Below are 57671 nucleotides of genomic sequence, written 5' to 3'. Positions count from 1 at the left end.
TTGGGCTCCGGTTATGTCACCCCTGTTTCAACCATTATCAAATGGTTCCCGAAGCATCGCGGGATGGCCACCGGCTGTGCCATTATGGGCTTTGGTTTCGCAGCCATGCTCACCAGCCCTGTTGCTCACAGCTTAATGAATCAGGTGGGCGTTGAACGGACGTTTTATATTTTAGGGGCGGTTTACTTCGTTGTCATGCTGATCGCGGCCCAATTCATTCGGCCACCCAAGCATGTGGCGCAAACAATCGTTAAAACCGCACAGCCAGCCGGTGTCAGCCTCATGGCCGGGCAACAACTAACTGCCAATCAAGCGGTTAAAACCCGTGAATTTCGGTTGTTGTGGCTGATGTTATTCATTAACATCACCTGCGGCATTGGCTTGGTCTCTGCGGCGTCCCCTATGGCCCAAACGCTGACCCACATGAGTGTGGCAAAAGCGGCTTTAATGGTAGGTATTATTGGGGTTTTCAATGGGTTAGGCCGTTTATTGTGGGCCTCAGCGTCTGATTATCTCGGCCGTCCGAATACCTTTAGTACGGTCTTTATCATGATGGTGGTTCTGTTATTTGGCCTTTTAGCCATTCGCTCACAATTTCTATTCACCGTGGCGTTTTGCTTGATCTTATCCGGTTACGGTGCCGGCTTCTCAGTGATTCCGGCGTACCTCAGCGATATTTTCGGCACGCTTGAACTTGGCGCCATTCATGGTTATGTTTTAACCGCTTGGGGCGTGGCGGGCTTAGTTGGGCCAATCGTCTTATCACTTTCCCATGAGATCACCCACAGCTACCAGTCAACCTTGATTGTGTTCGGTATTTTAGAATTGATCGCGTTAGGGGTTTCCTTCAAGATCCGGGCAGCCTTTGCAAAAACCAGTGCTTCTATTACAGAATAAGGATTCAAATCACTCACACAAAAAGTGCGCTTCGATCACTCGAAACGCACTTTTTGATTGTCCTTAATTCGCGTAAAAGGTTTGAATCAACTTTTGGACCGCTTGATTTTGTTCAGTCGATCCATAGGTGATCCGCAGCCAGTCTGGACGTAAGCCGCTGCGCACCAGGTAACCGTTTTGCAACAAATAATCCTTTAACTGTTCCGCTTGCGGCGCATTGAAAAAGACAAAGTTAGCTTGTGAATGATAATAGGTCAGGCCTTGTTGAGTTAAAAAGGTTTCCCAAGCCTGACGGGCTGTGGCCACGCGCTGACGCGTTTGCGTCACAAAATCCTGGTCCTGTAACGCTGCTAACGCCGCCACTTGCGACAAAGTGTTTAAGTTATACGGCAAGCGCACGGACTGCATGCTGCTGATCAATGCCTTGGGAATCACAGCATAACCAACACGGAAACTAGCTAAACCATAAATCTTAGAGAAGGTCCGCATGAGCACTAAATTATCGAATTCTTTCAATAAAGGCAAGGCAGACGGTTGCGCCACTTCGGTGACAAATTCCATATAGGCTTCATCTAATAACACCAAAACGTTGGCCGGTACTTTTTTCAAAAAGTCACGAATCGCTTCTGGTTGTAAATAAGTGCCCGTTGGATTATTCGGATTGCACAGCCAAATCAGCTTTGTTTTTGGTGTGATCGCCGCTGCTAAGGCGTCTAAATCAAACTGCCCGGTTGTTTCATTCACTGGCACATCAACAATTTTAGCGTCTTCAATTTCTGCATGTAATTTATACTCCGAAAACGTTGGCCAAGGTTCCAAAACTTCGTCGCCAGGCTCAATAAACGTCCGCGCCACTAACTCAATGACTTCATCCAAGCCACAGCCAAACAACAATTGATCAGGATCAACTTGGACAAACTTAGCCACGGCTTGGCGCAACTGTTCGGCATCCCCATCTGGATAATCCCGCGCCTGATTGAAATTCCAGTTCAGCACAGCTTGGCGCACGTTATCGGAGGTACCAAAGGGGTTCTCGTTTGCCGACATACGGACAATTTTAGGAACACCTAATTGCTTTTCCAAATCTGCTAAGGGCACTTCTGGAACATATGGGTTTAAACTTTCAATCGTTTTTTTAAGCAAAAATCAGCACTCCTTTATCATTTCAAGCGCGCTTGAAACGGCGCTTAATCCTTATTCATTGGGCGGTAGAAGCAAGAGGTATGGCCTGTGTGACACGCGGGGCCAGCTGGGGTCACTTCAAGCAATAAGGTATCCGCATCACAGTCGACCCAAACTTTTTGAACGGTTTGAATATTGCCACTGGTGCCCCCTTTGTGCCAAAGTTCCTGGCGGCTTCGAGACCAAAACCAAGTTTCACCGGTGGCTTCGGTTTTGGCCCAACTTTCAGCATTCATATACGCCACCATTAAGACTTGTTTGGTCGCGGCATCTTGCACCACCGTGGTCAACAAGCCACCTGGAATCTTGGAAAAATCCAACGCAATGGCACTCATCGCACGGTCACCTCGGCTTCTCGTAAACGTTGTTTCACATCTGCAATGGTCAGTTCACCAAAGTGAAATACAGAAGCCGCTAAGGCTGCATCCACGGTGGTGTCTTGGAACAGATCCACAAAATCATCTAAGGCGCCACAACCACCAGAAGCAATGATCGGCACGTCCACCGCTGCGGTTAAGGTTTGATAGAGCTTTAAATCAAAGCCTGACTTGGTGCCATCCTTATCCATGGAGGTCACCAACAATTCCCCGGCCCCTTTAGCCACCGCTGTTTTAGCCCATTCAACGGCATCCAGATCAACGGGTTCACGGCCACCATTGACCACCACTTGAAACCGATTTTGGTCAGCCTGCCAGCGGGTATCAATCGCCACCACCATACACTGGCTGCCAAACTTCTCAGCCCCAGCCGTAATCAATTCAGGCTCCCGAACAGCAGATGAATTTAAAGACACTTTATCGGCACCAGCTTTTAGCAAGGCCTGCATATCATCAACCGTTTTAATGCCGCCGCCAACAGTCAATGGCATGAAAACTTGGCTGGCCACTTTGCGAATGGTATCCACCATAGCTGACCGCTTTTCGTTGGTGGCGGTAATATCGAGAAAAACCAATTCATCGGCGCCTTGTGCTTCATAAGCAGCCGCAATTTCAGTGGGGTCGCCAACATCCGTTAAATCCACAAAATTAACGCCTTTTTTAACGCGACCATGATCCACATCCAAACAAGGTACGATCCGTTTTGCTAACATGTTAGTGTCCTCCTTTCAAGGGTTCATCAACCGCTGCTAATTCCGCTAAGGTGAGGGTGCCTTTTTGTAAGGCTTTCCCAACGATCACATCGGTTAACCCCGCTTGTTGCAAGGCGGCTAAGTCGCCGGCATCATGCATCCCACCAGAAGCCACCACCGTTGCTGCTGGGAAGGTTTCTTGAAGATCCTGTAATAGTGCCACGTTAGGGCCGGTTAAGGTCCCATCGCGGGCAATATCCGTGACGATAAATTGGGTAACGCCAACTTTTAACATGGCCGCCATTAAATCCGACATGTTCACTTGGCTTTGATCCAGCCAACCTTCTGTGGCGACTTGACCATTTTGACCATCGATGCCCACTACAATTTTGGCACTACCGAATTTTTCAACGGCTGTGGCAACCAGTTGCGGGTCCTTTAACGCCACTGAACCGAGAATCACCCGATCAACGCCGAGTTCCAAATAAGCTTCAATTTCAGTTAGCGTGCGAATGCCACCACCAATTTCTAGAAATAAATCTGTGCTTTGACGTAACTTAGCAACAACCGCTTTGTTCTGTGGTTTACCTGCTTTTGCACCATCCAGGTCCACCACGTGCAACCGGCGTAAACCAGCGGCGGCCACCGCTTTGGCCTGAGCTACGGGATCAGGGTTCACGGTACTGACTTGTTGATAATCGCCTTGGTACAGGCGAACGCTTTGGCCATTTAATAAATCAATTGCGGGAAAAATGTTCATCAGCTACCATCTCCTTAAAGGCGTTTAAACCGGCAAGACCCACCTTGCCACTTTTTTCAGGGTGAAATTGCATGCCCACCACATTATTTTGTTGGACAATGCTGGGAATGCTCACACTATAATCGGCAGTGGCCACAATGTTCCGCGCCGCTGTTTGAACGTAAAATGAATGCACAAAATAAGTCGATTCACCATCAAAAACTTGGCCAAACCGGTTCGAGCGTTGGGCTTGATTTTGGTTCCAACCCATGTGTGGCACCTTAAAGCCTTGTTTGGCTGGAATCGGCACAACCTCTCCTGGTAAAATGCCTAAGCCAGGGGCCGCCCCAAATTCATAGCCCGTTTCAAACAAAAGCTGCATGCCTAAGCAAATACCTAACATGGGCTTGCCACTTGCAGCCGCCTGTTGGAGTACCGGCACTAAGTTGCGTTCCGCTAAAGCCGCCATAGCCTTTTGAAAGGCGCCGACGCCAGGTAAAATCAAGCCATCAGCTGCCGCAATTGTGGCCGGATCAGCGGATAATTGATTGGGAATCGCCAAGTAGTCCAAGGCCTTTTTCACATTCATCGTGTTCCCCGTGTCATAATCAACGACAACGATCATTTAAATCACACCCTTCGTCGATGGAATGCCTTTGATCTCTGGATTTAACGTTACAGCAGCGCGCATGGCCCGCCCTAACGCCTTAAATAACGTTTCAACTTTATGATGGGTATTGCGCCCGTATAACACTTTGGCGTGACAATTTAATTCCGCATTAAAGGCAAAGGCTTGGAAAAAGTCTTCCGTTACTTCTGTGTCATAGTCCCCTAACCGTGGATTGGTCAGTTCGGCATCGAATACCAAGTACGAACGACCGGATAAGTCGATCACCACCCGGGATAAGGTTTCATCTAATGGGACAAAGGCGGTGCCAAAGCGTTCGATTCCCGCTTTGTCGCCTAAGGCTTCTTTAAAACATTGCCCGAGCACAATGCCCACATCTTCAGTGGTATGATGCGGATCAACGTTCAGATCACCATCCGCCTTGACGGTCAGCCCAAAGCGACCGTGTTTGGCAAAAGCGGTTAACATGTGGTCGAAAAAGCCGATTCCCGTATCAATTTCAATCGGTTGGGCTTGATCAAGATCCAAGCTTACTGAAATCGTTGTTTCTTGCGTATTACGTGTCATGCTTGCTTTGCGCATTCTATTATCCTTCTTTCTTAATCTTCAAACCGACTTTCGATTGCCCGGGCGTGGCCTTCTAAGCCTTCAACACGAGCTAATGTGGTAATGGCATCTTTTTCGTTGCTTAAGGCATCTTTGGTGTATTGCACGAATTGGGTCCGTTTCACAAAGGCTTCCACGCCTAATGGTGAGAAGAAGCGGGCACTGCCAGCGGTTGGTAAAATGTGGTTTGGCCCGGCTACGTAATCGCCTAAAGGTTCGGATGCTTCCCGACCTAAGAACACTGAGCCCGCATTCCGAATTTGGTTCAAATAAGTCATCGGTTCTGGTAATTGAATTTCCAAATGCTCAGGTGCAATTTGGTTCATTAAGGTGAAGGCTTGGTCCAAGTTTGCCACAACGGCAATAAAGCCTTGATCATCAACGGACGCCCGGGCAATTTCCTCACGGGGTAAAGTTTGGAGCCGTTTTTCAATGGCCGCTGCGACCTTGGTAGCCAACGCTTGGCTATCTGTCACCAACATGGGCCGGGCTAACCGATCGTGTTCTGCTTGGGATAATAAATCAGCTGCCACTTGATCGGGTTCTGCCCCAGCGTCAGCGATGATCCCAATTTCAGAAGGGCCGGCGATCATATCAATATCAACTTGGCCAAAAACTTGTTTTTTAGCCGTGGCCACAAAAATGTTCCCTGGCCCCATGATCTTATCAACTTGCGGAATTTGTTCGGTACCGTAAGCCAACGCCGCAATGGCTTGAGCGCCACCCACTTGATAAATGGCATCCACGCCGGCCAACTTAGCAGCCGTTAAAACAGCGGGGTTAATCCCTTTAGGCTGTGGTGGGGTGACCATCACTACTTGATCCACACCGGCTAATTTAGCCGGAATGGCACTCATTAAAATCGTTGACGGATAAGCAGCGGTGCCACCAGGGACGTATAACCCAACGGCAGCTAATGGCAACACCTTTTGGCCACGAATCACACCTGGTTGTTCGGCATCAATAAAACCGTGGGTGATTTCTTTTTCGTGGTAAGACGTAATGTTGCGTTTGGCCAACTTCAAAGCGTCTAATAATTTTGGTTCACAAGCCTCGTAAGCCGCATCAATGGTGGCTTGTGGTACTTTTAAGTCGTCCAATTCAACCTGATCAAACTTGGCTTCATATTCTTTAACGGCTGCATCTCCACGTTCACGGACAGCGGCTAAAATATCGGCAACGGCAGCTTCAATTTCTGGTTTATTGGCTGTTTGTTGTTGGCGCTTGGTCACTTGTTGTTGTAATGTTTTAAAATCGTCATTTAAAATTTGAATCATCATTAAGCCTCCACTTGTTTAGCCTGTTGTAACCGTTGAATTAAGTCGTAAACGGCATCCCGTTTTTGTTTTAACGCGATGCGGTTAACCACCAATTGCGTTGAGACAGGTTGTAATTCTGCATAAACACGTAAATTATTTTCTTTTAACGTCGTTCCGGTTTCCACAATATCCACAATGGCATCGGCCAAGCCCACTAACGGCGCCAATTCAACCGAACCTTCGATCCGGATAATTTCCACGTCTTCCCCGATTTTTTCAAAATAATCTTGGGTAATGTTGGGGTACTTGGTGGCAATGATCTTGCGCTTAGTTTGATTGGGGTTGAAATCTGGCGTCGACGCCATGACAAAGCGACATTTGCCAACCCCTAGGTCCAACATGTCATATTGTGGGTTGCGCTGTTCGACTAAAATATCGGACCCCACAATGCCCACATCAACGGCCCCGTTATTTAAGTACGTCAGGACATCGGGCCCCTTTGCCAGAATAAAATGAAAATCAGGCAATTCGTTGAAAATCAAGCGCCGACCTTTGTTGCGAATGGCGGTACAATCAATCCCGCCTGCTTCTAGTAATGGCACCACTTGTTTTTCGGTGCGGCCTTTGGTTAAGGCAATTTTTAAACTCATTTCGCAGCCTCCTGACTAAGATCGATTAATTGGGCGCCTTTTTGCGTGGCAATCCGTTGCGCCGCCGCTGCGGAATCCGCTAAGCATAAGCTACTGTTGGGCAATTCTTTTTGCTTCGCAGTTGCGGCTGCCCACTGACTAGGTTCAAAGTAGATCAGGGTGGCCGGCGCCGTGGTTAATTCTGGTAACCGTTCCACCAAGGCATCCACGTCAAAGGCCAAGCCCACCGCTGGTTGCATGGTTTGTTGGAAGCTGGCCAGCAGTTGATCATAGCGGCCACCACTAAAGAGGAAGCTGGCATTGGCCTGGCTAAAGCCGTGGAACACCATGCCGGTGTAATATTCCTGTGGTGGTTGAATGCTTAAGTCTAAGGTCACGGCTTGGGCTGGGAACTGCGCTTGCATAAACTGTTGCGTGGCTTTTAAATCCGCAATGATCGATTGTAATTGCGGCACCGCCGGCAGCTGGTCTAACGCAGCTAACACGGCTTTAAAATCGCCGAACAACCACGGCCAATTTTGTAAGAATGGGTAAAATGGATCCGCCTTTAACGGCGCAATTTGTTGCTGGTACCGTTCTAGATCTTTGTCGTAAAGTGCCGTTTCCAAATTGCGTTTCGCCAACTCGTTTAAGGGCAACGCCGCTAACACCCGCGGTACAAACTGGGCGTGGCTTAATTCAACCGTCATATCATCAATGCCCATGGCTTGAACCAGCTGGCTAGCAGCGGTTAAACATTCCCATTCCGCCTTTAGTGACGCGTACCCGATGATCTCAATACCCGCTTGGGTGATCTGGTTATAACTCCCGGATAAACGCTTTTTCACCCGGAAAATATCACCGCTGTAATACCATTTCATAGGAATCTCGATCCCCGTGGTGCTCATGACCCGCGCTACCGGCAAGGTCAGATCGGGCCGCAAGACCAAGGTGTCCCCCCGCTCATCTAATAACTGATAAGGTTGATAGGCTTGCGGTGCCAGTGGTTTAAAGACTTCGCGGTATTCCAACAACGGCGTGTTGATTTTTTGGAAGCCTCGTTGCCGGAAATAACGCTGAATCTGTTCAATGATTTGTTCTTTTTGTTGCGCGACGCTGCCAAATTCATCACGCGTGCCAATTGGCAATTTACGATTAGACATTCAGTTACCCTCTTTCTCATCCAAAAACCTGTAAAAAAAAATCCCCGAAGCCCTGCCAAATAACAGGACCTCGAGGACGATTGACTAAATAATCGTGATTCCACCTCAATTTGTTGTTACCTCACGATAACAACCTCACGTTGCTGTACTCTAGTCGTCTTACGAGAACAGAGAAAAGCAACTATGATAACGCACTTGCTGCGTGTCAGCCTACTTGATTCAACTGGCAAGTTCATAGACGTGTGTTCAACGGACAAATTGATACCTTCTCAGCAACGGCACTCTCTTTGCAACTTATCACGTTTACTTGTTCTAATCACAACTTCATTTAATTAAGATTTTTTAATGTTGCTTTCATAATAAGAATCTCTCGTTAAAAAGTCAAGGGTTTATTTCAAATAAAATCAGGCGCCGGCGTCAAAAATCTGAACCAATGCCGTCATGGCTAGCCTTTAACGCGCAAAAAAACCAGTTTGCGTCATTAAACAAACTGATTTCAACAAAACTACTTCAAAAAGTTTTCAATTTGATGGTAACCATGACCCACTTCTGCAATACTGTGGGCATCCGAGCCGTACACCATGGGAATTTCATAATCTTGGGCCAAGTACATTAATTCGGGATACGGGTAAACCTCATTGCAATAGGGTTTGTACAAACCGGCTACATTGAGATCCAGCGCAAAATGATGGGCTTGTAAGGTATCAAATAATTGCCGAACTTTGATCAGGTTGGCTTCGTTAAAGCGCGCCGGCAATTTGAAGTAATCCTGAAACTTTTTGATCAAGGTCATATGACCTAAGCGACAAGGGCTATGCGGGCCTAACGGCGTACTAACAGCGGTTTGTAAGGCATCTAAGTACAAGCTGTATAAGCATTGGCCGTCCCCTTGCCCCATTGGCAACAAGCCGGTTTCAAAATCGGTTAACGTATCGTCTACCGACCAGTATTTGCCGCCAACACCTTGCATAAAATGGACGGACAAAATATTATCAGTGGTTTGGGGACCATATTCCGCCCAGAAGTCGCGTAACCAGTCTAGTTGTGTGGGTAGAAAATCCACTTCAAACCCAATTTTGATGTTCAATTGATCCCGATACTTGGCCTGCATTTGCTGGCATTTTTTAAAATAAGCCGGCACATCACTTAACGCCATGGCGGCTTCGGTAAAGCCCGTTAACGTGCCGGCATAATCCTGTTTAAAAGCCGGCGGTAACGGGGCGTGCTCGGTAATGCTGTATTCCTGAAAGCCTAAACGAATCGCCTTTTGGATCATTTCCTCCACATCATCGCCGCTTCCGTGCTGACAAAATTCAGTATGACTGTGCCCTTCACGTTTTAACATGCCAACGCCTACTTTCCGTTTCAATTTAAGTCCATTATAGAATCAAGCGCTTGCAGGCGCCACCACAAACTGTCATTTGATGATCGGTAACATTAAAAAAAGCGAACCAAGCGCGCTTGAAACGGCGCTTGATTCGCTTAATGACGCTATTCTGCTTGTACAGTGGCTAAAGCTTGTAAGGATTGGTTCACGGCTTCGGCTGCTTTACGGCCTTCACGAATGCCCCAAATCACTAAGCTGGGGCCGCGGCGCGCATCGCCGGCGACGTACACTTGATCATTGTCGGTGCGATAATCGTCATAAACTTCATGGACGCCAAAGGCATCAAAAACGCTGGTATCGGCGCCTGTAAAGCCCATGGCCAACAGCACCAGGTCAGCAGGAACTTCTTGTTCCGTGCCTGCCACGGGCTTAAAGTGATCCACTTTGCTGGTGACTAAGGTTTGTAACTGCCCAGCTGCACCTTTAAAGCCCACCGCAGTGGTTTCGTATTGGGTGAGCACCCCGCCAAATAGTTCTTGGGCTTCTGCTTGACCGTAGCCAGACTTGCGGATCCGCGGCCATTCAGGCCAAGGGTTGTTGTCTGGGCGTTCAGTTGGGGCAGCCGGTGTGATTTCCAACTGCCGCACGTCAGCGGCGCCTAAGCGGACGGCAGTGGCGATACAGTCGTTCCCAGTATCCCCCCCACCGATGACAACCACTTTTTTACCAGCCAGTTTTTGGTTGGCTGCGGTGCCTTCTGCAATGACGGCTTTGGTGGCCTTGGTTAAGAAGTCAACGGCTTGGTAAACGCCGTTTAAGTCACGGCCAGGCGCCTGGAGATCACGGGCTTGGCGGGCACCAATCGCTAAGATCACCCGGGCAAAACGTTGTTTCAATTCGTCCGCCGTCACATCCACGCCAACAGTGGTGTTGACTTGGAATTTAATGCCGACTTTTTCCATCACGGCAATGCGCCGGGCAACGTCTTCTTTGGGTAACTTCATGTTGGGAATCCCGTACATGACTAAGCCACCAGGTCGATCATCCCGCTCAAAAACGGTGACGCGATAGCCTAATTGGTTCAACCGCCAAGCCGCTGCTAACCCAGCCGGGCCTGAACCCACAACCGCCACTTCAATGTCGTTGCGCTTGGTTGGCCGACCACTGGCCTCAACCCAGCCATACTTAAAGCCTTGGTCAATGATGAAACGTTCATTGTTCCGAATGGTGATGCCCTTGTTGTGTAAGGCCTCATTACAAGAAATCTCGCAAGGGGCGGGACACACATGACCGGTAAAATCAGGCATATAGTTGGTTAAGGTTAAGCGTTCAAACGCCCGTTTGTCTTCTGAACGGTAGATCAAATCATTCCATTCGGGAATTAAATTGTCATTGGGACAGCCCCCAACGGCCCGGCCGCCACCATAAAAGAAGCCTGAGTGACAATGCGGCACCCCACAGTTCATACAACGTGCGGCTTGTTTCCGCCGTTCTTCATCACTTAACGTGTCTTCTGATTCTTCGAAATCCTTGACCCGCTGATAAATTGGGCGCATGGGATTATCGATTCGTGTATATTTCATAAAACCAAATGGATCTGCCATGGAAAAGCCCCCTTATTTAACAGTTGGTTGTGGTCCCATAACCACTTCAAATGCTTTCTCTTCAAGTTGTGCGGCAGGTACCCCTTCACTAGAAAGGTTCGCCATAATTTCGTTCATCCGACGATATTCTTTCGGATAAACCTTAACGAATTGTGATTGGGCATTGTCCCAATCGGCTAACAGTGCTTTGGCCTTACGTGAGTTAGCATAGTAAGCCTGCTTTTCAACCAATTGCTTCAAAATGCTGTCGTCACCTTTTTCATTGATGCCAAATAATTCAACCATTTCTGGGTTACAATGTTGTGCAAAATCGCCAGCTGGGTCGTAAACGTACGCCACCCCGCCAGACATGCCGGCGCCAAAGTTACGGCCCGTACTGCCTAAGATCACGGCGATACCATCCGTCATGTATTCGCAGCCATGGTCACCGATACCTTCAACCACCACGTGGGCGCCTGAATTCCGAACGCAGAACCGTTCCCCGGCACGACCGTTAAAGAAGGCCTCGCCAGAAGTGGCCCCGAAACAAGCTACATTCCCGACAATTGGGGCGGCACTATACAGTTGTTCGGCGGTTTCTGGTGCTTGGACGATCAAGCGCCCACCGCTTAAGCCTTTCCCAACGTAGTCGTTGGCTTCACCAATTAATTTCAAAGTCAGCCCTTGGGTAATAAAGGCCCCAAAACTTTGACCGGCGACCCCAGTATATTCATAGGTCAATTGGTCGGCTGGCAAGGTATTGTTGCCAAAACGAGCGGCGATCCAGCCGGCCATGCGGCTCCCAACCGCGCGCATCACGTTGTTGATTGGGGCTTTGATCACAACCGGTTGCTTTTGTTGAATCGCAGCGGTGGCAAACTGATTCAAATCAGGCCAGTCTTCTTTCGCCGCAAATGGATCCGTTGACTTGCGTTCAATGCCAATGGATGTGCTTAACATCCGTGAAAAGTCCAGCGACTTGGCTTTGCCTTTGGCCACAAACCGTGGGGCTAAGTGTTCCGTATGCCCCACCATTTCATCAACCGTCCGGTAGCCTAAACGGGCCATTTCTTCACGGAGATCTTGGGCCAAATAGTGCATACAATTTTCAACATTTTCAGGCGTGCCAATGAAGAACTTCCGTAAAGCCGGATTTTGCGTGGCGATCCCAGTTGGACACGTGTTCAAACTGCAGACCCGCATCATAATACAGCCAATTGACGCCAATACCAGCTGGGCAAAACTAAATTCTTCAGCGCCTAACATAATGGCAACGGCAATATCCCGCCCGGTCATTAATTTTCCGTCCGTTTCCAAAGTGGCCCGTTGGCGCAAATGGTTCAGTGCCAAGGTTTGGTGCGCTTCGGCTAAGCCCATTTCCCAAGGCAACCCGGCATCTCGCACGGAGTTCCGTGGGGCAGCACCTGTCCCACCGTCATAACCACAGATCACAACTTTATCGGCACCGGCTTTGACAACCCCAGTGGCAATGGTCCCAACGCCAGTTGAGGATACCAATTTCACGGTAATCAAGGCTTGCGGATTGACTTGCTTCAAATCAAAGATCAATTGTTTCAAATCTTCAATGGAGTAAATATCATGATGCGGTGGCGGGGAGATCAACCGCACACCTGGCACAGAACCCCGGATCTCAGCTACCCAAGGGAAGTTCTTAGTACCTGGTAATTGGCCCCCTTCACCTGGCTTGGCGCCTTGTGCCATTTTGATCTGAATCTCTTCCGCACTCATTAAGTACTCTGTATTCACCCCAAAACGACCGGAGGCCACTTGCTTGATCTTACTGTTTAAATTCTTGCCATTTTTCGGCTTAAAGCGATACCGTGGTTCGCCGCCTTCACCTGAGTTGCTCTTCCCGCCTAAACGGTTCATGGCTTCGGCAATGGTTTCATGGGCTTCTTCCGAAAGTGACCCGTAACTCATGGCCCCAGACTTAAAGCGTTTCACAATGCTGGTCACCGGTTCAACTTCGCTTAATGGCACGGCTTGGCCGGGTTTGATGTCCCACATGGCCCGCAGCGTCGTCGGAGTGTTCAGTTCTTCGGCGCGCATTTCTTTGGCATAATCTTGGTACAGCTTGTAATCACCACGCCGAACCGCTTGTTGGAACTTGTAGATCGTCATGGGATTGTACAAATGATGTTCGCCTTCGGCACGGAACTTAAAGCTCCCACCCGCTGGCAAATCATCGCCAGCGGCAGCGCCATAAGTCCGTTCATAGCGGTTTAAGTATTCTTGTTCAATTTGATCCAAGCTTAACCCGCCAATACGACTTTGGGTGCCGGTAAAGTATTCATCCACAACGGCTTGTGATAACCCCACCGCTTCAAATAATTGGGCGCCATGATAACCGGCAATGGTGGAGATCCCCATGCGGCTCATGACTTTGATGATGCCTTTTTCACAGGCCGAGCGGTACGTTTCCACTTGATCCGCTAAGTCATAGGCCCGTAACGTGGCGTACGCCCCATAAGGGTGAATGGCAGAAGCGCCATAACCGATCAAAGCCGCGTAATGATGGACTTCACAGGCTTCCCCGGTATCGACAATAATCGACGCCAGGCCGCGCTTGCCTTTCCGGACCAAATAGTTGTTTAACCCTGCAACGGCTAACAAAACTGGGATGATCAACTTATCTTCCGTGGCCCCGCGATCGGTTAACACCAGTAACGTCGCCCCAGCGTCAACGGCTGTTTCAGCCTGTTTAAATAAATCGTCTAACGCCTGTTCCAAACGATGGGCCCGGCGAACTTTGTCATAACAAATCGATAATTCAGCCGTCTTAAAGTCTGGCGTGTCCAGCCGGCGCAGTTTTTCAAAGTTATGTGAACTGAGCATTGGCGTTTCAAGCTTGATCTTCTTAGCATTGGCGGCCACGTCTTGTTTGACATCGGCGTCCCGGCCAATGAACATTTCTGTCCCGATCACCAATTTTTCCCGAATGGCATCAATCGGGGGATTGGTGACCTGGGCAAATTGTTGTTTGAAATAAGTGAATAAGGATTGAGGTTTGTTACTTAAAACGGCTAACGGCGAATCGAAGCCCATGGAAATAATTGGGTCTTCCCCTTTTTGGGCCATTGGAATAATCGCATCGCGAATAATATCTTCCGTATAGCCATGTCGTCGCCATAACCGGCGTAAAGCGGTATCCGATAAGTTTTCGGTAACATCAACCGCCGGCAACTTATCCAAGGTTAATTGGTTGTCCGCCAGCCATTCTTGGTAAGGGTGTTGCTTGGCGTAGTAGTCTTTTAATTCAGTGGTGGTGTAGAACTTCCCAGCTTCCGTATCAACGAGGATCATATCGGCGGGGCCTAAAATCCCTTTTTTCACCAAATTCTCTGAGGCCACATCATAAACACCAGATTCAGAAGCGACCACCATCACATTGTCTTTCGTTAATAGATAACGGGAAGGTCGTAAGCCATTGCGGTCTAAGGCGGCCCCGACTTTTACCCCATCGGTGAAGCATAGCGCCGCTGGGCCATCCCAAGGGGCCATAAAGCTGGCGTTGTATTCGTCAAAGGCCCGTTGTTCGTTCGATAAGCCAGTTGCTTTGCCCCAAGCCTCTGGCACCATCATTAAAAGTGCTTGTGGAATATCCCGCCCGTTACGGTACAAATATTCCATGCAGTTTTCAAGTTTGGCCGAGTCAGAATCATCTTCGTCGTAAACTTCAACGTTGTGGCTGGCCATCCAGTTTTCAGCGCCTTTTAAGGTGTTGATCTCACCGTTATGCGCTAAGAAGCGGAAAGGTTGCGCCCGATCCCAGCTGGGGAAGGTATTGGTTGAAAACCGTGAATGGATCAAAGCAATCGCCGTGGCCATATTCGGGTCATGAAGATCCGGATAGAATTGCCCTACCTGATACGCATGTAACATCCCCTTGTAACACAGGGTTTGGCTGGACAAACTAACAATGGCAAACTGGTTTTCTGCAAAAGCGCGTTCCAAATGCCGGCGCAAATGATACAACGCATCTTCAAAGGGGCGCCCTGCTGGCACGTCATTTGGGCGTTGTAAGATCACTTGTGCGAAACCAGGCATCATCTTTTGGGCAGTTGGCCCACAATTTTCGTAAATATAAGGGACATCCCGAGTGGCCAATACATTAAAGCCGGCTCGTTGAATATCTTGTGTCAGCGCGTCTAACAGCGCGTTTTTGTCGGTTGCCGTTTGCGGGAGGAAGAACATCCCGACGGCATAGTTACCGGCTGTTGGTAGCTCAAAATCTGCCGTTTGTGCGTAGGCCTGGAAAAAGGCATCTGGTAGCGCCATTAAAATCCCAGCGCCATCGCCTGTTTCTGGTTCAGAACCCGTCCCACCACGGTGATTCATGCGTTCCAACATGATCAAAGCACGCTCGACCAACTCATGGCTGGCGTGCCCATCGATTTGTGTAATAAAGCCCATCCCACATGCAGCATGTTCGAAAGCTGAGCTATAAAGTGTTTTTTTGACATCAATCATGCACATTCCCACCTTATGAGGATAAAATTAGAATAATTTAATCTTTTCCTCATTCTAATAATCTATTTATTAGAATGCAAGGCTCTTTTAGGATAAAACACTGTGGAAGCGTTTTATCAATGTAACATAAAAACCGATTTAACAGGAATTAATAATTGGCTAGCATTCCCGTTAAATCGGCTTATGTTTCGTGATTTGTTTACTTTATTTTTAACATCGTCATGGTAACTAAAAAGAGATCAACGCAAAATTAGGGTTTGCCCTGATCTCAATCTGAGTTTTCACAAATAATTGACTGTTTTTTAATAAACCCGTGCATGCTGAAGTAGATGTTTGGCCTTGCCGAATAACAGATTAATGCGAATCGCTAACTGCAATCCCACTGTTAAAATGATCCCCATCACGGTTAACAAGGCCTCGCCTAGAAATATGAGCCCCGCAATTAGTCCTGTCGCGATCACATCACTAAACCAGTAAAGCAGTCCAGCTAATAATGCAACGCTGACCAAAATGGTGCCAAATTCCATGCTCACAACCTCCGTTCATATAAATCCTGTGTTTCCTTCTATTGTTACTAATTTAATGTGAACTGTCAATCCGACTAAAGTAGCACATCATCTTATTTTACCACAAAGCAGGTGCTTCTTTTAAAGCACATTCATAATAGCTGGATTGAATAGATTATTGGTAAGTTGGTGGAGCCACAAGAAAAGCGCATTTAATTGGGTTTTACCAATATAAAAAGGATCCAGAAATTCAATTATCAATTCCTGAATCCTTTTGACGCTATTTACTCCTGATGTCTTGTATAGCGTAGCTTACAATAGGAGTTTCCCTTCGCAATTGTATCGCCTAAATGAAAATCAATCTTATTAAATACTGAAGCAGTTGCTTGATCGCCTAACATGCAAGTATCGCATAAATGACTAAGTTCAACTGGATTTTTCCCCATACGTAACCAACGTGCCACATAGGGACAATAATGAAAGTGTACCTCAAATTCATCATCGGTCACATTAACAGTTTCCATTTCATAAACATTGGCTTCTAATGTATTCGTAAACTTATCAGCAAATTCCCGAATATCATCTGGATTAATCATAATACCTTTAAAATCTTCACCATTATCCAATCCATACTGCCAAACTGCATCTCGTGCAAACTGATCGTCTTCTTTTGCTTTATCAATCATATGCGTCATTGTCGTTGCACGTTTTTCTGTAATCGCACGTAAGGCTAATGTGACATCATCAGTTAATGTAGGTTGATTAGTTGCCCTAATTTGTTCAATATCACCTATTTTTCCGTCACCAATCATTTCCCATCAGCTACTTTCTCACATTATTTTGTTGGATCAGCATTAAATGTTTTGTTGGCATTTGGTAATTTAAAAGTATCTTCATATAAGTACTGCTTGGTGATTTTTTCCAAATAACCATTTGCTTTTAGCTTCTTTAAATCTTTATTGATTGCTGTTACAAGCTTTTTATTTTGGCTACTCTTGTTCAATAAGAAGTAACTGTTTTCCAAACCTATCGACTTAGATGGTGATAACTTTTTACCTTCTTTAGTATTCGCAACTGGTTTATAAGCTGCATAAGGATAAATCGCAACATCATACTTACCTGTTGAAACTTCCTTTAAAGCATCCCCTGCAGATTGATCGCCAATTCCTTGTAAATCGATTTTATTCTTTGAATTTTCTTTATTATAAGTTTCGATAACGTTATAACGTGCATCATCTGTTGAAATTGGTACCAACTTCAAATTCTTTTTTGCAATATCAGCTAAAGAGTTCGCTTGTTTGCCACCCTTTTTGTTAATTAAGCGTAAATCATCTAACCCATTGGAAGTTGTGTGATAGTAAGTCTTAAAACGATCTTTAGAATACCACCAATTTGAAGCAGCTAAATCATATTTACCAGATTGTAACCCAACAAAGACAGAATTTTGAGAAGTTGTTGTTTCTTTAAACTTATATTGTGGCAAGTCTTTATCAATTCGCTTTAGCAATGCACCATAATAGCCCCCAATACCGGAACCCTTCGGATAAGTGTATGGCCGATTATTATTAGGTGCTGCAACATTAATTGTTGTTGCAGCATGTACTGTTGTCTGCTGACCGGCAGTTACTAAAAATGCACCCCCAAGTGCTGAAACAAGTGTTAAACCTTTTAAAACATTTTTTAACTTCATAATAGACAATCCCCTTTTAAATAATTTCTTGTGTATGAAAAACGCGGTGCCGAACGATAATTTCGCCAATTTGAAATAACTTAGCAAAAATCCAACAGATGATGATGTAAATAACCAACGCATCTAAATATGTTTCAATATACTTAAATCCAATTGATGAAATAATATTGGCTTTCGCCATGATTTCAACGATACCAATGTTATAAACAAGTGCTGTATCTTTAATTAAATCTAAAAACAGATTTGAAAAATTAGGAATAAAGTTTGCCACAAGTTGTGGTACAACAATTCGTGTAAGAGCTCGGCTAGGTCTCATCCCAACAGAAATAGCTGCCTCGTACTGACGCGGATCAACAGAATGATAAGCCGAGCGAATACTCTCAGAAATATTAGCTGCTGCATTTAATGAATAGGCTGCAATTGCAATTACAATTGCAGGCAAACCATTTGGATTTGTATTAAATCCCAACTCTTTCAGTGCGTATAATAATTGCGGTAAACCATAGTAGACAACATACATTTGCACAATAATTGGTGTGCCACGAATAAACGAAACAAGTGTTGCCACAATGGGATCTAAAATTTTTATTTTGCGCTCACGTACAATAACTGCTAATACTGCTGCAATAAATCCAATTAAAGTTGCCACAAGTGCCAAATAAATTGTCGTTGGTGCCACAGCTAAAATTTGTGGAAATGAACTAATTGCAAATTTACGATCAAACATATAGGCACCTCCTTAAACAGTCACGTACTGATAGTGTTTCCGAAAATGCCGAAAACCCCACTCAATGATCAGGACGACAATCCAATAAATCAAAGCTAAAATGACAAATATTTCAAGTTGATAAACCCCTTGATTTTGATTTGATAAATCTGTTGCAGCGCTGTACATATCAACAATCCCAATAACATAAACCAACGATGTTGCTTTTACTAAACCAATCAACAAGTTCTCAATATTAGGTAAAGCAATCAAAAATGTTTGTGGCATTAAAATACGTTGAAAAGCGCGTTTGTCATCCATACCAACAGCTAAAGCTGCTTCATATTGGCCTCTATCAACTGATAAATAGGCGGAACGAAATGCTTCAGCAAGATATGCACTCCAACCAATTGATAAACCGGCAATCCCAAAAATCAGCTTTGCCCAATCATTAATATTAATTCCTACTAATTGAAATAATTTTGGCAAGCCATAGTAAGCCAGTAATAACATCAATAATGGTGGTGTACCACGTACTAATCCTAAATAGCCTTTCGCAACACCACTTGCAAGAATATTCTTTCTTAAATAAAGCCAAGCAAGTCCTAAACCAATTAAACTAGCAAAAATAAATGATAGTACCAGTAAAATCAAAGTTGTTGGTAAACCTTGTAATAGTGAGGTAATGACTTTACTAAGTTTCATAAAATCCCCCTCCTCAATTAATAGTCTTCTGCAATTGCAGATAAGAATTGTTGCGTACGTTCGTGTTGTGGATGATCAAAAATTTCATCTGGTCGGCCGGTTTCAAGAATCTCGCCATCTGCAAAAAATGCAACTCGACTGGCAACGTTACGCGCAAAAGACATTTGATGTGTGACCACAATCATAGTCTGACCTTGATCAGCTAGCTGCTTCATATCGTGTAAAACGGTTCCTACTAACTCAGGATCCAAAGCAGAGGTCGGTTCATCAAATAAAACAATATCTGGATTTAAAACAGTGGCACGCGCAATCCCTATTCGCTGTTGTTGTCCACCAGATAACTGCGATGGATAAAATCCTTTTTTATCTAATAGTCCAACCTGATCAAGCGCCTTTTCTGCAAGTTCATCAGCCTCCAATTTACTTTTACCTTGTCCAAAAACCAAACCCTCTGAAATATTTTCTAAAGCTGTTTTATTTTTAAAAAGATTATAATTTTGGAAAACCATTGCCGTATGACGCCGAACCCATAAAATTTGTTCCTTCGTTGGTCTTGATAAATCAATTTGTTGATCACGAAATGCCATCGTACCGGAGTCTGCAGTTTCAAGAAAGTTAATATTTCGTAATAAAGTTGTTTTTCCTGAGCCTGAAGGCCCAATAATAACAATTACTTCTCCTTTATTAACTGAAAGGTCGATTCCTTTTAACACATGATTCTCTTTAAATTGTTTTTTTAACTGCTTAAGCTCTAGTAACATTCGGAACCCACCTTTCTTATAATTGATGAATCGCCTCAATCGCCCAACGTACATGTTCAATTGGTGTATCGCGCGGAATTGTGCAATCAGCACCAATAATAACGCCCTTACGACCTGCTTCAGTGACGATTCGTTTTGCTTCTGCCTGAATCTCAGCTTTTGTACCAGAATATAAAACACCATCGGTTGCATTATTAAAACCACCTAAAACCGGACGGCCACCAAACAACGCTTTACCTTCAGCCAAACTGTAACCATCTACATCTGTTGCCCAATTGATCACTTGAAGTGGATAATCTGTAAACCAATCCAAATGATTAGTTGCACCAGCAAAACCACAAATATGCAAAATATTCAAATTGAAATAACGATTAATTTCATTTTGAATATCAATATCAACTGGTGCCATCACTTCATCGAAAAAGTCACGATTATCAACACGACTATCCTGAATAGATTGGGTGCTGTAGTAAATACCATCAATACCACTTTCCAGCAGAATTGGAATCAATTGTTTTAAATCATCAGCAATTTTAAAAAGCACTGTTTTGATCAATTTAGGATTTGCTTGATACAAGTCAGCTAGGCGCCGATCAGAGCGTAATAATGGTTCTGTATCATGGTTGATTAAGGCCCATTTCAAAATAATAAGCGGTGAAAAAACTGTATAAAATGTTGGACGATCACCTGCTAATTTTTTTTGACCAGCTGCTAATGCTTTTTGGCCTGTTAACCAAGGATGATCAATTGGCAAATTATCAAGTTGTGCCAAGTCTGATAATTGTTTCGGATCATCAACATTTAAAAACGGATAAGCAAAGTAGCCATCTGACATCGTTTTGACAAAATCAGGTTCAGTGGCTTCAATAAATTTTTGATGACCATTTAAATTAAGGTCAAACACCTCAGGATGCTGTAAACCGTCAATAAATTCACTTGCTGCAAAATGGCGCCAAAATGCTACTGGAATTGTTATTTCATCTTCGTTATGAAATGCTTTTAAAACTTCCTTACGTGAATATGCCATTTTAATCACTCTTCCTTTTTGAATCAAAAAAAGCACTTTCGACCCCATCTATCACTAGACAAGGGCGAAAGTGCTTTTCCGCGTTACCACCTTGATTTAAACAATTCTCACGAACCATTCCTCTTCAGGTACTTACAGTGCGCGCACTGTGCATACCCTAACGCGTTATCGGGCGTACCCGCTAGGTATTCGACTGGCTTAAGCCTAGATTGCATCCAAGACCATTTTCACCGACTGATTATTGTTATCTTGCACCTTGCGATAACTCTCTGGGAATAATAAATTCGGTTACTCATCTTTTCATTTGCTTTTAATTGTTTTGATTGATTAGTATCTTAGTGCCATTGCGATCGAAAGTCAACACTTTTTTTAAATAAAAAAATAGCTTGCATCCTAATCAGGACGAAAGCTATTTCGCGGTACCACCTGTTTTCTCATAATTTTTACAAATTACAACTTACATCGTATCTTTGTTGATACGACAGCGTTAACGGGCACCCCCGGCATCCGCTAACGGTTCCCCGCTCACTGATGCAACGATTATCAAAAGACCATCTTCAACTATTTAGTCGTGTTACCTTGCACCAACCGTAACTCGCTATGCCGCTAAATTAGCTTACTCATCTTTTCATTTTTTACTCAGATTATTAAATTAGTTTGATTATTGCGCAAGTGTTTACATTTGTCAATCACAAAATGAACTATAAGCGTCTGCTTGCAACAAGCCCACCGTTACTTTTTCGCTAAATTTATTTTCAATCAAATGTTTTGAAAAATAAAAGGTCATTTCGCTTTGAACGAACACACGTTTGAGGTATAATTCAATATGAATTTAGAATATAAAATGAAAATTGAGGTGGCCCACTTGGCAATTGATAACGAGAAATTTTTAGACGTTTTACAACATGAAGGTGCCGTTGCAATCATTACATTAGCGCCTGTTCCAACTGCTGTAACCAACACTTGGATGTCCTACTTACGCTTGGATAAAGCCAATGACAAAATTTATATTCCAGCAGCTGGTATGCACAGTGTTGAAGAAGTCGTTGCACAAGACAATCATTTGAAGCTCACCATGGGCAGCAAAGAAGTCGAAGGCACAGTTGGCCCCGGCGCCGGCTTCCATGTGACTGGCACGGGTAAATTCATCGATAACGGGCCTGTATTCGATCAAATGAAGGCTGATTTCCCCTGGGTAACCCGGGTGCTTGAAATCTCTGTAACAGATATTTCACAAAAAATTTAATTAAATTTGCAAATTCAGCGGCGGTTATCTGAAACGACAGATAACTGCCGTTTTTTTTAATTCCCAGTTGACACAGTGTCACTTTATGCTATACTCATTTTTAACCAGACAAATGACATCGTGTCACTATTGAGAAAGGACGTCGCTTATGTTTTTAGCCTTAAAAGAATTAAAAAAAGAAAAACTACGCTCTGGCTTGATGATTGCCATGATCGTCTTGATCAGTTATTTGATCTTTATTCTCACCAGTCTTGCTTTAGGCCTGGCCCGCGAAAATACAGCTGCCATTAACCAGTGGGGCGCACAGCGAATCGCTTTAAATAGCACGGCCAATACGGATTTACGGCAATCATTTTTAACTCAGCAACAAGTAGGAAAATTATCGCAAAAAGAAGCCTTGATCGGTGAAACATCGGTTGTGGCCAAGGCCAGTGGCCACAAACAGTTATCGGCCACTTTTATTGGCTTAAAGTCACACCAGTTTATCGCACAAAATCTAAAATTGGCCGGTGGTCGCCCAGTGCGCCACGCCTATGAAGTGGTCGCTGACGATTCCCTAAAACGCGCTGGCTATCACTTAAATAGCCAACTGAAGCTCAACGATACGGCTCAAAAGTTCACGATTGTAGGCTTTACCAAAAATGCCAAGCTGAACATTTCCCCGATTATTTACGGGCAACTGACCACCTGGCAATCCTTACGCAACATGGTGAACGGGCCGGTCGGTAGCGCTATTGTGTCAAAAGACAGCCACTACAAAACCACCCAAAAAGGCGTCAAAGTTTACAGCAAACAACAGGTCATCAATAAATTACCTGGTTATACCGCCCAAAATATGACGTTTATGCTGATGATCGGCTTCCTCATGGTGATCTCACTGATTATCATTGCGGTTTTCTTGTACATTCTCACCATGCAAAAATTACCAAATTATGCGGTGCTACGGGTCCAAGGGATTCCCAGCAAAGTCTTGGTCGGCGCCACCATCAGTCAGTCGGTGCTGTTAGTCCTGAGCGGCTTGGCCATTGGCGCGCTCTTAACGGCCATCACCGCCATCATAATGCCAGCCGCAGTGCCAATGGCATTTGACCTAACCATTTTAGGCGCTGTCGGCGTAGGCCTACTGATCATGGCCTTATTGGGCGGCTTGATTCCCGTCAGAAGTGTGTTAAACGTTGATCCCATTAGTGTGATCGGAGGCTAAATTGATGAATGCATTTGAAATGAAACATGTTAACCAAACCTTTGGAACCGGTAGCGCCGAAGTCCAGGTGTTACATGATGTTAATTTTTCAGCCCAACCTGGCACGTTAAGTTTGATCATGGGGCCTTCTGGTTCCGGTAAAAGTACGTTTTTAACCATTGCTGGTGGTTTGTTGACCCCTACCAGTGGCACGGTAACTGTCAATGGCACCGACTACCATGACCGCTCCAAAAAAGAACGCGATGCGTTGCGGCTAGACGAAATTGGCTTCATTTTACAAACGTACCATCTACTGCCTTACCTCACCGTGGCGGATCAATTAAAATTGGTGACGAAAGTGAAGCCAACAGGCAATCTTGAGCCTGAGGCCCTCAAACAAGTCCTGGCCACATTAGGCATCCAAGACCTGCTGCACAAATACCCTGGCGAACTGTCCGGCGGCCAACAACAGCGGGTGGCCATTGCGCGGGCGCTATACCCCGATCCGGCCATTATTTTAGCGGATGAACCCACCGCTGCCTTAGACGGCGAACGGGTCAAAGTTGTGGCGCAGCTTTTGAAAACACTCGCCGTGCAGCACCAGAAGGCCGTGGTGGTGGTCACCCATGACGCCCGCCTGGTTGAAGCCGCCGACCAGCTTTATCACATGCAAGATGGGGTGCTCACCAAAGCCAGTTGATCTGAAAAGCGCTAGGGAAGCTTAATTTCGCTTCCCTAGCGCTTTTTTTCACGAGCCTGCTATAATAAGTGTTAACGAATTCAATCGAAAGAAGTGACAAGTCAAACTATGCCAACCCAAACCTTCCTTAACTTATCAGATGCCAAGCAAGAGCGAATCTTCCAGGCCCTGTTGACTGAATTTTCACACTACTCACTGGCTGATGCGCAAGTTGCGCGAATCGTCAAGGAAGCCCAGATCGCCCGTGGCGCCTTTTATAAGTATTTTGCGGACCTAACCGATGCGTACCATTATGTTTATCACCGGGCCATCATGGCCATTCATGAACCGTTGCGTGCGTTAATGCACGATAATTTACAAGCGGCTGACTACATGAAGTTTGTGCGTTTATTTGTGGACACCGCTGAAAAAAGTCGTTATTACGACTTAGTCAAACTGCATTTTGACAAAAATGAAGCGCTGTTGTCCTTAAACCATGCGGGTTCAAGCATCCCGGCCCCTTATACCGGGCAACAATGGGCGATTCAAGTCCTGTGCCACACCGCCATTAAAGAAATCTTGCTGCATCCCGACCAATCTGATAAGTTCCTAAGCTTTTTAGAGGCCGCCTTACAACGTTTGGTTTAACGATTGGTGCTTGGCTTTTGAAAACCGGCGGCTTAAGCTGGACCGGGTGCAACAAAATTTAAGTAAAGGTGCGTTTCATTTATGACAAAACAATCACAACAAAAATCGGCACGGGCACTGGTAATGGCGGCAGTTTTCATTGCAACCTTCATGACCTCTGTCGAAGTGACCATTGTCACCACCGCCTTACCCACCATCATTAGCAAGCTACATGGCTTGGCCTTTCAAAGTTGGATCATGAGCGCGTACCTGCTCACCACTGCGGTGACCACGCCGATCTACGGCAAACTGGCGGATGTGCTGGGGCGTAAGCGAATCTTTCAATGGGGTGTCTTGATCTTCACCTTAGGCTCTGGCCTGAGTGGCTTGGCCCCCCACATTGGGATCTTGATCTTGGCCCGCGCGTTACAAGGCATCGGGGCCGGCGCCGTTATGCCGCTGACCTTCACCATTATTGCAGACTATTACAGTTATGAAGAACGCGCTAAAATTATGGCGCTGAACAATACCGCTTGGGGCTTATCCGCGTTGATTGGGCCACTATTAGGCGGCTTTTTAGTGGATACCCTGTCCTGGCATTGGGTTTTCTTCGTCAACGTGCCTTTGGGATTAATGGTGCTGGTGCTGATCTGGATCGGTTATCGTGAGCCCAAGCGCCCGCAGGTGAAACTGCAAGTCGACCTGGCCGGTATTTTGTGGCTGGCGGTGATGTTGGTCAGTTTACTCCTTGCCGTGCAGCAATTAGACCATAAGCCCCTGGACACCTTATTCCTGTTCATCGTGGCTGTGATTGGGTTTAGCGGCTTATGGCGGTGCGAGCACCGCGCCACGGAACCCTTGATCGATCCAAAAATGTTTCAAAATAAAACCTTTACGGTTCAAATCGGAACGGCGATGTTATTAAGCGGCGCCTTGATTGCTTACCAAACTTACTTTCCAATTTGGTTACAGTCGCTGTACCATTTACCCGCCACCAGTGCCGGTTTGGCAGTGAGTTCCAGCTCCATTATGTGGCTGGTAGCCTCATTTTTCGTCGGCTACATTTTGGCGCATTACGTGCCCAAATACACGATTTTGTTAGTGGTCAGCATTTTAACCGTGGTTTACGCTGGCCTGCTGTTTACCAACTTACATTTTCCCGTGGCCTTATTTTATGTGATCGCCGCCTTAAATGGGACTGGCATGGGCTTAGTGGTCAGCATGAACACGATTTTAAGCCAGCATCTGGTGCCCACCAATATGATCGGTTCTGCAACGGCCATGTTCACCTTAGGTCGTTCCCTGGGACAAACCTTATTGGCCGGCATTTACGGTGCCGTTTTGAATCTCAGCCTGAACCTGAACCGGGGGTCGATTCCATTTCAGCAGCTGAACAAGGCCATTAGCGCGGATCACACGCAACACCTGGCCCATCAAGCTGCGATCAATTTAGTGCTATTACAAGGGCTGCATGCGGTTTTTGCAGTGGTGGTGGTTTTATTAGTACTCGTCTTACTGTTAAATTTATGGGATCCTAATCGTAACGTTATCAAATAAGTTTGCGCAAAGCGTCGACCTAAGTCGGCGCTTTTGTTCTGCCTTCATTAGCGGTATCATGAAATTAGAAGTTGGGATACCCTAACTTATTCTTGGAGGCGAGTTTTTCTTGAAAACAACATCTTTTTCACAACGGGCTTTTGTGGCAACGCTGCTAACCGGCACCTTTTCCATGTCGATTTCACAGTCTGCCTTAAGTACCGCTTACCCCGCATTTATGCGCACGTTTCATCAAAGTGCTAGCACTGTGGCCTGGCTCACCACCGGCTTCATGCTAGTCATGAGTCTTATGATTCCTGTTTCCCCTTGGTTATTGACCAACTGTGGGTTCAAACGCTTATTTCAAGGCGTGGTGGCCTTATTTGCCGTTGGAACTGCCCTGTGTATTTGGGCGCCCAGCTTTGGGCTGTTATTGGTTGGCCGGTTATTAGAGGCCTTAGCAGTAGGGATCATTTTCCCAAGTTTCCAAACGGTGCTGCTCACGATCACCCCGCAAACCCAGCGTGGCGCCGTGATGGGCACGGCTGGGTTAGTCATGGGGTCTGCCTTGGCCGTTGGTCCCATTATCTCCGGCGTCTTACTCACCTGGTTTTCATGGCGGGCGTTGTTTGCCTTATTCCTTTTGGTTTCAATTGGGGTGCTCATCGCTTCAACTCGGACCATTCGTGATGTGATGACGTTAACGCCTAGCCGGCTGGATTGGTTGTCGGTGATTTTGGCGGCTAGTTTTCCCGCTTTACTTTACGTGTTATCCACGGCCACCCATACTGACTTTACCCTGGGCCTGTTCATCATTGCCATTGTGGCGCTTTTAGCAGCGGTTTGGTTTGTCCGGCGCCAATGGCATCAGGAAAAACCGTTATTGCAGTTGCGGGTTTTACAAACATCCCAGTTCACCTTAGCTGTTTTTCTCACTGGGATCTCTTACATTGGGTTAATTGTCACAACGATCATCATGCCGCTTTATTTCCAAACGATTTTAAAAGTATCACCTTTGATCTCCGGTCTTTCCTTAGTCCCGGCCGCGGCACTTTTATCGGTGTTAAACCCGCGCGCTGGTAAAATGCTCGACGCCTTTGGCCCCCGGCGGGTGGTCATGATCGGCATGAGCTTGATCGTGGTGGGGTTTGTGGGCTTAACCTTATTAGCCGGTCACTTGCCACTGTGGCTAGCCATTGTTTGGGCCATGGTAGTTGAAGCAGGCAATGCCTTTGTGATGATGCCGGCTGTCACTACTGGTGCTAACGCCTTGCCCAAAGCCTTATTGTCTGACGGCACGGCCGTCACCACCACGGCCCGGCAGCTGCTAGGCTCCTTAGGGGTTGCCATGGCCACTGTGATCTTACAACAAGTTCAAACCGTCACTGGACAACCGATCGCCGGTTTTCGGGCCACCTTCTTCGTGTTTGCCATTGTCGGCTTATGCGGCTGGCTGTTAAGCTTACGCTTGCCGAAACAACGGGCCTAAAACGTCAAACTAAAAACCCAGTCCATTTGCGGACTGGGTTTTAATTTGGCCAAACAGCAGCATATAGTACCACGACCACAATGGCCGGTAATAAATTAGCTACCCGAATTTTCTTCGGAAACAGTAAATTGACCCCAATACAAAAGATCATCATGGAGCCCACCAACGAAATGCCATTGGTCATCGGGGTGGTTAAGAATTCATTGATCAACACCGCTAAAAAAGTCACTGCGATTTCCACCACAAACACAGGTAACGCACAAAAAGTAGCGCCTAATCCAAAAGCTGCCGTATAAATGGCAACGATCACCGCGTCCAATAACGCTTTGGTAAACAACATCGTGGGATCATGGGCCAAGGCGTCTTGCAACGGTCCAATGATCACCATCGCCCCTACACAAGTGGTTAACGAGGCGCTAACAAAGCCATCAATAAACTTTGAATCATTGCCTTGCCCCACCCGTTGCCGCAGCCAACGGCCGAGACGATCAAACTTCGCTTCAATATCAATTAATTCACCTAAAATGGCGCCAATTGCCAATGAAACAGTTGCCATCATGATGCCTTGCGTACTGATTTGATCGTGCTGGATCACCAGCATGCGGCTTAACGTCCCTGAGATCCCAATAAACAGCACCGCAACTCCAATGGCTTGCATCAACGTTTGTTGCAACTTTTCACTTAATAAACGCTGAAATAAATAGCCTAGCAGCCCGCCGATCACAATCGCACCAGTATTTACAACAGTCCCAATTCCTACAAAATAAATACGCGTCACATCCCTACTTTAACAGCTTCATTGTAGGCTCACCGGCCCAATCCGGCTTGCACATAATATTAAAAAATGTTACATTAAAAAATAATTAGATATATTAGAATATTATCATATCAAGGAGTGCTTTTCTATGTCTGCTAACTTAAAATTTGATGCAACGACCCGTCAATTAATCGTGCCAGACCAGCCTGAGATTCCGTTTATCCAAGGCGATGGCATTGGCCCTGAAATCTGGCAAGCTGCGCAGCCAGTGTTCGATGCGGCGGTTGCCAAAACGTACGGTACCCAGCGCCAAGTCAAATGGGTAGAAGTCCTAGCCGGCCAAAAGGGATTTGAAGCTACTGGTGAGTATTTACCCAAAGCCACTTTGGACAGCCTTAAGGACCACCTTGTCAGTATTAAAGGCCCCTTAACCACCCCGATTGGCAAAGGGTTTCGGTCATTAAACGTGACCATTCGCCATACCTTGGATCTTTTCGCCTGCGTCCGGCCGGTGCGCTATTTTGATGGCACACCAGCCCCTGTTGTGGCCCCAGAAAAGGTTGACATGACCGTTTTTCGTGAAAACACAGAAGACATTTATGCCGGGATTGAATTTAAAGCGGATTCACCTGAAGCAACTGAACTTAAAAACTTTTTAACCCAAACCCAACAAATCAGTAAAGTCCGTTTTCCAGAAACATCTGCTTTTGGGATCAAACCTGTCTCTGATGAAGGCACCGCCCGGTTGGTGATTGCCGCAGTGGACTATGCCCTGGCACAAGGCTTGCACAAAGTCACGTTAGTGCATAAAGGCAACATTATGAAATTCACAGAAGGTGGCTTTAAAAACTGGGGCTACGCCGCCATTGAAAAGCACTTCAGTCAACCCGACGTATTAACCCAATTACAATACGATCAAATCGCACAGGAACAAGGTGCCGCCGCAGCCGACCAAGCCCAAGCGGCGGCTAAAGTCTTTGTCAACGACCGGTTACCAGATAACTTCCTGCAACAAATTTTGTTACATCCGGAAGATTACCAAGTGATCGCCACTTTGAATCTCAATGGGGATTACATTTCTGATGCCTTAGCCGCACAAGTTGGCGGGATCGGCATTGCCCCTGGCGCCAACATTAACTATGATACAGGCCATGCGGTGTTTGAAGCCACCCACGGTAGCGCACCTGACTTCGCCGGCCAAAACAAATTAAATCCTAGTTCATTGCTGCTTTCTGGTGCTATGTTGTTTGATTACCTCGGCTGGCAACCTGTGGCCCAGCGCATTCGCGCTGCGATTGCCACTGCCGTTGCCGCTAAACATGTTACTTGGGACTTTGCCCAACAATTATCTGATGCCACTGAATTAGGTACCAAAGAATTTGGCGCTTACTTATGTGACTGTATCGCAAAGCAAGACTAAATCACTTTTAAAGCGTACGTTTAGGTGCGCTTTTTTGTTGGTCTCGCTAAGCTACTCGCTATCGTTTCCCGCTAAAAACCAGTATAATAATTAGACAGAAAGAGGTGTTTCATGTGAAACAACGGGTGTTACAACTAGAAGGTGGCGTGAATTTTCGCGAATTAGGCGGTTACGCCACTACCACTGGCCAGCAAGTCAAATGGCAAAAGATTTTACGGGCCGGCAGCCTGGATCAGCTAACGCCAACTGATCTTGTGACCTTAAAGCACTATGGCCTGCGTTACGATGTTGACCTGCGTTCAGAACATGAAGCGCGTGTTTATCCTGATCGATTGCCGGCTGTGACGCAATATACGAATACACCGGTTTACCCATTTACAGACGATCATGCCTTGCGTGGCTTACAGATCAACTTACCTGCTTCGCCGTTTGCCATGTTTACCCAAACCTACCAACAAATGGTCGCTGATTCCCATCCCCAACAAGCTTGGCGGCAAATTTTCAGTGATATGCTGGCCAATACCGGCGACAACGAAAGTGTGGTCTTTCACTGTGCGGCAGGCAAAGATCGTACCGGGGTTGGCGCGATTTTAGTGCTGGCCGTGTTAGACGTTTTACCCGCTGTGATCCAGCAAGATTACCTCCTGACCAACCAGATCTTTGGCGCCCGCCAGCATGAAATTGCCCAAATCGTGGCGGAAAACGAAAGCGAAGCCATGACCAATCAAATGAACCAGCATTTAAGCGTGGAGGCGACTAACGTGGCGGCTGTTTTGGCCACCATCAAGGCTTTATCGGGTTCGCCAGAACGTTATCTCCAAACCGAACTAGGCTTTTCAAAACAGGACGTAGCTGATCTCAAGCGCCTATATTTAACCAAATAGATTTCAAAATAATGAGGCTGAGCCGTAATTACTTATTTTGGTTTGCACACCGCACCCGGCCGATTTTAAATTTATCTGAAAAAGGAACAAAATCGGCCTCTAACGTGCGCCATAATGCAGATTCCGACCTTTAACAACAAAGTAGCTCCAGACTCAAAAACCAGAGTCCGGAGCTACTTTTCGTTAATCCTGGTCACCTAAACGCATTATGGCCCACCCACATTTTTGCACGCTTTTAAACAGCTTGTGCAGCGGGTTGTGCGTCCGTTGCTTGCGCCTGACGCGTATGTTCTGCTAAGTGGACCAAATGGGTCAAGAAGGCATGGGTCTTCGCATTATAATTGTATTTTTGACCTAACTTCACCAGATAACCATTGATATAATCCACTTCGGTGGGCCGATTTTTACTCATGTCTTGGTACATGGATGGGTAATGCAATGGATTGGCAACCTTACTAACATAGTTAACCGATGCCAATTCTTGTTCCCGGGTGTTTAACATCACAATGCCATCACGCTCGCAAACATCATAGGCCTCGTCGATCAATTGCTTGGACATTTCATCAGCACCAGGGTAGCCGGCATATTCGCCCATGGTGATCTCAAACAAGGTACACAAGGTGTTGACCACCGAATTGAACACCACTTTTGCCATTAACGTGCCTTTAAAGTTGGTGGTTAAATTAGGATGGAAGTTGGCCTTTTCTAATTCAGCGACTAATTGGTGGGTCAATTCATCTGGCTTTTCTGTATAATTGGCTAAATTCATGGTGCCGGCCCCTGGTTTCCCCACAAAGTCCACCTGACCAGGCTTGTCTAAAATCGTCGCCACTAAAGCGGTGCCTGCAACGACTTTTTCGGGTTTAAAATATTGTAATAACTTTTCAACATGGCCCATGCCATTCATGCAAGTCAACACATACTGTTGGTCATTGAAGAAATGTTCGCAACGTTTCAACATATCAGCTAATTGCATTTGCTTGAGGAAGAAGATCAGAACATCCTGGTCTTGGCGTTGGTACTCTTCAGGATAAAAGACTTTGACCGGGACTAAATGCTGATTCTGGTGGTCACGGTTCACATAAACGCCGCCTTGCGCGCGCATTTTTTCAACATGTGGTGCCCAGCCATCCACAAATTCAACCTCGTTACCTGCTTCTTGCAACAAAACCCCATAGCGCAACCCCATCGCACCTGCACCAACAACTGTAAATTTCATAATCTCAACTTCCTTCCTCAAATTTAACCGATTAAAAAAGTCCCCTAACTGTCTCTGACAGTTAAAGGACGAAAATTCGTGTTACCACCTTTTGTTTGCATCTTGCTCGCGCAACATGCCTCTCCCTGTACGGCTACCGAAATAGCGATACAATGACGCAATAATGGGCGCACCCACCGGAAATTACTTGGTTCATCCCGGCACTCAAAGATGATCTTCTTTCAGATTCAATTGGCTTCCTTTCACCTGACGAAGCTCGCTGACAATTGAATGAGAAATACTTTTTCTTTTTCAAAGTGTTTTGTAATTTATTTTTAATCGGTTACTAATTGCCTATTAATCTATCACGGTTCTTTTCAGTTGTCAACTGCTAGCCAAGATTTTTTAAAAAGACACCGACCAATTCATCAATCACGCCACCTCATGGTCATGTTGGCCCCTGTTCTTAATTCCGATTACTTCTATCCAAGGGGCTTGTAACAGCATCCTGAACCTAGTCGGCCAGATCGTGCCTCTCATCAAATTTTTAAAAATTCTGCTTGACACGATTTTCACATTAGGCCTATACTTAGTGCAACAACTTACGGAAGAGAGGAACCAACGATGACAAAGTTTTCGCAATTCAATTTGAACAGTTCATGGCAAAGCCGGCTAATCAGATTGTAATTCCGCCACACGGATACAATCTGGCAAACAGTTTGTATCTGTGCCGGCTTAACTTTGACATCCAAAGAAGTCTGCATGGGTTTTAACACAGCAGGCTTCGGTTCCGTAAAGGGCAAACCAGAGCTTTCTGGTTTGCCCTTTTTTTATTTCCAAATTCTGCCCACAAAAAAGGTTCAAAAATTTTGAGTTGAGGTGAACAAAGTGAAACGCATGATTGCATTTATTACCGCATTAGTGGTTTTCTTGGGGGTTGCATTTTTCAAAACAGGCGGTACACAAACCACAAAAACCAACAAGATCCCAACCGTTGGGATTCTCCAATTACAAACCCATCCTGCCTTAGACGCCATTCATCGCGGCGTGGTCGCTGGTTTAAAGGAAAACGGTTATGTCCCCGGCAAAACCGTTAAAATCGATTATCAAAACGCCCAAGGGGATCAAAGTAATTTGAAAACCATGAGTCAAAAATTCATGAATGAAAATGCAGCTGAAACAGTGGCCATTGCCACCCCAGCCGCGCAGGCCTTGTCAACAGCTGCCAAAGGCAAAACACCGGTGATCTTAGCCGGAATCACGGATCCAGCTGGCAGTGGTTTGATCAAAAGCAATGAAAAACCAGGCAACAATGTTACCGGGACTTCTGGTGAATCCCCGCTTAAATCACATTTAGACCTGTTACGGCAATTATTCCCCAAGGCCAAAACCATCGGGATCATTTATACCACTTCTGATCACGGTGGTGAGTACAACGCCAAGAAATTCGCTCGGATCTGTAAACAAGAAGGCGTGGCTTACAAGATGTATACCTTAGCCAACACCAATGATATGCAACAAGTTTCTGAAACTATGGCCTCACAAGTGGATGCCGTTTACGCACCACAGGATAACGGCGTTGCCAGTGCCATGAAGACCTTGATCAACGTCACCAACAAAGCCAAGATCCCAGTGATCCCAGCCGTTGATACCATGGTAAAAGATGGCGGCTTAGCCACCTTATCCGTTGACCAATACGAATTAGGCAAGTTATCTGGTGAAATGGCAGCCAAGGTCTTAAAAGGCAAAGCAACTAGCAATTATGCCATCAAATTAATTACCAAAGGGAAGATGACCGTGAACTTAAGTGAAGCCAAAAAATTAGGCTATACCTTCCCAGACAGCGTCTTAAAAGAAGCACAAACAAAGGGGGAAGTTTTCAAATGAGTATGATCGTTTCTAGTATCGGGCAAGGGCTCTTATGGGCCACATTAGGGGTCGCCTTGTTCTTAACCTTCCGCATTTTAGATTTCCCTGATATGACCGTTGAAGGCACGTTTCCATTAGGCGCTGCTGTGGCCGTCACCTTGATCGCCCACGGCATGAACCCCATTTTGGCATCGGCGTTAGCCTTTGTTGCCGGCGCTGTGACTGGTTTAGTCACAGGCCTGCTGTACACCAAAGGCAAAGTGCCAATTTTGTTAGCCGGGATCTTAGTCATGACCGCCTGCTTATCCATTAACTTGCGGATCATGGGTGGCAGCTCCAACGTTTCGTTATTGGGTAAAACAACGATTTTCTCCAATCACTTTTTAGAATCATTACCAAAATATTTCGACAGCGTCTACGTCGGCTTTATCGTGATTGCCGTGATCACCGTTTTGTTAGTGCTTTTCTTGCAAACCAACTTAGGCCAAGCCTTTATCGTCACCGGTGATAACCGCGTCATGGCCCGTTCCATTGGAATCAACACCGATAACATGACCATTATGGGCTTAATGGTCTCCAACGGTATCATTGGTTTAGGTGGCGCCTTAATCGCCCAAAACAACGGTTACGCCGATGTCAGTATGGGGATCGGGATCATCGTCATTGCCTTAGCCTCAATTATTATTGGGGAAGTTGTGTTCGGTGAATTAACCCTGAACCAACGTTTAGTCGCCGTAACCTTAGGCAGTATTTTGTATCAATTTGTGCGCTTATTAGTCTTACAATTAGGCTTCAACACCAACGATATGAACTTGTTATCCGCCATTATCCTGGCCATTTGCCTCATGTTACCGCAGTTTAGTAAAGCCTTACACTTGAACCATGTCTTGCAGAAAGGAGTCGCCAAATATGACGCAGACTAAAACACCGTTACTCGCGCTTCACAACATTGTGACCACCTTTAATGCAGGCACCCCCAATGAAGTGACGATTTTAAATCAATTGAACTTAGATGTTTACGAAGGCGACTTTGTCACCGTCTTAGGCTCTAATGGGGCGGGTAAATCAACCCTCTTTAATACCATTAGTGGCGATTTACCAGTTACCAGCGGCACGATCACCTTAAAGGAGCACGACATTACCCATGCTTCGGTTGAAAAGCGCACCGCCTTTTTAGCCCGGGTGTTCCAGGATCCTAAAATGGGCACCGCCCCGCGCATGACCGTTGCCGAAAACTTATTACTGGCCAGCCAACGTGGGCAACGACGCACGTTACGCTTGCGCCACCTAAAATCAAATTTGGCGCATTTCAAAGAACTGACGGCGACCATGAACAACGGGCTGTCCGAACGCTTGAACACCGCTACTGAAAACCTGTCAGGTGGCCAGCGCCAAGCGCTGAGCTTCTTAATGGCCACGGAACAACGCCCTGATTTACTGTTACTAGACGAGCACACAGCGGCGTTGGATCCCAAAACCAGTGAAGAACTGATGCATCAAACCAACCTGCACGTAACGGAACAACAATTAACCTGTCTCATGATCACCCATCATTTAGATGACGCCTTGAAATATGGTAACCGCCTGATCGTATTGGATCAAGGTAAGGTCAAATTTGACGTTCGCGGTCAAGCCAAAGCAGAACTAACCAAGGACAAGCTATTAAGCTTCTTTGATACGATTGAATAAGCAGCCACTAAAAAAACGCCATTTTAGGCGTTTTTTTTAGTCGTGCCAGGTTACGATCGTGCGAATCGGATGTGCCGGTACCCCGCCATATAATTGGTGCGAACGATGCACGTACGGTTTGCTGGTGACCAGTGACCCGTAACTTACCACATTATGATCCCCTAACTCCGCCCCAGATAAGACACTGACTTGCGCCGCTAACCAGTTATGCTGCCCTAGCTGGATGCCTTTTTTCGGGAATTGTTGATCGCGATATTGAATGTGATGGCCATTCCCATCGATCAACGCCACCTGCCACCCAAAAATATTCTCTGCACCGATCCGTGACGCATGAGAAATCGACAGCAGACCATTGCGGTTCATCCAAAAAGAGGCCCCAATGGTTAAGTGCCCGTGGTCGATGATTACACTACTGCCTGCACCAATGAACATTGGCCCGGTGACCACCAGCTCACCGCCATTTTTAATGATCAAACTCCCAATTCCTTGAATGGGAATTTCTTCAGCGCCAAACAAACCAATTTTTAACATTGCAAATTTCAACTGTGGATTGGTAATTTGAATACTTCCGCGCGCGACCTTTACCCGGTAACGATAGTGGATCAGCAACGGTAAATGCCGGGCCACCGCAAACGGAAAAATCCTAAAGTTCCAATAAATACTCCTCAAAATAGAGAGTAAAATCGTCATATCAGATGCACCTGCTTCCTCTCAGGATCAAACTGTCACAACAAAAATAAGCTAACCTGACTCGCTTTAACTTTATCGTACTGATTTAATGGCTCAAACTCAAAAAATATACATCCCTCATTTTGGTTCACAAACCAAGTGAGAATGGCTAAAATGGAAAGTAAGACAAGGGGGGATCATCATGCCAACTGAATCAACCTTGGCGTTGGCGTACGCAAAGATCGCTGACCCAGCACAACTGCAGCAGCCTGAGCCACAATTGCGCTTACGGGCCTGCTTAGCTGTTTTTAGTACCTTCGGCTACCAAGACACCACATTTCATGAACTTGCTAAAAATTTAAAAATACCAGAGCGGCAATTGCATAAACGTTTTCCGTCAAAATTGATGGTCGCTGCCGCCATTTTAAAACCATTTCTCAAAAATACCCTGCCGCAGTATTTAAAACCACTGACACCGGCCACATCACTGATGGCGAGCCTTGAACAAATTGTGCCTGCCTTTTTGCGTCTCATGCACGGCCAGCCACAACAAATGCAACTCTTAACGACTTTAATGAACCAAACAACGGCGATCCAATCCGAGCAAATCGCTTATTTTGCACAACTCTTATTGGCAGCCGATCCTGATCATTTCCAACGCTTACGCCAGGCCCACTTGATCAGCACCGATGCCGACACAGAATTATTGTTGATTATTTTCACAGCGGTAACCACATATTTCACTGAAAATAATCTCTTTGACCCAGACGTCACCGCATTATTATCTGCCGAAAAGGAAATCAGTGGCATTATTGCTTTCTTGACCCAGGCTTTAGCGGCCACCCCTGAACCTTAAAGCTGACTGGACGCACTGCCTGAAATGGCAGTGCGTTTTGATTCTAAATTGACCTAAATCAAGCAAAATCCTGTTAATCATTCAGCTTGCCACAAAAAAATTAAGCTCACTTTATCATAAAATTTTGTTTGTTTTAAGCAAATTACACTATAAAAATGCTTTTAATTGTATTTATATTCCTATTTTATGACAATGTCCGGCAGCTCAAAAAATAATTGTTGAAACCGTTTTCTCATTACTAGTATACTCATGCTACAGCAACCAATTACACATCAAAGGGACTGTGCTTTCAGTCACCTTTGGAAGGAGTTTGATCATGAAAAAACGGGCATTTGCAGCACTATTATTGGGTTTATTAGGCGCTGGTATCGCTGGCGGGACACCTACGTATGCGGCAGATAAGGTAACGTTACACTATTCAGCCGCTGCCAGTTTGAAAGACACCTTAACCGAAATCGGCCAGAAGTACGAAAAAAAGCACAGTAACATCAAGTTAGAGTTTGATTTTGCGGGTTCTGGTCAAATTAAGCAAAAAGTTTTAGAAGGTGCCCCAATCGACGGTGTTTTAACGGCCAGTGAAGCAGATATGACGGCCTTAACCGATAAAAACAAGGCCACGAACAGCTTTGTGTTACTTAAAAATGACCTGGTTGTCGTCCAAAATAAAAAGGCGGATCCTTTAAAAGGCTCTTTAACCAGCGACTTAAAGCAGGCTAAAAAGATTGCCATTGGGCAACCAAAACTGGTCCCTGCTGGTCGTTATGCCACTGAAAGCTTGCAGAAGCTCAAATTAGACCAAACATTAAAATCTAAATTTGTTTATGCTAACGATGTTCGCCAGGTCTTAGCTTATGTTGCCGCTGGCAATGCTGATTTAGGCTTTGTTTATCGCACCGATGCTAAAATCAGTAAAAAAGTTCGCATTGTGAAAACAGTGCCTGCCAGCACCCACGCCCCGATCCGTTACTACGTAGGCGTTACCACTACAGATAAGACCGAGAAAAAAGCGGTGCAACAATTTAATCGTTATTTAAAGGGTAAAACAGCACAAAAGGTTTTCAAGGCGGCCGACTTTAAAATGGCCACGGTGAAGTAATGTTCTTGCCTGTGCTCCATTCATTAGTAATCGCAAGTGTCGCTACTGCGATTACTTTTTTAATTGCATTACCGTTAGCCTATTACCTGCTCCAATACCGCCTACGTTGGGGTTGGCTCCTGGAAAGTTTATTCCTGTTGCCCTTGGTGCTACCGCCAACGGTGATTGGGCTTTTCTTGCTCCAGGCCTTTGGACAATATGGCATTCTCGGCCAATTACTGGCGATTTTTCATGGCTACAGTGTGATCTTCACCTTAACTGGTGCTACGCTGGCAACTTTGATCGTCGTGCTTCCCATTATCTATCAGGCCATCAAAGCGGCCCTGCTAAGTGTTGACCAAACCTTGATCGAAGCCGCAACAGTGATGGGGGCCTCTAACTGGGAAATCATGCGCTATGTGATCATCCCCAATGCCTATCAAGGCCTGATCATTGGCCTGCTGCTCACCTTTTGTCGCGGGTTAGGTGAATTCGGTGCTTCATTAATGGTCGCCGGTTACATTGAAGGCAAAACGGACACCATTGCCACCTCGATTTACTATGCCATTCAAAACGGCGACGCCCGCACCGCAATTTATCTCAGTACTATCGATATTGCCATTGGTATTTTTGCCTTACTGATCATTCATTTTCTCAGCGCCCGTCAAACGAGGTGATGTTATGTTGACCATCAACGTTGAAAAACAAATGGCCCATTGCCATATTCAGTTTAAAGCCCGCCTTACCCAACAGATCTATGGGTTAATGGGGTCATCCGGAACTGGTAAAACCACTGTTTTGCGCATGCTTGCTGGTCTATTGACACCAGATGCTGGTGAAATTACCTTTAACGATCAAGTTTGGTTTTCACAGCAGCAACAATACAACCTACCGGCACGCCAACGACAAGTGGGCTTTGTCTTCCAAAGTTTGGCGCTGTTTCCAAATTTAACAGCTTGGCAAAATATTACTTTTTATCAGAAGTTAAAGGCCTGTCCACCCCCTTATCCTGACGCATTGCAGGAACGTTTAGTGGCCCAATTAGGCCTAACGCCTTATTTACAGCAACCCGTTAACCAACTCTCTGGCGGCCAACGTCAGCGCGTAGCGCTGTGCCGTGCCTTGGTCCAACAACCGCAATTATTGCTGCTCGATGAGCCGTTTACCGGCTTGGACGATGCATTACGCCATCAGACCATTGCTTTAACGAAACAAGTGCTGGCCGAACAGCCCCAAACACAAGTTATTTTAGTCTCTCATCGCCGTGATGAGCTCACGGCCCTTACAGACCAGCTCTTACAATTGACCTCTGTTCAAACACCGTAAAAGGCCTTATGATAGAGGTGTTCAATCGGTTTCAAAAAGTAAGTGTTTTATGAACTGAACGCATGATCATAGGGAGGTTTTTTGAACATGGCTCAAAATGACGTTGAAACAATTCTTTTAAACCATCGGACGATTCGGCAATTCACCACCAAACCGATTCCAGATGAACAAGTCACCCGTTTCTTAAACGTGGCCCAAATGGCTGCGAATACGCAATTTATGCAATCTTATTCGATGTTACGCATTAAAGATCCCGCCCAACTGGCGGCCATCTCTAAAATTGGCAACCATGATTTTGTAGCCGACCACGGTGAATTGGTGATTTTTATTGCCGATCAAAATCGGAACATTACCTTTGCCAAAGACGCCGCTGATTCCCAACATTTAGCGGACTTCGATCATTTTCTAGCTGGCGTTTTTGATGCCACATTAGCGGCACAAAATTTTGCAGCCGCTGCTGAAAGCGAAGGGTTAGGTACCTTGATTATGAGCTCCATCTTAAATGACGTGCCCGCAATGGTGAAACTGCTTCATTTGCCACAGTACACCTTCCCATTATTTGGGGTTGCCTTTGGTGAGCCGAATGATAAACCTGAACAAAAGCCTCGTTTGCCACATGCCGTTCATGTGATGACGGATACCTATCACCACGTGGCTGACTATGACGCACAAATCGCGGCTTATGACAAAACCGTTTACGCTTACTACAACACCCGCAAAGGTCAGCCGCGGCAAGAGCGCTTTAGCCACATGGTCAGCCGCTTAGCCGACGTACACAACCCCAACCGCGCTGATTTTAGAAGCTTAATTGAACAACAAGGGTTTAAACTTTAATCGGACTCAAAAAACAGCGCTGAAAAATTTTCAGCGCTGTTTTGATTAAGCTTCAATAAAGTCATTAACCGCAGCAATATAAGCTTTCTGCAATTGTGCTGTGATTGGGCCTGCACCTGCTGTTAACTGGCGTCCATTGATGGCTACCACAGGCACCACTTCCCAAACTGAATTGGTTTCAAAACATTCAGTTGCCTCTGCCAAACGGCTAACCGGGAAGGCTTCTTCTTTAACCGTCAAACCGAGTTCGCGTGCCAAAGCTAATGTTTTGATTTTGGTAATCCCTGGTAAGACCAAATTGCCATCCTCATGGGTGTAGATCGTATCCCCCACCACAAACCATAAGTTAGAAGCAGAGGCTTCTGTAAAGTAACCATCGCGCTGTAACAGCGCATCATCATAGCCTTGTGTCCGGGCTTCATCTAAAGATAACAAATTGCCTAATAAGCTTAAGGACTTAATGTCACAATGCAACCACCGTTGATCTGGCACCACCACAGTTTTTAAACCAGCCTGTTGCATTTGAGTCAACCGCTCAATTGGCGTGACATTGGCGGTTAAAACGCCAGGAATCGTCCCTGGTTCTGGCAAATTATGATCCCGTGGTTCTACTCCACGGGTCACCTGTAGATACATGACGCCATTTTGGATCTGTTCCGCTGCAATTAACTTGTTCAAATTAGCGATAATGGCTTCAACTGGATATGGTAACGCCATTCGAATCTTTTTAGCACAACGTTGTAACCGTTCAAAATGTTCTTTCACCATGTACATTTTGCCGTTGTAAACTTGTAACGCTTCGTACAAACCGTCGCCAAACTGATACCCACGATCCTCAATATCGATTTTAACCGTGTCACGTTCAACCACTTGATCATTCCATAAAACTTTCATTTTCTGACCTCCCATTATAGCGCTTACGTCTACCATAACTGGTTTTAGTGAGTTTGACTAGAGGGAATTTTAAATTGAAACTGATTCAGCTGTTCCCCTAACTGCCATAATTGCCGCGCTAAGTCCTGATCAACAGCCCAAGGACGAACGCCATATTTAGAAGTACTTTCAGCCGTTACAACTTGACCAACATGGCAATCCTCAATAAATACCCCTCCGTGCTGCGCCAAAGTTGGACTCGTTGCTGCCCATAATATTGAGGCCGCACCTTGTGCCGGCGTTTTAAAATAATCATACTCTGAACGGTTATGGCGCCAGGCTTGAAAACGATGCCGCCCGTTGATCACGGTCGTGCCACCATGATTTAGCAGCCAGGCGCTGAGCTTGCGCAAGCGCGCTGAATGTTGCATAAAACGACCTAAATTGGTGCCTGGAATCAACCCTGGATGAACAGCAAAAGCACGTACCCCGTCTTTTTGGGCCAAGCGATCCAATTCAACAGCTAATAAAATATCAGCTGTTTTGGACTGTGCATAGGCCACTTTTGGATCATAGGGCCGCCGTTGAAAATTAGGATCTTCAAAATCAACGCCATTCCAACTTTGTGCCCGTGACGTGGCCAATACGACCCGCGCGTGGCCGGCTCTTAAAGCCGGATAAAGTCGTTTTAGTAATCGGAAGTGTCCTAAATAATTCACTGAAAATTGCGATTCGTTACCTGCAGCATCTCGACGTAGTGGTGCAAACATAATTCCTGCACAACCAATAAATAGGTCTATCCGTCGAAAACGTTGTAACACTTGATCCGCAAAGTCATTAATTGACCGGGCTACCATTAAATCACAAGGCAACACAATAACTTGCGGTAATTGTTGCATTATTTGCTGCGCCACAGCTGGTCTGCGCGCAGGTACAATGACCTGCATGTCCGCTTTGATTAAAGCTTTCGTCACCTGCAAGCCCACCCCACTATAGCCACCGGTTACCACTGCAACTTGTTGGGGGCGTTGAATCCCTTGCATCACTTGTGCCGCCGTTGTTCGTTGATCAAAATGCTGTGTCATGTTGCGCTCACCTTTCACGTTACAGTTGTGACATCATTGCTGCCTATGCTAAGCTGAAGTGACTTAAAAGACAAGCTTATTCAAGGGTTACGTGACAAAGAGAGGGAAATTGTTATGCCAAATCAGTACCGCCAAGAACAAAAACAGCTCAGCCAAGAAAGTTTACAATTAGCATTATTTGCCCTAATGCGCCAGCAAACCTTTCAAAGCATTACTATCAGTGCTTTAGCCGCAAAAGCCGGTATCTCCAGAATGGCGTTTTACCGCAACTATCCGTCGAAAGAGGCCGTTTTGAAAGACTACTTTGACGCGTATATTCAGCCATTTTATCAGTTTCTCGCACAGCTTCCAGATAAACAGGCTGCTTTTATCAGCCAAGCCTATTTTCAGTATGTCGATGAACATAGTGACTTATTTGAAGTCCTCCTGAAAAGTGGGGCCGAGCCGATTTTAAACCAGCGCTTCACTTATTTTGTCACGCAGTTCTACCGTGATTTTGTAAAAAGTCGCCCGTTTACCGGGGCTTATGCGCACTATTACACCCAATTTGTGGCCGCCGGTCTCTATCAAATAACTTTAGACTGGATCAAGGCTGGCAAACAAACACCGCGGCAGTTATTAGCGCAAATTGCGGCCCAATTAGCCGGCTAACTAAGGTATACTAAAGTCAAAAAGGGGGCGTTGCCGGTGACCGCGCAACAACTGCACTTATTCAATCTTGAACAGCAATGCCTGACTTGGCTACTTTACTTCTTTGCTTACGGCGTCGTTGGTTGGTTATGGGAAAGTGGCTATGTCAGTGTTAAAAAACATCATTGGACCAACTCAGGGTTCTTGATTGGCCCGATCATTCCCATTTATGGCTTTAGTATGATGGCTGTTTTAGCCGCCATTGAACCATTTGAACACAATATTTTGATTTTGTATTTTGCTGGGGCCATTTTGATCACGATCATCGAATACGTCACCAGTTGGGGCATGGAAAAACTATTTCACGCGCGGTGGTGGGATTATAGTGACATGCCCCTGAATCTCAACGGCCGGGTTGCGATTCCAGTCTCGCTATTCTGGGGCATCGGGGTGGTCTTTATTGTCAAAGTCATTCACCCTTTTATTGCCCAAATTGTCGAACACCTAACTTTAAGTTATGGGAATTTTGTGGCCATTGCTATGTTAGCTTTAATGACGTTCGACCTTGGTTTTACCGTTGCCAATGTGGCCGCCTTTGGTGCTGCTACGAAACGAATTGGTGAAGCCATTGAAAGTAAAAAATCGGAGCTCCGTACACGCTTGGAAGCGTCTACCGACAAGCTCCAACAAGAACTGGCCTGGCTGGAAGATTACCGCGAGCATCCTCATGAACGGGAACAATTACCGCGCTTAACCTATGTTCAGCGCCGCTTGCTTAAAAGTTTTCCCAGTTTGAAATTAAATACCACGGTGACCTCGCCAAAAGATATTGTTAAATTATCCGATCTTGTGCGCCGACGGAAATCTAAAAAGTAACGCAAAATGACCTGACACACCACATGTGCCAGGTCGTTTTTTTAGATCTAAGCAGCTACCGTTCGCTGCTGCGATTTTAAGCGGGTGCGGTTTAACAATAGTGAACTGGTGACCACAGAAAGTGAGCTAAACGCCATGGCTAAGCCGGCTAATTCAGGACTTAACGTGATGCCCAGCGTATAAAACAAACCAGCTGCAACTGGAATGCCTAATACGTTGTAAACAAACGCCCAGAATAAATTTAATTTGATCCGATCAAACGTCTTTTGGCTTAATTCCAGCGCGGTCACCACATCTCGTAAATCATTTTTCACCAGCACGATGCCCCCTGCATCAATGGCAATATCCGTACCGGAGCCCATGGCAATGCCCACATCTGCAGCCGTTAAAGCAGGCGCATCGTTGATCCCATCGCCAACAAAGGCCACTTTACCGTTTTTTTGTAATGCTTGGACGTGTGCCGCCTTATCACTGGGTAACACATCTGCAATGACTTGATCGATGCCCACTTGTTTCGCAATTGCCTGAGCAACAAGCTGATTATCACCGGTTAACATCACTGTTTTCAAACCCCGTTCTTTTAAGGCCTGAATAGCAGCCTGTGACGTTGCCTTAGGGGTGTCTTGAATCGCGATCAAACCAATCACTTGCTGGTTCATCCCGACTAACACCACCGTTTTGGCTTCATTTTGTAAACGCCGCATCTCTGCTTTTAAGGTTGCACTGATCGTAGCGTCCGCTAATAATTTGTCGTTCCCCACAAAGGCCGTCGCTTGATCCAAGGTTGCAGTGACGCCTTTACCTTCAATGGCCTTAAAGTCTGCAAGCTGCGCTGTACTTTGAACCTGGTCAGCTTCAGCGCGCTTGATAATGGCCGTTGCCAACGGATGCTCAGAAGACGCTTCCAGTGCGGCTGCAATTTTGAGGGTCGCTGTTTGATCCCCTACAATATCGGTGACCACTGGTTGGCCAACGGTGATCGTCCCGGTTTTATCAAAAACCACCGTTTTAACATCATTAACGGCTTCCAAAACGTCACCGTTTTTGATCAGTACGCCTAGTTTCGCACTTCGCCCTGTGCCGACCATTAATGCCGTAGGGGTAGCCAGTCCCAGCGCACAAGGGCAGGCAATGACTAACACAGAAACGGCAAAAATCAACGACACCCCTAAGGAAGCGCCTAGTAATGAGAACCAAACCATAAACGTTAAAATCGAGATGATCAACACCACTGGCACAAAAATGTCAGAGACTTTATCGGTTAAATTTTGAATCGGCGCGTGACTGGTTTGCGCCTTTTTAACCAAGGCGACAATTTGCGCCAACATGGTATCGTTACCGACTTTGTCAGCGCGAAATAAAAAGGTGCCAGTCTGGTTCATCGTTGCGCCAATCACCTTGTCGCCAACTTTTTTCACGGCTGGCATACTTTCTCCGGTTACCATGGCTTCATCGATCGTCGATGTTCCTTCAATAATCGTGCCATCAACGGCAATTTTCTGGCCTGGTTTCACCCGAATCACATCGCCAGCAACGACTTGTGCTAACGGTATCACCACGGTTTGACCGTCACGAATCACTTCAGCATCTTTGGCTTGTAAATTCATTAATTTTTCAACTGCATTAGAAGCATTTCTTCGCATCCGTTCTTCAAATACTTGACCTAATAACACAAAGGTCACGACTAATGCGGCACTTTCAAAAAACACGGCTTGGCCTGTGATCATGGCATAAATGCTATAGCTATAGGCCGTGACAGTGCCGATTGCCACCAAGGTATCCATATTCGAATGATGCTTTTTAAAAGAGGCCCAGGCACTTTGTAAAAATGGGCGGGCCGCAACCAACATCACAACTGTTGTTAAGCCCAATTGCGTGAAGTGACCACCAGGTAACATCACGCCCCAAGGCATCAACACCATTTGAATCAACATCGGTAATGAAAAAATCAAGGCGATGATAAAGCGTTTTGTAATACTCATTTTGTGATCACCAACTTTCCGTGAAACATGTCCATGCCGCAAGCCCACGTATAGTCACCAGCCTGGTCAGTATCAATTTTAATCGCGACCTTTTGACCACGTGGCAACGCCTGATTGATCCCAAAATCTGGGAAAACCACATGATCCAAACAACTGGAGGCATCTTGACGGGTGAAATTCAGTGTTGCAGGCACCCCCTGTTTCAAAACAACTTTTTCCGGCGAATAGCCACCGTTCACTAAAATATCGACACTTTGTTCCTGATCCGTCACCTGTGCAACCGTTGCTTGTGTGGCGTGATGCCCAAAAAACCACCATAAAATAAAACCGATTGCCGCCATTCCAACGATCAATACACTGATTTGAGCCATTTGTAATCACCATCCTGATTGATTATTTTTATAGTTTACATTTGTAATCTCAAATAGAATATAACATTTTGATTTACGTTTGTAAACATATATACATCAAAAAAGGCAGTGCTTGCTGGCTGAAAGCACTGCCTTTTTACCTTATGCGCCGAATAACAACACCACCAAAACTGCCACGCCTAAGCCAACCACAACCGCAAAGGCCGCCAAAACACTGATTTTTAACTGTTGCCGTTTCCGCGGTTGGTCTAGGACCGCCTGCACCGGCCAACGCCGGCGCAAGATCAAATAGCCTAACAAACCGGCGCCATTTTGCGTACCGCCAGCAATCAAGCGCCAAAACGTTGGATGCGGTAACTGACGTGCCATCGCATCGACTTTTAACAATTGTTGTAACTGCCACGTCAACATTAAAATCGCAACGAGTAACGCGACAAGCAATCCCAATAACAACCAAACTTGCATGGACGCCACCTCAAATCAACTTGATCAAGACGTAAAAACAACCACTCACACAAACCACCAACCCTAAAAACAAACTCACTGTCAGCCAGAAAAATGCGTTCAGGTAAAGAATGCCTAATGTGAGCAACAGGTTCAGCCCTAGCAAAACCGCTAAATAACGCCCAAGTTTAACCTGATCACTGGCCACCTGCCAGGCATGGATCAACTGCGGATCACGACGTAACAATTCATCCAGTGACAACTGATAAAGTTCCGCCAAACGCAGCACACGTTCAATATCTGGATAACTTTTTTCAGTTTCCCAATTCGAAATCGTCTGACGGCTCACCGCAAGTTGCTCAGCGACTTGTTCTTGTGATAGCTGGCGCGCTTGACGCGCTTGTTGCAACTGTTCCCCGATCATCAGCATTTCCTCCTTACTGACAAGTTACCAAATAAAGCGCCTGATGAGTAGCCAATCTTTTTGACAAGCCTATGCTTCGTCTAACCAAGCCGGCATTAAGCGCTCATAATCAGCAATCAGCTGTTCCTGTTCGACAAACTGGTGCAATAAACAAACGGAATCCATTTCCGTTTGAAAAACTGGCTGCTGGACCGTTAAGCGGCGGGTCCGTTGCCGTTTTAAATCTGACTTACCATGCACTGCCAACCAAGTTGCCACCTGCGTCGGGGTTTGCAGGGCTGTGAACTGTTCAATTGACGTCTTTTGAAGCTGCTGAAAGAGGTAATCAGCCATTTGAATGCCACGACTGTCTAAATCACCTAAATACGTTAACTGCAACCCCCGCTGTTCTAATTCTTGCAACAATTGCACATAAGTTGGATTAAAATCATTGCCGGCCTGATTGATCAACGGCCACGTAGGGTGCCGCTTAAACAACCAAATAAAAATGCCATTATTTTCAACCACAATGGCCCGCCGCGTGGCCAATGGAAAAGTCGTTAATGACTCCACTTGCCAGGGATTGATGGTTAACGGCTGTGGCAGATCGGTTTGAAATAAATTGGCACAGGTAAAAGCCATGCCAATCAGCTTCGCCGTTAATTCATGCGGTGGTTGTTCCGCAAAATAATGTGCTAAAACCCACTGATAGTACTCATAAAGGGGTGGATCTTCCCGTGGATCATTCAAACTATGCGCGGTCAGCCCTAAATCAACGGCCTGTTGCCCGCGTGGTGGCAACAGCGTGCCGGCAGCGATTTGTTGAAATAACGGTGTTAAACGCGGGGCCTGAGTCGGTGCTGGTTTGCCAGTTGCCTCACAATAAGCGTGTCCATAATCAATCATCTACTGGCGCCTCCTTTTGCCAGATCAAAGCCGGCCGCACCACATTTTGGTGAAACCGACCGTCACCTTCGTGTGCTGGTGGCAGCACATCATAAGCAATGTTCGCAACACCATCCGCCAATAATTTATTTTGCGTGCCACCAGGCATGGTGGCGATAAAGCTAAAGCCAAAGTTGGCAATGGTTTTCGCAAAGATCTTAGCCGTTTCAGGATCCAACTTATCGGCGAATTCATCAAACATCACCAAACAAGGCACATCTTTGACTTGCGTTTGGCTTAAAATCATTTTAGGCACCAGTAGTAACGGTAAGATCATGGCTTGGGACTTTTCCGCACCTGAACCCCCTGAGCGCACAAACTTATCATCCACCACTTCATAATCTTCAGCGTCGCTAGAGCGCCGCTTGATCAGCACTTGGAAGTTGGACCAATAGCGGGTATCTAGTAATTCTTCAGCTTTGTTTTGAAAGGCTGCTGGGTCATTAGCCACTTGCATATCCTGTGCTAAATTTTGCAATCGCCGTTGAATCTCATGTTGTAACGTTGGTCGTTCTAACAAGGTCATATCGCAAGCTTCTTCAATCACTGCTGGATCAAGGCCTTTGTCTGGCTGTAAAACGATTTTCAGTTGAATGCCTTGGGCGCGATTGCCTTCGGTTAACATGTGATTATACGTTTGAATCACCCGGTATTGCGCTGAAATTGTCCCAACGGCTGCCCCTAAATACGCTGTTTGCGCGGCTTCGTTGGTTTTTTCAGACTGATCAAACGCCTTCTGGATCCGCTGGCGGTCCGCTACCATAAACGTTTGTAAATCTTGCAGATCAAAGGTGGGCACGGTTAATTCGGCTTGTTCTTGCAATGATTCTTGCCGCATTTGTAACGCGTCTGTCGTACGGCCGCGTTCCATGAGCAAATCATCAATGGCATTTTCATCCAGACCTTGGGCCGTATTACGCCGAATCAATTGTCCCACCCGGACACTGATCGTCGCGTACTTATGATTCCGAATGGCACTTCGATGACTGGTGGTAAAGGCGTTTAACTGCGCTAAGTCTTGTAATACCACCTCATCAGGTTGATAATGTGCCAGTAATTTAATGGCCGGCTGTAGGCGTTGTTGTAGTGCAAACAAAGCTTGTTTAAGCGCATTTAATTGTGCAATGGTCCCAGCGATTTGGCCCTTTTGTTCAGCTACTTTCACTAAAATCGTCTGACGCTGTTGTTCCAATTTTGTAACCTGTTGCTGGGTTTGCGTTAATTTCTGTGTTAACTGGGGATCGATCACCAATTGGGCCAATTGCTGCTGTAACTGCTGGATGGTCGCTTGTGTCGTAGCAAGCTCAAAATCCGGGTCCATGCTATCTTTGATCTGCGCCACTTGCTCCTGACCGGATTGTAATTTAGTGGCACATTGCTCAAGGGTAGTTTGCAATTGCGTCCGCTGAACAAAGGCATCTTTTAAAGCCGCGACCCACGTTTGTAGTTGTTTAAACTGGGCTTGATCCGCTAAAAAATACTTTAAATCGGCATGGGCGGCCAACAAAGTCTGTTGTTGCTGTTGCAGTGCTGCAGCGGCCTGGTTCATTTTCACTTTACCAGTTGCATGGACTTGGCTGTTGTCTGCTAACAAGCCTTCACGCATGCGACTGACCAACGGCCCCTGTACCCGCTGTTGAATCCGTTGTGCTAATGCCGTTTGCATCTCATCTACGATCTGAACGTCTAATCCCAGCTGGACAATGGTATCTTTTAACGCTTGATAATCCGTTAAAGCTTGCTGTAACTGCTTTAAATAATCGGTTAAACGTGTCACCATCACTTGATCATCAATTTCCGCCAACTGCTGTGCCAGTTCTGGTAGCTGTGCAGTTTGCGCACTGATTTGAGCTTGCAGCGGCTTAATGCGCGTTGCCAACAAGTTTGCGATTTGCTGCTGATAGCGTTTTAAGCGCGCTTGAACTTGTTCTAATTTCTGCTGTGCTACAGCTAAAGCTGCGGTTGCTTTTTCAAAACGTGCAATTGCGGCTTGAGCCATTTCAAGTCGGTATTGATAGGCTTGTTGCTGTTCTTTTAAATGATCTTGTTGTTGCTTGGCAACTTGCAACTGCGCCAATTGCTGCGTTGCTTGCTGTAAACTGGTTTCCGTCAGGGTTTGCTGCTGTTGCAAGGCGGTTTGCGCTGTCATCATCTGATCCAGTTTGGTACTCAGCGCCTGATACTGCGTATTCTGAGCCTGATAGTCACTTAAATAAAGCTCATCTAAATGGTTTAAATTACACCAAAAAATCACTTGTTTCATTTTCGCCAACCGCTTTTGGACCGTTTCGATCCGCTTTAACAAACCGTTGCGCCGGTTTAACTCACGCTGGCTAGCCGCCACTTGGGTCATCACTTGTGTGTCAATGCCTGCTTGTGCAGCCCGTAAAGCAGCTAAAATTGGTGTAAATTGCGCGTTACCCCCGGTTAAAATCGGTGACGCCAACAAACGATAAACATTGGCCAACCGGGTTAACTGCTGCCCACTGGCAAAACCGTAAACTTGGCTGGCTACAAAATCACGATAACCAACCGCTTGATTGAAAACATGTAACGCGTCGCCTAACCCTTGATTAGCAGTTTCAAAATCAGCCTGATTCAGGCTAACACCGTCTTTTGTCGTCACTAAATCAAGCCCAGCCGCCACGTTAGGCTGAAGCACTACAAACCACCATGTCGCCTCATGGTCACCACGCGACGCGCCTAGCCCTAAAATCACCTGGCGCTGTTCTGATTCCAACGTGAGATAGGCGTAACCCGTGCGCACTTTCATCGCACCTGGGCCCCAACTTAACAGCATATTTTCAAAATGACGGGTATCTTGCGCGCTATTTTTAGGCTTACTTTGCTTATCCAGCCGTTCCGTACCTTTTGCTGGGTTAAAAGATGGTGTGGCAATACTGCCATCAATTAACATCGGGAAAAAGCAGTTGGCCAAGGTGGTTTTACCCACTGCATTTTCACCGATCAAGGTTAAATTGCCATTTTCTGAGGCAGGGAGGTCCAATGAAAGGTACTTATTAAAATTACGTAAATGAAAACAAACTGGTTTTAATGACATGATTCCCCTTCACTTTCTGCTTGCACGACAAAGCGCTGACTAAGCGGTGTGGCGCGCATAAAACCGTCACGTTGCGTTGCAAGCGCAAAATCTGTTAACGCTTTTTTAACCTCGCTCACGCTAATGGTCACTTTCGGAAATAGCTGCTGCGCCACCTGATGGATCAAGGCGTTTAATTCGGCCAGTGGTAGGCCGGTGCCTAATTTTTGAGCCACCTGAATGGCAACGGCAAATGGCCGCGCCGTACTTGGTTGCCGCTGTCGATCCAGCAATAACGCATAGCCAGCCCCACATTCTAAATCAAAACGTTGTAAGGGTGCCCAATCAGCAGCTAATTCGACCTGATTTGCCTGTAATAAGGGCCACAACTGCGGTGTTGTGGCTGGGCTTAAGTAACGGTATCGCAACAACCCGCGATTCACCCGCTGGCGCGCCGTTAACGTTGGTGTATCCCGTTGCTGCAACAGCTCGTTAACAAGACACTGGGCCACATACACAAAACTTGGCGCCACATCCCAGTATTCTTCAACTTCAACCGCCCCTTCATCCGTAGACTGCAACGGTTGATCTGCTTTAAAGAGCCCAAAACGGTCTACAAATAAGTGTTTAATATCCTGACGGATCGTTTTTTCATCTAAGTCGGGGACTTCACTATGCACCAAACGCACAATGGTTAACACCGGTATCGCCCGATCCAAGGTTGCAGCTTGCAGTTCGGGTAAATTGATCACGGCTTTCAGCGTTGCCAGTAAAACATGGACTTGCGTGGCAGGAACGCGATTGGCCCCTAACAATAACAGTAAATTCCCCTGATAAACCGCTGGCGCTTCCCCTAATAATGCCGTTAAATAGTTCACCACCCGGCGTTGGGTTTGCGGCCGTTGCAGCGCCAAATGAGCCTGCTGTAACCGCTGCGAAGTCGCCGGATTGGTCATCGCTGAAAAAAGGCCGGTATCGACCAATTGATTGACAATCGTTTGTTCAGACGAATAAAGTGTCTGCATTGCACTTCCCTCACTTTTCAAATTGAACCACAAAGCCACTGGGTAAAAAGACACTGTAAGCTTCACCACGACAGTGCAGTTTTAATTGGCCGATTGCCAACGTTTGGACGGACTTAACCGGACGGCTAAACGGCGCAAAGCTTTCATAATGATCATAGCCAGTGGCACTGTAGAGCCGAATCACTTCATCGCGCGCCAGTTGCGTGGTAAATTCCAACGGTTGTGCCACCACTAATTGTTGTTGTGCATTCACCAACTGCCAAAATTCACGATACCCTGCTAACCGCTGGTCCACCACGGTTTCATGCTGGACCACCTCAGGATTATCCGCTACAGTTAGTTTCCGCGGTGGCTGGGGCTGGGCTTTAAAAACCACCGGCCCGGCCACCGACGCCGTGAGAAAGTCATTCGGATCCTCAAATTGCCGATCCAGCGCTAAATGCCGCGGTAGTGCGGTAGGCAATTGCACCGTTTCATAATGGGTCATCAGCTGGTCGATCTGCCGCGTCAAGGCCTGAATATCCACGGTTTGTGATTGAATCCGCTCATACTCACGACTTAAGCGCTCGCTAACACCGGTCAACGTTTGAAACAACATAAACATCGAATCCAAGCTGGTGTCCATGGCATTGGCCGTGGAGGTAAAACTCAGCTCAATTTGCGCCAACTGGGCCCGTACGTAATCCCGCGTCCGTTGAAAACGCACGGTCATTTTCGCCTGATCCCCTACCGCATGGCTGGCATCCAGGTCATCTTGGCCTTGTTGACTGCGGGCAACGCGCTCGGGAAAATCCGCTAAATGCGTCAGCGCCTGAATAGGGGCCTCCTGCTGCATCAATTGATTAAAGGCTGGCAAGGCCTTCTCATTCAGCATTTGTTGCAACTGCTCAGCTGCCTGACTGCCGTGATCAAAGGCTAAATTATTGGCTAATTCATCTAAATCTTCATCTAACTTGTGCATGCCTTTCATCACATTGTTATAAGTGACCCGCATCCGCTCAAAATCATTAAACAATTGCGTATTTTGCGTTTTACCTGCACTTTGCGCCAACTGCTGCACCAATTGGCAAAATTCATCGATTTGACTAATGTTGGCTGTGATCGTATTTTCAGCTTCTACCACATCTTGCATCATTTTTAAGTACTGAATGCCACTACTGGTAATGCGATAAACATACGATTGATGCAGGTGATAGCCACCGTTTTGCATTTGTTCCCGCACTTTACGCGGTGACGTTTCCACCAAACCTGCCTGCTCAGAAAGAACCGTTAAAATCTTTTTCAACACTTGGTCAGCAATGGGTGTTTCATCGTCATCTAAATAAGCTTGATTGTATTTCGTCACTAAAAAATTTAATGTCATCGGACTGCCACTACCGGTGCCATCATGATAAAGAATCGTTAACATATGCCACCCTGCCAATGGGTGATGTTGATTCAGCCCTAATTGACTGGCCAACAATAGTGCTTTTAACTTTGGATTGAGCTGTACTGCCATCACCAACACCTCTTTCATCCATCATAACTTACTTGACCCAAATAAAAAACCCGCCATAACGGCAGGTTTCCCAAATCAATTTTTCACTTGTAATGACGCGGCAGCCGTTGCTTCAGCATGACGTTGGTTTAAAACAGCAGCGACGATCAAAACCATCGCCGTGCCTAAGATCCCCACTAAAATATCAAACCGTAAGGCAGCGCCAATACTTTGTTTCGATAACCAGCCGGTGACGATTGGGACTGTAAAGGTTGCAATACTCCCAAAAGTGAAGTAAGTCCCTGTGACCAAGCCTTTATGGGTTGGGTATAACCGTAAGAAAATGTTCAACGCCACTTGCATCATGCCACTGGCTGCGGTGAACCCAAACATGAAGCACGCTACAGCAGACAACCACTGAACCGACGTGTAGCAGATCACCAACAAAGCAATCAAAGACGCAATATTGTTCAAAACCAGCAATCCGGTTTCAGAGACTTGCCGCCGTAATAAAACGAAGACCACCAGCACACCTGAAATGGAGCCAATGCTATACAGTGACAACAAGCCATGGGCCACCAGCGAATTGTACCCTAATTCTTTCGTGGCAAATAGGGTGATCCATTGGGTGAACAAGATCATGATGGCCATGGTGGTGTACCCGTAAATCGACAAGGCAACCGTTGCCACCCAACGTTTGTGCTGCGATAAATGCGTATCCGCGACCACATCCGCCTGATGTGCTTGGTTCCGGGCTGGAAAGGACACTTGCGTTAACAAAATCAAGTTGGCGACTAAAATGACAACCGCTAACATGAAGGACCAGCCAAACCACAACGCACGTGTTTCTAACATCGTTACCAGCAAGGGCAACACAAATTCCCCAATTGACATGAAGGCTTTGATGAAGACGTTGGACGCACTTTCCTTACCGCCCATTTCCATGAAGGTAGGGTAAGTGCCAGAATCCAACGCGGAGTTGGCTACCCCAGCCAAAATCGCCAGTAGGTAAGCCAGCTGAATGCTCTTCACAAACGGCATCCCCAGGAAGAAAACCAAATACGTGCCGATCCCCACATAAATCAAGAATTTCCGGCCAAACCGATCCGACAAATAACCAAAGACGAAGTAGGCCAGTAACCGACCGATTCCGATTCCAGAAACCACATAAGAAACCGTGGCTAACGGGACACCCCAAAAATGGCCTAATGATTGCATATTTTGCGCTAAGATGATCAGGCCGATACCATGCGCAAAGTAATTTAAGTACAGACAGATGGCTAATAAGTGCTTTTTCGATTTGGTTAATTCATTCATTCGATATTCCCCCTTGGAACTGCTTGTTATGCTGTCAAGATCTCACTGTAACTGATTCCGCGTCCCCTAGCATACAAAAAACCAGCTAGACAAGTGACCTAGCTGGTTTCGATCCGTGTGGAAGAATGAATGACCCAGCTAGATTCTCACGTCTAGCTGGCACACAACAACTGCGGCTGAGCTTTAGACGCGAACGCGTTTTTCAGGCGTCCGCATCAAAGCTGCGGACGCTAACTAAAGTAATAGCCGTAATAGTACGTATGAGCCTGGATGAGTTGTGTTGTCATGTTCAAAGTTCCTTTCCTGTTAATCATTGGTTTGATTAAACCATATTAAGATTTTCTCGTCAACCCTAATCTGATTTTAATTTTATGCTTGTGGTGCGGGATGATGATACTTGCGCATCATTTCAGCCATATGAACTTCATGCACAACAAACTCATGCGTCCGGCAGACATAATCATGTTCACGGCCAATTTTAGCAATATACCCGTTAATATAATCGACTTCTGTTGGCCGGCCCTTTGAGAAATCCTGGTACATCGAAGGATAATGGTATTTGTAAGCTTTGCTGACGGTGATTACAGAGTCCACTTCTTGTTGCCGTGTTTCAATCAAATGAATCCCCGCGCGTTCGCAAGCATCAAAGGCTTCGTTAAACAATTGTTCAGACATCGCCCGAACACCTTCATATTCAATAAACTGACCCATTTGCATTTCAAACATGGTGCATAACGTATTGGTCACCGCATTAAAGACCACTTTTGACATACACATCCCTTGCCACTCTGGCGCAAATGCCGGCCCTAAGCCGGCTTTGGTGAAATCGTCAAAAATGGCTTGAACTTGCGAATTTGGTTCAGCATTGTTATACCGCGCCATGTGCATATCTTCCGTATTTTTCGCACCCATAAAATCAACGTTGGCAGGACCATCTAACCGGGTGGCGATCATGGCTGTCCCACAGACGATATTTTCTTTCGGGAAATACTGTGCGATTTTTTCAAAATGGCCTAAACCGTTCATGGCAGAGAACACATATTGATCATCGTGGAATAAACCAGCCGCTTGATCCCGTTTTAATTCTGCTGCCAACTGCATTTGCTTTTTAAAAATAATCCAAACATCTGGATGGCCGGTATATTCTTCCGGCGTGTAAATGTTAATTGGCACAATATGCCGATTTTCATGGTCACGCGCCACTGACACGCCACCTTGTTTTCGAACCTGATCAATATTCGGTTGCCACGTATCAATAAAATCCACCGTCATGCCGGCATTTTCCTGTAACATCACACCATACCGATACCCCATTGCACCTGCACCAATAACACCATATTTCATTCTGATCAGCTCCCGTGTTTAAATCATTTTATACAACAAAAAAACGCCCTTCGATCAAAGATCAAAGGACGTTTTCACGTGGTACCACCTTTTATTCAAATTACCGTTGCGGTAATTCCTTAGTTCGAACAACCAAGCTGCTCGATACACGTTATGGGGTGCTACCCACTTATCTCGAAAAATAAGTCTGACAAATTGTCTTTTAATGACCAGTCTTAATACCTTCTCACCCTACGGTACTCGCTTGCTAAAACTCATCATCGACTCCACAATCTGTTACGTCTGTCGTATTTAAAATGTTGTTTGTAGTTTAGTCTCCTAAACGATGCCTGTCAACAAATTTTTTAATCATTTTCACATTTTGCGCTGAAAAGGGGTCAAGTTAGACCACTAGTGAAATTAAAGACGGTAAGTGCGCTACCAAACGTTCAATTTCTTGATTGTAAGGTCGATCATCTTGAATCGGCGGGATCAAACGTCGGATCATCTGATAAACACGCTGGGTTTGCACTCCTAAAGGTGCCGCTGCAGCCGTCCCAAACCGAAGATACACCGCCTGCGCCGCATTGTAAAACTCAATTGCGATCAACGTGCGCAAATAACGGTTGATCTTCATCAATGATTCACTGAGCAGCGGTAAATTTGACCCATGATCCTCAATATCGCCTGCCAAACCTAGAAAATCATTTGAAACAGGTTGTGCCATTTGGCGAATTCGAATATCCAGGTCTAATGCCGTTTTCTGCAACGTTTGCAGCCCAAATTGCGCACCGTGTTGCTGAATCAAAAAGCGCGGTAAGCCGGTTAACTGATCATTATTTAAATGCTTGATCCGTTGATAGATCGTGCGCGATAAATGCGTTAAGGATAAATTCAGCGCTTCAATGGCCAAGGCCACATCTAAAATTTCAAAATTTCCCGTTGAGACGATTTCACCACTGATGGGGTCCACCACTGGATTGTCATCAGACCCTTTTAAATACACATCGATCACCCGCATACTTTGATCTAATTTTTGTTGGATCGCCCCAAAAATGTGCGTGGCGGATCGAAAGCTAATGGGGTCTTGGATTTGTTGACGCTGATGCGGTTGCCATAAGTAACTGTTCTCTAGGTAACCACTGACCACTTTTGCAGCAGCTTGCTGATAATAATTACGCTTTGCATGCACGGCTAATGGCAAAATCGGGGTTAAATTGCTATCAAACCCTTCCATACTTAAGCCTAAACTAAGCTGTGCCAACTTAAATAAGGCCTGCGACTGGCTTAAAGCGGTGATGGCTTGACCCACACCAAAGGTATTCGAACTTAAGATGGCCAACGCATCCTTAGGCCCTAAAACCACTGGTTGCAAGTTTAATTGCTGAAAGACTTTGGCAGTTGCCACTTTATGCTGATGGTACCAAACTTTTCCTTGGCCCATGACAACAGCGGCTAATGCTGATAAAACACCAATATCGGCTTCACCAATTGAACCACATTCATAAAAGACCGGAATCCCTGAATTATTCACCATAAGTTCTCCAAGTACAGTGTCACCCCGGTATCATGGGC

54 protein-coding genes and 3 other annotated features (1 of these 57 running past the window's edge) are annotated in these 57671 nt (G+C 46.0%); of the genes, 19 read left to right on the top strand and 35 right to left on the bottom strand.

Annotated features, from left to right (window positions below; all coding sequences use genetic code 11):
- On the top strand, positions 1-897 hold the 3' portion of the coding sequence (locus FC07_RS01975) for an L-lactate MFS transporter (protein ID WP_057903454.1). It extends 333 nt beyond the left edge of the window; only the last 897 of its 1230 coding nucleotides appear in the window; the start codon falls outside the window, past its left edge; it ends in the stop codon at positions 895-897.
- A gap of 63 nt (positions 898-960) precedes the next feature.
- Here FC07_RS01975 and hisC read toward each other — a convergent pair whose 3' ends face one another.
- The 19 genes from hisC to FC07_RS01880 form a co-directional block, all read right to left on the bottom strand.
- Complete coding sequence (gene hisC / locus FC07_RS01970) at positions 961-2040, bottom strand: histidinol-phosphate transaminase (RefSeq protein ID WP_057903453.1); 1080 nt, start codon at positions 2038-2040, stop codon at positions 961-963.
- Between the two features lie 44 nt (positions 2041-2084).
- Entirely contained in the window at positions 2085-2414 is a 330-nt protein-coding gene (gene hisI, locus FC07_RS01965; protein ID WP_057903452.1) for a phosphoribosyl-AMP cyclohydrolase, read from the bottom strand.
- On the bottom strand, positions 2411-3169 hold the full coding sequence (gene hisF, locus FC07_RS01960) for an imidazole glycerol phosphate synthase subunit HisF (RefSeq protein ID WP_057903451.1): 759 nt from the start codon (positions 3167-3169) through the stop codon (positions 2411-2413). The genes hisI and hisF overlap by 4 nt, the downstream gene beginning before the upstream one ends.
- Before the next feature lies 1 nt (position 3170).
- Positions 3171-3908, bottom strand: a complete 738-nt coding sequence (hisA, locus tag FC07_RS01955) for a 1-(5-phosphoribosyl)-5-[(5-phosphoribosylamino)methylideneamino]imidazole-4-carboxamide isomerase (RefSeq protein ID WP_057903450.1) — start codon at positions 3906-3908, stop codon at positions 3171-3173.
- Positions 3886-4512, bottom strand: a complete 627-nt coding sequence (gene hisH / locus FC07_RS01950) for an imidazole glycerol phosphate synthase subunit HisH (RefSeq protein WP_057903449.1) — start codon at positions 4510-4512, stop codon at positions 3886-3888. The genes hisA and hisH overlap by 23 nt, the downstream gene beginning before the upstream one ends.
- Entirely contained in the window at positions 4513-5097 is a 585-nt protein-coding gene (gene hisB, locus FC07_RS01945; RefSeq protein WP_057903448.1) for an imidazoleglycerol-phosphate dehydratase HisB, read from the bottom strand.
- A gap of 17 nt (positions 5098-5114) precedes the next feature.
- Positions 5115-6395: a histidinol dehydrogenase gene (gene hisD, locus FC07_RS01940; protein ID WP_057903463.1), complete on the bottom strand. Its 1281-nt coding sequence runs from the start codon at positions 6393-6395 to the stop codon at positions 5115-5117.
- A gap of 5 nt (positions 6396-6400) precedes the next feature.
- Entirely contained in the window at positions 6401-7030 is a 630-nt protein-coding gene (hisG, locus tag FC07_RS01935; RefSeq protein WP_057903447.1) for an ATP phosphoribosyltransferase, read from the bottom strand.
- Positions 7027-8172, bottom strand: a complete 1146-nt coding sequence (locus FC07_RS01930) for an ATP phosphoribosyltransferase regulatory subunit (protein WP_057903446.1) — start codon at positions 8170-8172, stop codon at positions 7027-7029. The genes hisG and FC07_RS01930 overlap by 4 nt, the downstream gene beginning before the upstream one ends.
- A 69-nt stretch (positions 8173-8241) precedes the next feature.
- Positions 8242-8501: a binding site (T-box leader), on the bottom strand.
- 176 nt (positions 8502-8677) lie between these two features.
- Entirely contained in the window at positions 8678-9517 is an 840-nt protein-coding gene (hisJ, locus tag FC07_RS01925; RefSeq protein ID WP_057903445.1) for a histidinol-phosphatase HisJ, read from the bottom strand.
- A 146-nt stretch (positions 9518-9663) separates the two neighbouring features.
- Complete coding sequence (locus tag FC07_RS01920) at positions 9664-11103, bottom strand: glutamate synthase subunit beta (RefSeq protein ID WP_057903444.1); 1440 nt, start codon at positions 11101-11103, stop codon at positions 9664-9666.
- A 12-nt stretch (positions 11104-11115) separates the two neighbouring features.
- Complete coding sequence (gltB, locus tag FC07_RS01915; protein ID WP_057903443.1) at positions 11116-15573, bottom strand: glutamate synthase large subunit; 4458 nt, start codon at positions 15571-15573, stop codon at positions 11116-11118.
- 302 nt (positions 15574-15875) lie between these two features.
- Positions 15876-16100 carry a hypothetical protein gene (locus FC07_RS01910; protein ID WP_057903442.1) on the bottom strand — a complete coding sequence of 75 codons (225 nt, stop codon included), beginning with the start codon at positions 16098-16100 and terminating at the stop codon, positions 15876-15878.
- Between the two features lie 263 nt (positions 16101-16363).
- Positions 16364-16891, bottom strand: a complete 528-nt coding sequence (locus tag FC07_RS01905) for an L-2-amino-thiazoline-4-carboxylic acid hydrolase (RefSeq protein ID WP_057903441.1) — start codon at positions 16889-16891, stop codon at positions 16364-16366.
- 23 nt (positions 16892-16914) lie between these two features.
- Entirely contained in the window at positions 16915-17769 is an 855-nt protein-coding gene (locus tag FC07_RS01900; protein ID WP_057903440.1) for a transporter substrate-binding domain-containing protein, read from the bottom strand.
- A 16-nt stretch (positions 17770-17785) separates the two neighbouring features.
- On the bottom strand, positions 17786-18496 hold the full coding sequence (locus tag FC07_RS01895) for an amino acid ABC transporter permease (protein WP_057903439.1): 711 nt from the start codon (positions 18494-18496) through the stop codon (positions 17786-17788).
- Positions 18497-18508: 12 nt separating this feature from the next.
- The gene (locus tag FC07_RS01890; protein ID WP_057903438.1) at positions 18509-19180 is read right to left on the bottom strand and encodes an amino acid ABC transporter permease; all 672 of its coding nucleotides are present in this window, start codon (positions 19178-19180) and stop codon (positions 18509-18511) included.
- A 17-nt stretch (positions 19181-19197) separates the two neighbouring features.
- Positions 19198-19941 (bottom strand): amino acid ABC transporter ATP-binding protein, encoded by a 744-nt coding sequence (locus FC07_RS01885; RefSeq protein ID WP_057903437.1) that lies wholly within the window; start codon positions 19939-19941, stop codon positions 19198-19200.
- A 16-nt stretch (positions 19942-19957) separates the two neighbouring features.
- Positions 19958-20968 carry a uroporphyrinogen decarboxylase family protein gene (locus tag FC07_RS01880; RefSeq protein ID WP_057903436.1) on the bottom strand — a complete coding sequence of 337 codons (1011 nt, stop codon included), beginning with the start codon at positions 20966-20968 and terminating at the stop codon, positions 19958-19960.
- A gap of 57 nt (positions 20969-21025) precedes the next feature.
- Positions 21026-21281 (bottom strand) — a binding site (T-box leader).
- Between the two features lie 513 nt (positions 21282-21794).
- On the opposite strand from FC07_RS01880, the gene FC07_RS01875 reads away from it, so the two are divergent.
- From FC07_RS01875 to FC07_RS01850, 6 genes are all read left to right on the top strand, one after another.
- Positions 21795-22214: a pyridoxamine 5'-phosphate oxidase family protein gene (locus FC07_RS01875; protein WP_235807433.1), complete on the top strand. Its 420-nt coding sequence runs from the start codon at positions 21795-21797 to the stop codon at positions 22212-22214.
- 148 nt (positions 22215-22362) lie between these two features.
- Complete coding sequence (locus FC07_RS01870) at positions 22363-23418, top strand: ABC transporter permease (RefSeq protein ID WP_057903435.1); 1056 nt, start codon at positions 22363-22365, stop codon at positions 23416-23418.
- Between the two features lie 4 nt (positions 23419-23422).
- Positions 23423-24097, top strand: a complete 675-nt coding sequence (locus tag FC07_RS01865) for an ABC transporter ATP-binding protein (protein ID WP_057903434.1) — start codon at positions 23423-23425, stop codon at positions 24095-24097.
- 108 nt (positions 24098-24205) lie between these two features.
- Positions 24206-24724, top strand: a complete 519-nt coding sequence (locus FC07_RS01860; protein ID WP_057903433.1) for a TetR/AcrR family transcriptional regulator — start codon at positions 24206-24208, stop codon at positions 24722-24724.
- Between the two features lie 81 nt (positions 24725-24805).
- Complete coding sequence (locus FC07_RS01855; RefSeq protein WP_057903432.1) at positions 24806-26260, top strand: MFS transporter; 1455 nt, start codon at positions 24806-24808, stop codon at positions 26258-26260.
- Between the two features lie 172 nt (positions 26261-26432).
- Entirely contained in the window at positions 26433-27728 is a 1296-nt protein-coding gene (locus FC07_RS01850; protein WP_083483160.1) for an MFS transporter, read from the top strand.
- Between the two features lie 40 nt (positions 27729-27768).
- On the opposite strand, the gene FC07_RS01845 is transcribed toward FC07_RS01850, so the two are convergent.
- Entirely contained in the window at positions 27769-28506 is a 738-nt protein-coding gene (locus FC07_RS01845; protein WP_235807432.1) for a DUF554 domain-containing protein, read from the bottom strand.
- Positions 28507-28633: 127 nt separating this feature from the next.
- Here FC07_RS01845 and icd point away from each other — a divergent pair, with 127 nt between their 5' ends.
- Positions 28634-29905: an NADP-dependent isocitrate dehydrogenase gene (gene icd, locus FC07_RS01840; RefSeq protein ID WP_057903430.1), complete on the top strand. Its 1272-nt coding sequence runs from the start codon at positions 28634-28636 to the stop codon at positions 29903-29905.
- 113 nt (positions 29906-30018) lie between these two features.
- Positions 30019-30789, top strand: coding sequence for a tyrosine-protein phosphatase (locus FC07_RS01835; protein ID WP_057903429.1), 771 nt, complete (start codon positions 30019-30021; stop codon positions 30787-30789).
- A gap of 235 nt (positions 30790-31024) precedes the next feature.
- On the opposite strand, the gene FC07_RS01830 is transcribed toward FC07_RS01835, so the two are convergent.
- Positions 31025-32008, bottom strand: a complete 984-nt coding sequence (locus tag FC07_RS01830; protein WP_057903428.1) for a ketopantoate reductase family protein — start codon at positions 32006-32008, stop codon at positions 31025-31027.
- Positions 32009-32069: 61 nt separating this feature from the next.
- Positions 32070-32312 (bottom strand) — a binding site (T-box leader).
- Between the two features lie 572 nt (positions 32313-32884).
- On the opposite strand from FC07_RS01830, the gene trpX reads away from it, so the two are divergent.
- Genes trpX through FC07_RS01815 form a run of 3 tightly spaced genes read left to right on the top strand, consistent with a single transcriptional unit; the run spans position 32885 to position 35545 of the window.
- A complete protein-coding gene (gene trpX / locus FC07_RS01825) occupies positions 32885-33874 on the top strand; it encodes a tryptophan ABC transporter substrate-binding protein (protein WP_057903460.1) in 990 nt (329 codons plus the stop codon).
- A complete protein-coding gene (locus FC07_RS01820) occupies positions 33871-34779 on the top strand; it encodes an ABC transporter permease (RefSeq protein ID WP_057903427.1) in 909 nt (302 codons plus the stop codon). Before trpX ends, FC07_RS01820 begins: the two co-directional genes overlap by 4 nt.
- Complete coding sequence (locus FC07_RS01815; protein ID WP_057903426.1) at positions 34766-35545, top strand: ABC transporter ATP-binding protein; 780 nt, start codon at positions 34766-34768, stop codon at positions 35543-35545. The genes FC07_RS01820 and FC07_RS01815 overlap by 14 nt, the downstream gene beginning before the upstream one ends.
- 36 nt (positions 35546-35581) lie before the next feature.
- Here the strand turns inward: FC07_RS01815 and FC07_RS01810 are convergent, their stop codons facing one another.
- Complete coding sequence (locus FC07_RS01810; RefSeq protein ID WP_057903425.1) at positions 35582-36235, bottom strand: acyltransferase; 654 nt, start codon at positions 36233-36235, stop codon at positions 35582-35584.
- A gap of 181 nt (positions 36236-36416) precedes the next feature.
- On the opposite strand from FC07_RS01810, the gene FC07_RS01805 reads away from it, so the two are divergent.
- From FC07_RS01805 to FC07_RS01785, 5 genes are all read left to right on the top strand, one after another.
- Positions 36417-37070, top strand: coding sequence for a TetR/AcrR family transcriptional regulator (locus FC07_RS01805; RefSeq protein ID WP_057903424.1), 654 nt, complete (start codon positions 36417-36419; stop codon positions 37068-37070).
- Positions 37071-37386: 316 nt separating this feature from the next.
- Positions 37387-38166 (top strand): molybdate ABC transporter substrate-binding protein, encoded by a 780-nt coding sequence (gene modA / locus FC07_RS01800; RefSeq protein WP_057903423.1) that lies wholly within the window; start codon positions 37387-37389, stop codon positions 38164-38166.
- 11 nt (positions 38167-38177) lie between these two features.
- Positions 38178-38822, top strand: a complete 645-nt coding sequence (modB, locus tag FC07_RS01795; protein WP_235807434.1) for a molybdate ABC transporter permease subunit — start codon at positions 38178-38180, stop codon at positions 38820-38822.
- A gap of 4 nt (positions 38823-38826) precedes the next feature.
- Positions 38827-39471, top strand: a complete 645-nt coding sequence (locus FC07_RS01790) for an ATP-binding cassette domain-containing protein (RefSeq protein WP_057903421.1) — start codon at positions 38827-38829, stop codon at positions 39469-39471.
- Between the two features lie 87 nt (positions 39472-39558).
- Positions 39559-40305, top strand: a complete 747-nt coding sequence (locus FC07_RS01785; RefSeq protein WP_057903420.1) for a nitroreductase family protein — start codon at positions 39559-39561, stop codon at positions 40303-40305.
- Positions 40306-40350: 45 nt separating this feature from the next.
- On the opposite strand, the gene dat is transcribed toward FC07_RS01785, so the two are convergent.
- Together dat and FC07_RS01775 are read right to left on the bottom strand one after the other, a co-directional pair.
- On the bottom strand, positions 40351-41199 hold the full coding sequence (gene dat / locus FC07_RS01780; RefSeq protein WP_057903419.1) for a D-amino-acid transaminase: 849 nt from the start codon (positions 41197-41199) through the stop codon (positions 40351-40353).
- A 44-nt stretch (positions 41200-41243) separates the two neighbouring features.
- A complete protein-coding gene (locus FC07_RS01775) occupies positions 41244-42263 on the bottom strand; it encodes an SDR family NAD(P)-dependent oxidoreductase (protein WP_057903418.1) in 1020 nt (339 codons plus the stop codon).
- Positions 42264-42377: 114 nt separating this feature from the next.
- On the opposite strand from FC07_RS01775, the gene FC07_RS01770 reads away from it, so the two are divergent.
- A complete protein-coding gene (locus FC07_RS01770; RefSeq protein ID WP_057903417.1) occupies positions 42378-42914 on the top strand; it encodes a TetR/AcrR family transcriptional regulator in 537 nt (178 codons plus the stop codon).
- Between the two features lie 36 nt (positions 42915-42950).
- Entirely contained in the window at positions 42951-43769 is an 819-nt protein-coding gene (locus FC07_RS01765; RefSeq protein ID WP_235807431.1) for a putative ABC transporter permease, read from the top strand.
- Between the two features lie 47 nt (positions 43770-43816).
- Here FC07_RS01765 and FC07_RS01760 read toward each other — a convergent pair whose 3' ends face one another.
- From FC07_RS01760 to FC07_RS01710, 11 genes are all read right to left on the bottom strand, one after another.
- The gene (locus FC07_RS01760; protein WP_057903416.1) at positions 43817-45751 is read right to left on the bottom strand and encodes a copper-translocating P-type ATPase; all 1935 of its coding nucleotides are present in this window, start codon (positions 45749-45751) and stop codon (positions 43817-43819) included.
- Entirely contained in the window at positions 45748-46122 is a 375-nt protein-coding gene (locus FC07_RS01755) for a cupredoxin domain-containing protein (protein ID WP_057903415.1), read from the bottom strand. Before FC07_RS01755 ends, FC07_RS01760 begins: the two co-directional genes overlap by 4 nt.
- Before the next feature lie 141 nt (positions 46123-46263).
- Complete coding sequence (locus tag FC07_RS01750; RefSeq protein WP_057903414.1) at positions 46264-46587, bottom strand: hypothetical protein; 324 nt, start codon at positions 46585-46587, stop codon at positions 46264-46266.
- Positions 46588-46597: 10 nt separating this feature from the next.
- Positions 46598-46990: a helix-turn-helix transcriptional regulator gene (locus tag FC07_RS01745; protein ID WP_235807430.1), complete on the bottom strand. Its 393-nt coding sequence runs from the start codon at positions 46988-46990 to the stop codon at positions 46598-46600.
- Between the two features lie 69 nt (positions 46991-47059).
- A complete protein-coding gene (locus FC07_RS01740) occupies positions 47060-47875 on the bottom strand; it encodes a DUF2399 domain-containing protein (protein WP_057903413.1) in 816 nt (271 codons plus the stop codon).
- Entirely contained in the window at positions 47868-50975 is a 3108-nt protein-coding gene (locus FC07_RS16125) for an SbcC/MukB-like Walker B domain-containing protein (RefSeq protein ID WP_057903412.1), read from the bottom strand. Before FC07_RS16125 ends, FC07_RS01740 begins: the two co-directional genes overlap by 8 nt.
- Positions 50966-51979 (bottom strand): hypothetical protein, encoded by a 1014-nt coding sequence (locus FC07_RS01730; protein WP_057903411.1) that lies wholly within the window; start codon positions 51977-51979, stop codon positions 50966-50968. Before FC07_RS01730 ends, FC07_RS16125 begins: the two co-directional genes overlap by 10 nt.
- A 10-nt stretch (positions 51980-51989) precedes the next feature.
- Positions 51990-53477 (bottom strand): hypothetical protein, encoded by a 1488-nt coding sequence (locus FC07_RS01725; protein ID WP_083483157.1) that lies wholly within the window; start codon positions 53475-53477, stop codon positions 51990-51992.
- 75 nt (positions 53478-53552) lie between these two features.
- Positions 53553-54773 (bottom strand): MFS transporter, encoded by a 1221-nt coding sequence (locus tag FC07_RS01720; RefSeq protein ID WP_057903410.1) that lies wholly within the window; start codon positions 54771-54773, stop codon positions 53553-53555.
- 369 nt (positions 54774-55142) lie between these two features.
- Positions 55143-56117 carry a ketopantoate reductase family protein gene (locus tag FC07_RS01715; protein ID WP_057903409.1) on the bottom strand — a complete coding sequence of 325 codons (975 nt, stop codon included), beginning with the start codon at positions 56115-56117 and terminating at the stop codon, positions 55143-55145.
- 382 nt (positions 56118-56499) lie between these two features.
- Positions 56500-57630 carry an aromatic amino acid lyase gene (locus tag FC07_RS01710; RefSeq protein WP_235807429.1) on the bottom strand — a complete coding sequence of 377 codons (1131 nt, stop codon included), beginning with the start codon at positions 57628-57630 and terminating at the stop codon, positions 56500-56502.
- Positions 57631-57671 lie beyond the last annotated feature (41 nt).

This window comes from Loigolactobacillus bifermentans DSM 20003 (assembly GCF_001434575.1).
In the GTDB taxonomy this organism is placed as follows: Bacteria; Bacillota; Bacilli; order Lactobacillales; family Lactobacillaceae; genus Loigolactobacillus; species Loigolactobacillus bifermentans.
The sequence above is the reverse complement of the archived record's forward strand: the minus strand, read 5'-3'. Positions and strand labels throughout refer to the sequence as shown.

What these genes read in the sequence shown, in the direction of transcription:
- hisA (WP_057903450.1), bottom strand. Translation starts at nt 3,908, where the DNA reads ATGAACATTTTTCCCGCAATTGATTTATTAAATGGCCAAAGCGTTCGC.
- FC07_RS01860 (WP_057903433.1), top strand. Translation starts at nt 24,206, where the DNA reads ATGCCAACCCAAACCTTCCTTAACTTATCAGATGCCAAGCAAGAGCGA.
- hisJ (WP_057903445.1), bottom strand. Translation starts at nt 9,517, where the DNA reads ATGTTAAAACGTGAAGGGCACAGTCATACTGAATTTTGTCAGCACGGA.
- FC07_RS01910 (WP_057903442.1), bottom strand. Translation starts at nt 16,100, where the DNA reads ATGGAATTTGGCACCATTTTGGTCAGCGTTGCATTATTAGCTGGACTG.
- FC07_RS01715 (WP_057903409.1), bottom strand. Translation starts at nt 56,117, where the DNA reads ATGAAATATGGTGTTATTGGTGCAGGTGCAATGGGGTATCGGTATGGT.
- FC07_RS01820 (WP_057903427.1), top strand. Translation starts at nt 33,871, where the DNA reads ATGAGTATGATCGTTTCTAGTATCGGGCAAGGGCTCTTATGGGCCACA.
- FC07_RS01855 (WP_057903432.1), top strand. Translation starts at nt 24,806, where the DNA reads ATGACAAAACAATCACAACAAAAATCGGCACGGGCACTGGTAATGGCG.
- hisF (WP_057903451.1), bottom strand. Translation starts at nt 3,169, where the DNA reads ATGTTAGCAAAACGGATCGTACCTTGTTTGGATGTGGATCATGGTCGC.
- FC07_RS01745 (WP_235807430.1), bottom strand. Translation starts at nt 46,990, where the DNA reads ATGATCGGGGAACAGTTGCAACAAGCGCGTCAAGCGCGCCAGCTATCA.
- FC07_RS01720 (WP_057903410.1), bottom strand. Translation starts at nt 54,773, where the DNA reads ATGAATGAATTAACCAAATCGAAAAAGCACTTATTAGCCATCTGTCTG.
- FC07_RS01870 (WP_057903435.1), top strand. Translation starts at nt 22,363, where the DNA reads ATGTTTTTAGCCTTAAAAGAATTAAAAAAAGAAAAACTACGCTCTGGC.
- FC07_RS01725 (WP_083483157.1), bottom strand. Translation starts at nt 53,477, where the DNA reads ATGGCAGTACAGCTCAATCCAAAGTTAAAAGCACTATTGTTGGCCAGT.
- FC07_RS01785 (WP_057903420.1), top strand. Translation starts at nt 39,559, where the DNA reads ATGGCTCAAAATGACGTTGAAACAATTCTTTTAAACCATCGGACGATT.
- FC07_RS01730 (WP_057903411.1), bottom strand. Translation starts at nt 51,979, where the DNA reads ATGCAGACACTTTATTCGTCTGAACAAACGATTGTCAATCAATTGGTC.
- FC07_RS01790 (WP_057903421.1), top strand. Translation starts at nt 38,827, where the DNA reads ATGTTGACCATCAACGTTGAAAAACAAATGGCCCATTGCCATATTCAG.
- FC07_RS01805 (WP_057903424.1), top strand. Translation starts at nt 36,417, where the DNA reads ATGCCAACTGAATCAACCTTGGCGTTGGCGTACGCAAAGATCGCTGAC.
- FC07_RS01865 (WP_057903434.1), top strand. Translation starts at nt 23,423, where the DNA reads ATGAATGCATTTGAAATGAAACATGTTAACCAAACCTTTGGAACCGGT.
- FC07_RS01920 (WP_057903444.1), bottom strand. Translation starts at nt 11,103, where the DNA reads ATGGCAGATCCATTTGGTTTTATGAAATATACACGAATCGATAATCCC.
- hisH (WP_057903449.1), bottom strand. Translation starts at nt 4,512, where the DNA reads ATGATCGTTGTCGTTGATTATGACACGGGGAACACGATGAATGTGAAA.
- FC07_RS01755 (WP_057903415.1), bottom strand. Translation starts at nt 46,122, where the DNA reads ATGGCTCAAATCAGTGTATTGATCGTTGGAATGGCGGCAATCGGTTTT.
- FC07_RS01850 (WP_083483160.1), top strand. Translation starts at nt 26,433, where the DNA reads ATGTCGATTTCACAGTCTGCCTTAAGTACCGCTTACCCCGCATTTATG.
- FC07_RS01930 (WP_057903446.1), bottom strand. Translation starts at nt 8,172, where the DNA reads ATGTCTAATCGTAAATTGCCAATTGGCACGCGTGATGAATTTGGCAGC.
- hisG (WP_057903447.1), bottom strand. Translation starts at nt 7,030, where the DNA reads ATGAGTTTAAAAATTGCCTTAACCAAAGGCCGCACCGAAAAACAAGTG.
- trpX (WP_057903460.1), top strand. Translation starts at nt 32,885, where the DNA reads ATGATTGCATTTATTACCGCATTAGTGGTTTTCTTGGGGGTTGCATTT.
- FC07_RS01895 (WP_057903439.1), bottom strand. Translation starts at nt 18,496, where the DNA reads ATGTTTGATCGTAAATTTGCAATTAGTTCATTTCCACAAATTTTAGCT.
- hisI (WP_057903452.1), bottom strand. Translation starts at nt 2,414, where the DNA reads ATGAGTGCCATTGCGTTGGATTTTTCCAAGATTCCAGGTGGCTTGTTG.
- FC07_RS01905 (WP_057903441.1), bottom strand. Translation starts at nt 16,891, where the DNA reads ATGATTGGTGACGGAAAAATAGGTGATATTGAACAAATTAGGGCAACT.
- FC07_RS01750 (WP_057903414.1), bottom strand. Translation starts at nt 46,587, where the DNA reads ATGCAAGTTTGGTTGTTATTGGGATTGCTTGTCGCGTTACTCGTTGCG.
- FC07_RS01900 (WP_057903440.1), bottom strand. Translation starts at nt 17,769, where the DNA reads ATGAAGTTAAAAAATGTTTTAAAAGGTTTAACACTTGTTTCAGCACTT.
- hisB (WP_057903448.1), bottom strand. Translation starts at nt 5,097, where the DNA reads ATGCGCAAAGCAAGCATGACACGTAATACGCAAGAAACAACGATTTCA.
- FC07_RS01890 (WP_057903438.1), bottom strand. Translation starts at nt 19,180, where the DNA reads ATGAAACTTAGTAAAGTCATTACCTCACTATTACAAGGTTTACCAACA.
- FC07_RS01830 (WP_057903428.1), bottom strand. Translation starts at nt 32,008, where the DNA reads ATGAAATTTACAGTTGTTGGTGCAGGTGCGATGGGGTTGCGCTATGGG.
- FC07_RS01740 (WP_057903413.1), bottom strand. Translation starts at nt 47,875, where the DNA reads ATGATTGATTATGGACACGCTTATTGTGAGGCAACTGGCAAACCAGCA.
- gltB (WP_057903443.1), bottom strand. Translation starts at nt 15,573, where the DNA reads ATGATTGATGTCAAAAAAACACTTTATAGCTCAGCTTTCGAACATGCT.
- FC07_RS01880 (WP_057903436.1), bottom strand. Translation starts at nt 20,968, where the DNA reads ATGGCATATTCACGTAAGGAAGTTTTAAAAGCATTTCATAACGAAGAT.
- icd (WP_057903430.1), top strand. Translation starts at nt 28,634, where the DNA reads ATGTCTGCTAACTTAAAATTTGATGCAACGACCCGTCAATTAATCGTG.
- modA (WP_057903423.1), top strand. Translation starts at nt 37,387, where the DNA reads ATGAAAAAACGGGCATTTGCAGCACTATTATTGGGTTTATTAGGCGCT.
- FC07_RS01815 (WP_057903426.1), top strand. Translation starts at nt 34,766, where the DNA reads ATGACGCAGACTAAAACACCGTTACTCGCGCTTCACAACATTGTGACC.
- FC07_RS01885 (WP_057903437.1), bottom strand. Translation starts at nt 19,941, where the DNA reads ATGTTACTAGAGCTTAAGCAGTTAAAAAAACAATTTAAAGAGAATCAT.
- FC07_RS01875 (WP_235807433.1), top strand. Translation starts at nt 21,795, where the DNA reads ATGAATTTAGAATATAAAATGAAAATTGAGGTGGCCCACTTGGCAATT.
- FC07_RS01760 (WP_057903416.1), bottom strand. Translation starts at nt 45,751, where the DNA reads ATGAGTATTACAAAACGCTTTATCATCGCCTTGATTTTTTCATTACCG.
- FC07_RS01770 (WP_057903417.1), top strand. Translation starts at nt 42,378, where the DNA reads ATGCCAAATCAGTACCGCCAAGAACAAAAACAGCTCAGCCAAGAAAGT.
- dat (WP_057903419.1), bottom strand. Translation starts at nt 41,199, where the DNA reads ATGAAAGTTTTATGGAATGATCAAGTGGTTGAACGTGACACGGTTAAA.
- FC07_RS01775 (WP_057903418.1), bottom strand. Translation starts at nt 42,263, where the DNA reads ATGACACAGCATTTTGATCAACGAACAACGGCGGCACAAGTGATGCAA.
- FC07_RS01810 (WP_057903425.1), bottom strand. Translation starts at nt 36,235, where the DNA reads ATGACGATTTTACTCTCTATTTTGAGGAGTATTTATTGGAACTTTAGG.
- FC07_RS16125 (WP_057903412.1), bottom strand. Translation starts at nt 50,975, where the DNA reads ATGTCATTAAAACCAGTTTGTTTTCATTTACGTAATTTTAATAAGTAC.